Annotated in this window: 52 protein-coding genes and 8 pseudogenes (1 of these 60 running past the window's edge); 43 read left to right on the top strand and 17 right to left on the bottom strand. The window is 60.0% G+C overall.

What is annotated here, in order from left to right; all coding sequences use genetic code 11:
* From ACSSV3_RS13870 to ACSSV3_RS13850, 5 genes and pseudogenes are all read left to right on the top strand, one after another.
* Nucleotides 1–83 carry the final stretch of a peroxiredoxin gene (locus ACSSV3_RS13870; RefSeq protein WP_119083556.1) on the top strand. Its footprint begins 547 nt before the window's first position, so only the last 83 of its 630 coding nucleotides appear in the window; the start codon falls outside the window, past its left edge; the stop codon is at nucleotides 81–83.
* 77 nt (nucleotides 84–160) lie between these two features.
* Nucleotides 161–1513 carry an MBL fold metallo-hydrolase gene (locus ACSSV3_RS13865; protein WP_119083555.1) on the top strand — a complete coding sequence of 451 codons (1353 nt, stop codon included), beginning with the start codon at nucleotides 161–163 and terminating at the stop codon, nucleotides 1511–1513.
* A 338-nt stretch (nucleotides 1514–1851) separates the two neighbouring features.
* Nucleotides 1852–2631, top strand: a pseudogene (istA, locus tag ACSSV3_RS13860) (IS21 family transposase); the annotation flags it as partial.
* Between the two features lie 10 nt (nucleotides 2632–2641).
* A pseudogene (locus ACSSV3_RS13855) lies at nucleotides 2642–2767 on the top strand (ABC transporter ATP-binding protein); the annotation flags it as partial.
* Between the two features lie 108 nt (nucleotides 2768–2875).
* Nucleotides 2876–3019: a hypothetical protein gene (locus tag ACSSV3_RS13850; RefSeq protein ID WP_230281965.1), complete on the top strand. Its 144-nt coding sequence runs from the start codon at nucleotides 2876–2878 to the stop codon at nucleotides 3017–3019.
* Nucleotides 3020–3021: 2 nt separating this feature from the next.
* Here ACSSV3_RS13850 and ACSSV3_RS13845 read toward each other — a convergent pair whose 3' ends face one another.
* Together ACSSV3_RS13845 and ACSSV3_RS13840 are read right to left on the bottom strand one after the other, a co-directional pair.
* A complete protein-coding gene (locus tag ACSSV3_RS13845; protein ID WP_119083553.1) occupies nucleotides 3022–5835 on the bottom strand; it encodes a cation-translocating P-type ATPase in 2814 nt (937 codons plus the stop codon).
* 31 nt (nucleotides 5836–5866) lie between these two features.
* Nucleotides 5867–6070 (bottom strand): annotated as a pseudogene (locus tag ACSSV3_RS13840) (acetyl-CoA hydrolase/transferase C-terminal domain-containing protein); the annotation flags it as partial.
* Between the two features lie 64 nt (nucleotides 6071–6134).
* Here ACSSV3_RS13840 and ACSSV3_RS13835 point away from each other — a divergent pair.
* The 3 genes and pseudogenes from ACSSV3_RS13835 (at nucleotide 6135) to ACSSV3_RS13825 (ending at nucleotide 7145) form a co-directional block, all read left to right on the top strand.
* Nucleotides 6135–6401, top strand: coding sequence for a hypothetical protein (locus ACSSV3_RS13835; protein WP_172593098.1), 267 nt, complete (start codon nucleotides 6135–6137; stop codon nucleotides 6399–6401).
* A 35-nt stretch (nucleotides 6402–6436) separates the two neighbouring features.
* A pseudogene (locus tag ACSSV3_RS13830) lies at nucleotides 6437–6601 on the top strand (peroxidase family protein); the annotation flags it as partial.
* A gap of 142 nt (nucleotides 6602–6743) precedes the next feature.
* Nucleotides 6744–7145 carry a cytochrome c family protein gene (locus tag ACSSV3_RS13825; RefSeq protein ID WP_172593097.1) on the top strand — a complete coding sequence of 134 codons (402 nt, stop codon included), beginning with the start codon at nucleotides 6744–6746 and terminating at the stop codon, nucleotides 7143–7145.
* A gap of 135 nt (nucleotides 7146–7280) precedes the next feature.
* Here the strand turns inward: ACSSV3_RS13825 and ACSSV3_RS13820 are convergent, their stop codons facing one another.
* On the bottom strand, nucleotides 7281–7523 hold the full coding sequence (locus ACSSV3_RS13820) for a YdcH family protein (protein ID WP_088473117.1): 243 nt from the start codon (nucleotides 7521–7523) through the stop codon (nucleotides 7281–7283).
* Nucleotides 7524–7783: 260 nt separating this feature from the next.
* On the opposite strand from ACSSV3_RS13820, the gene ACSSV3_RS13815 reads away from it, so the two are divergent.
* The 7 genes from ACSSV3_RS13815 (at nucleotide 7784) to ACSSV3_RS13785 (ending at nucleotide 12107) form a co-directional block, all read left to right on the top strand.
* The gene (locus ACSSV3_RS13815; RefSeq protein WP_119083551.1) at nucleotides 7784–8110 is read left to right on the top strand and encodes a TraR/DksA family transcriptional regulator; all 327 of its coding nucleotides are present in this window, start codon (nucleotides 7784–7786) and stop codon (nucleotides 8108–8110) included.
* 20 nt (nucleotides 8111–8130) lie between these two features.
* Complete coding sequence (locus ACSSV3_RS13810; protein WP_119083550.1) at nucleotides 8131–8787, top strand: DUF924 family protein; 657 nt, start codon at nucleotides 8131–8133, stop codon at nucleotides 8785–8787.
* A gap of 124 nt (nucleotides 8788–8911) precedes the next feature.
* Complete coding sequence (locus ACSSV3_RS13805; RefSeq protein WP_119083549.1) at nucleotides 8912–9337, top strand: OsmC family protein; 426 nt, start codon at nucleotides 8912–8914, stop codon at nucleotides 9335–9337.
* A gap of 121 nt (nucleotides 9338–9458) precedes the next feature.
* Complete coding sequence (locus ACSSV3_RS13800) at nucleotides 9459–9770, top strand: DUF302 domain-containing protein (protein WP_231958709.1); 312 nt, start codon at nucleotides 9459–9461, stop codon at nucleotides 9768–9770.
* A gap of 27 nt (nucleotides 9771–9797) precedes the next feature.
* Nucleotides 9798–10037, top strand: a complete 240-nt coding sequence (locus ACSSV3_RS13795) for a hypothetical protein (RefSeq protein ID WP_230281466.1) — start codon at nucleotides 9798–9800, stop codon at nucleotides 10035–10037.
* Between the two features lie 88 nt (nucleotides 10038–10125).
* Entirely contained in the window at nucleotides 10126–11631 is a 1506-nt protein-coding gene (locus ACSSV3_RS13790) for an acetyl-CoA hydrolase/transferase family protein (protein WP_119083547.1), read from the top strand.
* The gene (locus ACSSV3_RS13785; protein ID WP_230281964.1) at nucleotides 11595–12107 is read left to right on the top strand and encodes a hypothetical protein; all 513 of its coding nucleotides are present in this window, start codon (nucleotides 11595–11597) and stop codon (nucleotides 12105–12107) included. The genes ACSSV3_RS13790 and ACSSV3_RS13785 overlap by 37 nt, the downstream gene beginning before the upstream one ends.
* Before the next feature lie 191 nt (nucleotides 12108–12298).
* Here ACSSV3_RS13785 and ACSSV3_RS13780 read toward each other — a convergent pair whose 3' ends face one another.
* From ACSSV3_RS13780 to ACSSV3_RS13770, 3 genes are all read right to left on the bottom strand, one after another.
* Entirely contained in the window at nucleotides 12299–12928 is a 630-nt protein-coding gene (locus tag ACSSV3_RS13780) for a hypothetical protein (protein ID WP_354326743.1), read from the bottom strand.
* A 44-nt stretch (nucleotides 12929–12972) separates the two neighbouring features.
* A protein-coding gene (locus tag ACSSV3_RS13775; RefSeq protein WP_354326744.1) for an IS5 family transposase occupies nucleotides 12973–13675 on the bottom strand; the annotation gives its coding sequence in 2 pieces (ribosomal slippage) (nucleotides 12973–13342 and nucleotides 13341–13675; 705 coding nt in all).
* A gap of 129 nt (nucleotides 13676–13804) precedes the next feature.
* Nucleotides 13805–14353, bottom strand: a complete 549-nt coding sequence (locus tag ACSSV3_RS13770; protein WP_046902788.1) for an HdeD family acid-resistance protein — start codon at nucleotides 14351–14353, stop codon at nucleotides 13805–13807.
* A 267-nt stretch (nucleotides 14354–14620) separates the two neighbouring features.
* Here ACSSV3_RS13770 and ACSSV3_RS13765 point away from each other — a divergent pair, with 267 nt between their 5' ends.
* Both ACSSV3_RS13765 and ACSSV3_RS13760 read left to right on the top strand, forming a co-directional pair.
* Nucleotides 14621–14776: a hypothetical protein gene (locus tag ACSSV3_RS13765; protein WP_354326748.1), complete on the top strand. Its 156-nt coding sequence runs from the start codon at nucleotides 14621–14623 to the stop codon at nucleotides 14774–14776.
* Between the two features lie 248 nt (nucleotides 14777–15024).
* Nucleotides 15025–15447, top strand: a complete 423-nt coding sequence (locus ACSSV3_RS13760) for a DUF2147 domain-containing protein (RefSeq protein ID WP_235980313.1) — start codon at nucleotides 15025–15027, stop codon at nucleotides 15445–15447.
* Nucleotides 15448–15545: 98 nt separating this feature from the next.
* Here ACSSV3_RS13760 and ACSSV3_RS13755 read toward each other — a convergent pair whose 3' ends face one another.
* From ACSSV3_RS13755 to ACSSV3_RS13730, 6 genes are read right to left on the bottom strand one after another with little or no spacing between them, the layout of a single operon-like run.
* Nucleotides 15546–16754, bottom strand: a complete 1209-nt coding sequence (locus ACSSV3_RS13755; RefSeq protein ID WP_046902785.1) for a phospholipase A — start codon at nucleotides 16752–16754, stop codon at nucleotides 15546–15548.
* Nucleotides 16751–17524, bottom strand: coding sequence for an enoyl-ACP reductase FabI (gene fabI, locus ACSSV3_RS13750; protein ID WP_046902784.1), 774 nt, complete (start codon nucleotides 17522–17524; stop codon nucleotides 16751–16753). Before fabI ends, ACSSV3_RS13755 begins: the two co-directional genes overlap by 4 nt.
* Complete coding sequence (locus tag ACSSV3_RS13745) at nucleotides 17521–18711, bottom strand: acetate/propionate family kinase (protein WP_046902783.1); 1191 nt, start codon at nucleotides 18709–18711, stop codon at nucleotides 17521–17523. Before ACSSV3_RS13745 ends, fabI begins: the two co-directional genes overlap by 4 nt.
* A complete protein-coding gene (locus tag ACSSV3_RS13740) occupies nucleotides 18708–20129 on the bottom strand; it encodes a bifunctional enoyl-CoA hydratase/phosphate acetyltransferase (RefSeq protein ID WP_046902782.1) in 1422 nt (473 codons plus the stop codon). The genes ACSSV3_RS13745 and ACSSV3_RS13740 overlap by 4 nt, the downstream gene beginning before the upstream one ends.
* A 3-nt stretch (nucleotides 20130–20132) precedes the next feature.
* Nucleotides 20133–21887 carry a PHA/PHB synthase family protein gene (locus ACSSV3_RS13735; protein ID WP_046902781.1) on the bottom strand — a complete coding sequence of 585 codons (1755 nt, stop codon included), beginning with the start codon at nucleotides 21885–21887 and terminating at the stop codon, nucleotides 20133–20135.
* 60 nt (nucleotides 21888–21947) lie between these two features.
* Nucleotides 21948–22607, bottom strand: coding sequence for a TetR/AcrR family transcriptional regulator (locus tag ACSSV3_RS13730; RefSeq protein WP_354326751.1), 660 nt, complete (start codon nucleotides 22605–22607; stop codon nucleotides 21948–21950).
* A gap of 495 nt (nucleotides 22608–23102) precedes the next feature.
* Between ACSSV3_RS13730 and ACSSV3_RS13725 the strand changes: the two genes are divergently transcribed.
* The 13 genes and pseudogenes from ACSSV3_RS13725 to ACSSV3_RS13665 all read left to right on the top strand — a co-directional run.
* Nucleotides 23103–23450 carry a hypothetical protein gene (locus tag ACSSV3_RS13725; protein ID WP_354326753.1) on the top strand — a complete coding sequence of 116 codons (348 nt, stop codon included), beginning with the start codon at nucleotides 23103–23105 and terminating at the stop codon, nucleotides 23448–23450.
* 164 nt (nucleotides 23451–23614) lie between these two features.
* Nucleotides 23615–25105, top strand: a complete 1491-nt coding sequence (locus ACSSV3_RS13720) for an efflux transporter outer membrane subunit (protein ID WP_082347800.1) — start codon at nucleotides 23615–23617, stop codon at nucleotides 25103–25105.
* A complete protein-coding gene (locus ACSSV3_RS13715) occupies nucleotides 25102–26178 on the top strand; it encodes an HlyD family secretion protein (protein WP_046902779.1) in 1077 nt (358 codons plus the stop codon). The genes ACSSV3_RS13720 and ACSSV3_RS13715 overlap by 4 nt, the downstream gene beginning before the upstream one ends.
* Nucleotides 26179–26183: 5 nt before the next feature.
* Nucleotides 26184–28934: a ribosome-associated ATPase/putative transporter RbbA gene (gene rbbA / locus ACSSV3_RS13710; RefSeq protein ID WP_354326755.1), complete on the top strand. Its 2751-nt coding sequence runs from the start codon at nucleotides 26184–26186 to the stop codon at nucleotides 28932–28934.
* Between the two features lies 1 nt (nucleotide 28935).
* On the top strand, nucleotides 28936–30063 hold the full coding sequence (locus ACSSV3_RS13705) for an ABC transporter permease (protein ID WP_354326756.1): 1128 nt from the start codon (nucleotides 28936–28938) through the stop codon (nucleotides 30061–30063).
* A 139-nt stretch (nucleotides 30064–30202) separates the two neighbouring features.
* Nucleotides 30203–30781: a hypothetical protein gene (locus ACSSV3_RS13700; protein WP_354326759.1), complete on the top strand. Its 579-nt coding sequence runs from the start codon at nucleotides 30203–30205 to the stop codon at nucleotides 30779–30781.
* Nucleotides 30778–30987, top strand: a complete 210-nt coding sequence (locus ACSSV3_RS13695) for a hypothetical protein (protein WP_354326761.1) — start codon at nucleotides 30778–30780, stop codon at nucleotides 30985–30987. The genes ACSSV3_RS13700 and ACSSV3_RS13695 overlap by 4 nt, the downstream gene beginning before the upstream one ends.
* 30 nt (nucleotides 30988–31017) lie before the next feature.
* Nucleotides 31018–31946, top strand: a pseudogene (locus ACSSV3_RS13690) (IS3 family transposase); the annotation flags it as partial.
* Nucleotides 31947–32006: 60 nt separating this feature from the next.
* Entirely contained in the window at nucleotides 32007–33206 is a 1200-nt protein-coding gene (locus ACSSV3_RS13685; protein WP_354326762.1) for an IS256 family transposase, read from the top strand.
* Between the two features lie 42 nt (nucleotides 33207–33248).
* A pseudogene (locus ACSSV3_RS13680) lies at nucleotides 33249–33497 on the top strand (integrase core domain-containing protein); the annotation flags it as partial.
* Between the two features lie 268 nt (nucleotides 33498–33765).
* Nucleotides 33766–33939, top strand: a complete 174-nt coding sequence (locus ACSSV3_RS13675) for a winged helix-turn-helix domain-containing protein (RefSeq protein WP_354326763.1) — start codon at nucleotides 33766–33768, stop codon at nucleotides 33937–33939.
* A 46-nt stretch (nucleotides 33940–33985) separates the two neighbouring features.
* Nucleotides 33986–34399: a transposase gene (locus ACSSV3_RS13670; protein ID WP_354326765.1), complete on the top strand. Its 414-nt coding sequence runs from the start codon at nucleotides 33986–33988 to the stop codon at nucleotides 34397–34399.
* Between the two features lie 69 nt (nucleotides 34400–34468).
* Nucleotides 34469–34729 (top strand): annotated as a pseudogene (locus ACSSV3_RS13665) (transposase); the annotation flags it as partial.
* 52 nt (nucleotides 34730–34781) lie between these two features.
* Here ACSSV3_RS13665 and ACSSV3_RS13660 read toward each other — a convergent pair.
* Entirely contained in the window at nucleotides 34782–35993 is a 1212-nt protein-coding gene (locus ACSSV3_RS13660; protein WP_354326767.1) for an IS256 family transposase, read from the bottom strand.
* Nucleotides 35994–36147: 154 nt separating this feature from the next.
* On the opposite strand from ACSSV3_RS13660, the pseudogene ACSSV3_RS13655 reads away from it, so the two are divergent.
* Together ACSSV3_RS13655 and ACSSV3_RS13650 are read left to right on the top strand one after the other, a co-directional pair.
* Nucleotides 36148–36680: pseudogene (locus ACSSV3_RS13655) on the top strand (IS5 family transposase); the annotation flags it as partial.
* Nucleotides 36681–36747: 67 nt separating this feature from the next.
* Entirely contained in the window at nucleotides 36748–37755 is a 1008-nt protein-coding gene (locus tag ACSSV3_RS13650) for an IS110 family RNA-guided transposase (RefSeq protein WP_354326769.1), read from the top strand.
* Nucleotides 37756–38849: 1094 nt separating this feature from the next.
* Here ACSSV3_RS13650 and ACSSV3_RS13645 read toward each other — a convergent pair.
* Nucleotides 38850–40436, bottom strand: a complete 1587-nt coding sequence (locus tag ACSSV3_RS13645) for an ABC1 kinase family protein (RefSeq protein WP_038283222.1) — start codon at nucleotides 40434–40436, stop codon at nucleotides 38850–38852.
* A gap of 4 nt (nucleotides 40437–40440) precedes the next feature.
* A complete protein-coding gene (locus ACSSV3_RS13640; protein ID WP_052242797.1) occupies nucleotides 40441–40932 on the bottom strand; it encodes a MarR family winged helix-turn-helix transcriptional regulator in 492 nt (163 codons plus the stop codon).
* Between the two features lie 125 nt (nucleotides 40933–41057).
* Here ACSSV3_RS13640 and ACSSV3_RS13635 point away from each other — a divergent pair, with 125 nt between their 5' ends.
* The 3 genes from ACSSV3_RS13635 to ACSSV3_RS13625 are packed head-to-tail and all read left to right on the top strand — an operon-like array spanning nucleotide 41058 to nucleotide 45224.
* Nucleotides 41058–42185, top strand: coding sequence for an HlyD family secretion protein (locus ACSSV3_RS13635; RefSeq protein ID WP_039338698.1), 1128 nt, complete (start codon nucleotides 41058–41060; stop codon nucleotides 42183–42185).
* Entirely contained in the window at nucleotides 42182–43753 is a 1572-nt protein-coding gene (locus ACSSV3_RS13630; RefSeq protein ID WP_051051489.1) for an MDR family MFS transporter, read from the top strand. The genes ACSSV3_RS13635 and ACSSV3_RS13630 overlap by 4 nt, the downstream gene beginning before the upstream one ends.
* A 7-nt stretch (nucleotides 43754–43760) precedes the next feature.
* Nucleotides 43761–45224, top strand: coding sequence for an efflux transporter outer membrane subunit (locus ACSSV3_RS13625; protein WP_330217068.1), 1464 nt, complete (start codon nucleotides 43761–43763; stop codon nucleotides 45222–45224).
* Here the strand turns inward: ACSSV3_RS13625 and ACSSV3_RS13620 are convergent.
* A complete protein-coding gene (locus ACSSV3_RS13620; protein WP_078056337.1) occupies nucleotides 45154–45648 on the bottom strand; it encodes a hotdog fold thioesterase in 495 nt (164 codons plus the stop codon). The two genes, ACSSV3_RS13625 and ACSSV3_RS13620, sit on opposite strands and share 71 nt — an antisense overlap.
* Entirely contained in the window at nucleotides 45645–46550 is a 906-nt protein-coding gene (locus ACSSV3_RS13615; protein ID WP_354326771.1) for an alpha/beta fold hydrolase, read from the bottom strand. The genes ACSSV3_RS13620 and ACSSV3_RS13615 overlap by 4 nt, the downstream gene beginning before the upstream one ends.
* A 581-nt stretch (nucleotides 46551–47131) precedes the next feature.
* On the opposite strand from ACSSV3_RS13615, the gene ACSSV3_RS13610 reads away from it, so the two are divergent.
* The 8 genes from ACSSV3_RS13610 (at nucleotide 47132) to ACSSV3_RS13575 (ending at nucleotide 56569) form a co-directional block, all read left to right on the top strand.
* Nucleotides 47132–48328, top strand: a complete 1197-nt coding sequence (locus tag ACSSV3_RS13610) for a tyrosine-type recombinase/integrase (RefSeq protein ID WP_354326773.1) — start codon at nucleotides 47132–47134, stop codon at nucleotides 48326–48328.
* On the top strand, nucleotides 48325–49224 hold the full coding sequence (locus ACSSV3_RS13605; RefSeq protein WP_354326774.1) for a hypothetical protein: 900 nt from the start codon (nucleotides 48325–48327) through the stop codon (nucleotides 49222–49224). The genes ACSSV3_RS13610 and ACSSV3_RS13605 overlap by 4 nt, the downstream gene beginning before the upstream one ends.
* Nucleotides 49225–49398: 174 nt before the next feature.
* On the top strand, nucleotides 49399–49572 hold the full coding sequence (locus tag ACSSV3_RS13600) for a helix-turn-helix domain-containing protein (protein ID WP_354326776.1): 174 nt from the start codon (nucleotides 49399–49401) through the stop codon (nucleotides 49570–49572).
* A 108-nt stretch (nucleotides 49573–49680) separates the two neighbouring features.
* The gene (locus ACSSV3_RS13595) at nucleotides 49681–50286 is read left to right on the top strand and encodes a hypothetical protein (protein WP_354326778.1); all 606 of its coding nucleotides are present in this window, start codon (nucleotides 49681–49683) and stop codon (nucleotides 50284–50286) included.
* A 207-nt stretch (nucleotides 50287–50493) separates the two neighbouring features.
* On the top strand, nucleotides 50494–50865 hold the full coding sequence (locus ACSSV3_RS13590; protein ID WP_354326780.1) for a hypothetical protein: 372 nt from the start codon (nucleotides 50494–50496) through the stop codon (nucleotides 50863–50865).
* Nucleotides 50862–52697 (top strand): type IV secretion system DNA-binding domain-containing protein, encoded by a 1836-nt coding sequence (locus tag ACSSV3_RS13585; RefSeq protein ID WP_354326782.1) that lies wholly within the window; start codon nucleotides 50862–50864, stop codon nucleotides 52695–52697. The genes ACSSV3_RS13590 and ACSSV3_RS13585 overlap by 4 nt, the downstream gene beginning before the upstream one ends.
* The gene (gene mobF, locus ACSSV3_RS13580; protein ID WP_354326785.1) at nucleotides 52697–55453 is read left to right on the top strand and encodes a MobF family relaxase; all 2757 of its coding nucleotides are present in this window, start codon (nucleotides 52697–52699) and stop codon (nucleotides 55451–55453) included. The genes ACSSV3_RS13585 and mobF overlap by 1 nt, the downstream gene beginning before the upstream one ends.
* Before the next feature lie 138 nt (nucleotides 55454–55591).
* Nucleotides 55592–56569: an SPFH domain-containing protein gene (locus tag ACSSV3_RS13575; RefSeq protein ID WP_354326786.1), complete on the top strand. Its 978-nt coding sequence runs from the start codon at nucleotides 55592–55594 to the stop codon at nucleotides 56567–56569.
* The last annotated feature ends 82 nt before the right edge of the window (nucleotides 56570–56651 follow it).

Here is a 56651-nt window from a genome sequence, read left to right as displayed (position 1 = left end):
TTTCCGACGAGGATGCAAAAGCCCGCTTCCCGCAGGGCTTCACCACGCTGCGCCCCTATCTGCGCACGGTAAAAATCGATTGAGCGTGACGCGCCATCGAATCTTTTGAAAGCGGGATCGGTTCGCGCCGGTCCCGCTTTTTCCTTATGAAGGAGGCACCATGCTGCTCGAGAAAATTAAGACATCCGGACTGTCCCACCTATCCTACCTGATTGGTTCGGGCGGGAAGGCGGCCATCATCGATCCGCGCCGCGACTGCGAATGCTATGTCGAAATGGCGCGCGCCGAGGGGCTGGAGATCACTCATATCTTCGAAACCCATCGCAACGAGGATCTGGTTTCGGGGGCGCCCATCCTGAGAGATTTGACCGGCGCGCGCGTCCTGCACGGTCCCAATTCTGTGGGCACGGTCGAATATGCCGAGACGGCTCACCAAGGTGATGAGTTTGAGATCGGACAGCTGAAAATTCGGGTGCTGGAGACACCGGGGCACACGGACGATCATCTTGCTTTCGTTCTTCACGACACTGCCTATCCCGATGGGCCAGTTGGAGTGTTCACGGGAGACGCGCTGTTCGTTGGCGATGTCGGACGGACGGACTTCTATCCCGAACGCAAACGCGAGGTCGCAGGTCTTCTCTACGATTCCCTCCACAAGATTCTCGATCTTGGCGACCAGGTCATTCTATATCCTGCGCATGGAGCGGGTTCCGTCTGCGGGTCGGGAATGGCGGAACGCGAGTTCTCGACACTCGGCCATGAACGCGCGAACAATCCGCGCCTTCAATTCGAAAGCCGGGATGCGTTCATCGACTTTAAGGTGGAAGAGAACCACTACCAGCCGCCGTATTTCCGGTTGATGGAGCGCCTTAATCTGGAAGGCGGCGAAGCTGCGCCTCGTGTGATGCGACCCAAGCGCCTGTCGCTGTCCGAATTGGAAAAGCTTGACGTCGACCACTTGGTCGATGTGCGCGAGCCGCTCGCGTTTGCCTCAGGCCATCTTCGCGGTTCCATGAACCTGCCAGTCGGGATGATCTCGGCATTCGCCGGATGGTTCATCCGTGAAGGCGACAATGTCGCTCTTGTCGCTTCCGATGAAGACCAGCTCGAAGCTGCTATGACGCATCTCGTGCGGATCGCACTCGACAATATCGAAGGCGGTTATGTCGGCGTCGTGCCTGCCGCTGCCCAAGGCAAGGCGATGCGGACTATCCCGATGATCGGGACCGACGAAGTTGAACGGCGACTGGAGAGCGACGAACGTGACTGGACGCTGCTTGATGTGAGGGATGCGGACGAACGCGCGCAAAACGCGATCGAGGGTTCCGAGCATATCTACGTGGGTGAACTCAACGAGCAGTATCACGATCTCGATCTGTCACAGCATTACACCCTGATGTGTGCAAGCGGGATGCGGGCCACGGTTGCTGCAGGATGGCTTGCGAGCCGCGGCTTCGAAAAGCTGGATGTCTATCTCGGCTCCATGGGTGCATGGAAAGCGGCCCATGACTGAACCGAGCTAGGCGGAGTTCTGGAACGAGCGTTACGCAGCGGACGAGTATCTGTTCGGGACCGCGCCCAACGCTTTTCTGGCGCGCGAGGCGCACCGCCTGACTCCCGGATCGAAAGTCTTGGCTGTCGCCGATGGCGAGGGGCGCAACAGCGTATTTCTGGCCCAGCATGGCCATCGCGTCGTCGCTACCGACGTTTCAGAAAGGGCGCTCGACAAAGCGAGAGCTTGTGGATCGGCGTGCAAAAGGGACCCTGTTAGCGGGGTGATCGGCGTCTAAAAGGGACCCCTCATTCTGATGGTGTAGTTGACCGCCTGGTTTTCCAGGTGGTGAGATCGGGATGTTGGTGGTGGAGACGGTCGTTCGGATTAGGCGGGAACACGCGAGCGGGAAGGCGATCAAGGCGATTGCGCGCGATCTGCGGTTATCCCGCAAGGTGGTGCGCAAGGCGATCCGGGCACCAGAAGGCGCATTCGATTATCGCCGCACGGTTCAACCGCTGCCTCGGCTTGGGCCGTTCCAGGAGCGGCTCGATACGCTGCTGACGGAGAATGAGGCCCGGCACCGGCGCGATCGGCTGCGGATGACGCGGATCCATGATCTGCTGTGCCGTGAGGGGTTCGAGGGCTCCTATGATGCGGTCCGGCGCTATGCCCAGCGCTGGAGGGAAGCGCGTCGCAAGGATGCGTGCGACGGCGCGCCAGCCTTCATCCCGCTAATGTTCAAGCCTGGCGAGGCATACCAGTTTGACTGGAGCCACGAGGATGTGGAGATCGCGGGTAAGCCGATGCGAGTGAAGGTGGCGCATATGCGGCTGTGCGCGTCACGGGCAGTCTACGTCCGGGCCTATCCGCGCGAGACGCAGGAGATGGTGTTTGATGCCCATGCTCGCGGGTTTGCGTTCTTTGGCGGCGTTCCCCTGCGCGGCATCTACGATAACATGAAGACCGCGGTCACCGCCGTGTTCGCTGGCAAGGAGCGCGTGTTCAACCGCCGGTTCCTGGTTATGGCCGATCATTATATGGTGGAGCCGACCGCCTGCTCTCCGGCGGCGGGATGGGAGAAAGGGCAGGTCGAGAACCAGGTCCAGACCATCCGGGGACGCTTCTTCCAATGTCGCGCTGCTCCCCATGCTGGCGGGCAAGCCAAATGCTCTGGCCCGCAAGGAGGCGCACGACCTGCTGGAGGCGCTCGATGTCGCGCACCGCGCAGCGGCCATGCCTTCGCAGTTGTCGGGCGGCGAGCAGCAGCGGGTTTCCATTGCACGGGCATTGGTCAACCGACCGCCGGTAATACTCGCCGACGAGCCGACTGCGCCGCTCGACAGCGTTCGCGCACTGGCTGTGGTTGATCTGCTCAACACCATGGCCAAACAGTTCGAAACCGCGATCATTGTCGTTACACATGACGAGAAGATCATCCCGACCTTCCGCCGCCTCTACAATATCCGCGATGGCGTGACGATCGAGGAGCTGCAGCTCGAGGCTTCCCCCGCGCGCCGGACCTGATATCACAGGGACATGGTCGATCGTCGGCGAAGCAGCTTGCGCCCTTCACTGAACCACAGGACCGCACTACCCATGGCCAGGCAGATCAGCCAGTCATCCAACGCCAGCGGAACCGTGCCGAAAGCCGCATTCAGTGGCGAAAGATGGATTACCGCTACCTGCAGCAAGGCTGACAGGAGAACCGCAGCCCATAGCCAGCGGTTTGCGAACCAATGGGTAAATGCGCTGATCACGTCGGATCGTGCGCAGAACGCATTGAAGAGCTGCGCAAACACCAAAGTAGTGAAGCCGGCGGTGCGGGCGTGGTCTATATCATGGCTGCCCTCAACCAGACCGCCTGGCAGATAGATGTCGATTGTCCCAAGGGCGGCTAGCGCCATCACCAGCCCGAGACTCAACACATCGCGCCACATCCGCGCATCAATGGTGGGCGAGCTGCGCCGGCGGGGCGGGCGCTCCATCACGTCGCCGATCTCCGGGTCGACCCCCATGGCAAGGGCAGGCCCGGAATCGGTAATAAGGTTTATCCACAGGATCTGCGTCGCCAGCAATGGCAAGACCAGACCAGCACCATTGCTCGCATCGTCGAGGCCGATGACCCCTGCGCCGACAACGCCCAGGAATACCGTCAGCACTTCGCCCATGTTGGAGGAAAGAAGGTAGCGCAGGAACTTGCGTATATTGTCGAAGATGGCCCGGCCTTCGCGCACGGCCGCAACGATCGTGGCGAAATTGTCGTCGGCCAGGATCATCTTCGCGGCCTCTTTCGTCACTTCGGTGCCGGTCTGGCCCATCGCGATCCCGATGTCCGCAGACTTGAGTGCCGGGGCATCGTTCACCCCATCGCCGGTCATTGCGACGATCTCGCCATCTGTCTGCAAGGCATCGACGATCCGCAGCTTGTGAACCGGCGCAACCCGCGCATAGACTTGCGTCTCGCGAACCGCGCGGGCCAACTGCATGTCATCCAGCGCATCGAGGTCGGTCCCGGTCAGTACCCTTGCATCATTCGATGTTATTCCAAGTTGCGCCGCGATCCGGGCAGCAGTGCGGGGATGATCGCCGGTGATCATGACGACACGAATGCCCGCGCGCTGCGCCTCGGCGATCGCGATGGCGGCCTCTTCGCGCGGAGGATCGATGATGCCCACCGTGCCGACGAAGATCAGGTCGCGTTCAAGCGATCCATCCAGCTTTGCCTCTTCGCCGGGAACAAGCGGACGATAGGCAACCGCGAGCGTTCGAAGCGCGTCATTCGAAAGCCGCTCGACATCGGCGCGAGCTTTTGCCCGGACAATGTCGTCGAAGGGCCGGATGTCCATGCCGACGCGGATGCCCGTGCATCGATCCATCAGCACATCGGGGGCACCCTTTGCGATCAGCACGAGTTCGCCGCCGTGCTCCCGGTCGCGCTCGATCGTCGACATCATCTTGCGTTCAGACGTGAAGGGCAATTCGGCAGTGCGTTCGAACCGTGCCTGTCGTCGGGTGTCGGCGCCCAACTTCTTTTCGGCAACCAGGAAGGCCGCCTCGGTCGGATCGCCATCGATGGCCCAGGTCCCGTCGGCTAGCATGCGAAGACCGGCGTTGCCGGCAAGGCTGCCGCCGCTCAGCACGACGATATGCTCCGCCCTCAGCGCGTCATCGAGCGATGCACTGCCTTGCGCCTCGAAAGTGCCGTGCGGCGAGTAGCCCGTGCCCGTCACCCGGCTTTCGCCCGAAGCCGTGATGACGCGCTGGATGGTCATCTGCGAGCGGGTAAGCGTACCTGTCTTGTCGGAACAGATGACCGTCGCCGAACCCAGGGTTTCGACCGAGGAAAGCTTCTTCACCACGGCGTTGTGCGCCGCCATTCGCTGAACCCCGAGAGCTAGGACGAGCGACAAGATCGCCGGCAGTCCCTCCGGCACGGCGGCGACCGCAAGCGAGACGCCCAGGAGCAGGACAGTTGCGATGTCGTTCGGCGTCTCGACCGGTTGGACGATAATCAGCGTCGCCATGACAACTGCCGCGATGATCACCACGCTTGTGCCGAGGATCCGCCCCAGCCGAGCCACTTCGCGCTGTAGCGGCGTAGCCTCTTCGCGTGTCTCGTCGAGCATGGTGGCGATGCGGCCCATCTCGGTTCGCATACCGATGGCGGTGACGATTGCGCGGCCGGTGCCCTGTGCGACCGCGGTGCCTTTGAAGACCATCGAAGTCCGGTCGGCGAGGGCCGCCGGAGCGGGCAGGGTGGCCGCATCCTTTGCGACCGCTTCGCTTTCGCCGGTGAGCGATGCCTCCTGAACGCGCAGCGAGGCCGCCAGGATCAACCTCGCATCCGCACCGACTGCGTCGCCCTCCTCGAGCAGCAGCACGTCGCCAGGCACCAGTTCTCTAGCGGGTATCCGCTGCCTGCGACCGTCACGCATTACCGACGAGGTCACCGCTGTCATCTTCGCAAGTGCCGCTACCGCGCTTGCTGCCTTGCTCTCTTCGACGAAGCCCAAAACCGCGTTAAGCAGGATGACAATCGCGATGACCAAGGCGTCGACAGGCCACTCCCGCTCCCCCTCGATGAGCCAGATCGCAAGCGTCACCGCAATCGCTGCGAGGAGGAGGTAGACCAGCGGATCCCGGAACTGCGCAAGAATACGGCGCCACAGCGGCGGCCCCTTTACCGTCCGTAGTTCGTTGGAGCCAAAGCGGGCCAGTCGCTCGCTCGCATCATGCGCGGACAATCCCTTTGCAGGATCGACGCCCAGCGCGGAAGCGGCTTCCTCCGGCGATCCGGTGGATGGATCGTCGAGGTCGATCAACTCGGTCGGATCGGCCATGCGCTCTCTCGTCTCTGGTTACGCAAGCGCGCTAAGCCAGAATCGTGCTCGTCGCGATGAAGCGCTGGTGCCAAGACAGTGCCTCCTTGAGCAGCCTGGGCGATTGCTGGCCATAGGAATCCTTGCGTGCTCGCGCGAGATAGTCGGCCAACGCCGGCCGGTAGTCCGGATGGGCGCAGTTCGCGATGATGACCGGTGCGCGCTGCCTGGGACTCAAGCCGCGAAGGTCGGCAAGGTTTAGTCGGTTGTAGCAGGGAAGGTTGGTTGACCGAGACCACATTGGCAGCATTCAAGAATGCTTGCCACCGCCGCTGCCTCTCATCCATGCCTTCGGCATCCTCCGAGCATATGTGCGTGATTTCCAGCCCCTCCGCGCGCGCCAGTTCAAGGTAGCATTCGCAGTCGCGACGTGGATCGATCACCGCGGCCTTGCCGCCAGAGCCGATGAGGTAGGACAAGTGGGACAGACCGGGCGTCTTGATTTTTTCGAGCAGCATATTGTCTCCCTACATAGCAAAAAGCGGGACCGGCGCGAACCGATCCCGCTGTTAAAAAAATTCAAATGAGGTTCGCGCTCAATCGATTTTGACCGTGCGCAGGTACGGGCGCTGCCAAGTGGACAGCAACGCCGGTTGATCTCGTTTTCGGTTCCAATTCAGAGTTGCGGGCTGTCGCCGAGGTCTATGCTTCGGATGACGCAAAGCAGATGTTCGCGGATCATTTCGTGAGGGTCTGGACGAAAGTGATGGAGAGCGATCGCCGCTAAGCGATCGCTACCCGAGTCATCGGGCGACCGCTCGAGCCTGATCCCCGACTGCTCGCTTGCGGAATATCCGCGGGCGAGTGGTCGGGGGACTTTCACGCATTCGAAGTTGGACCCCGCATGGTGATCGGGGTAGGTCGCGACCATGTGTAAATTTCCAGGTCTCACCATTCTTTTGCTGTTCACAACGGCGTGCACGCCCGAGATGATACCCAAGGCAGGGGCACCAAACCCCGCCACGACTGCGGAAGGTGCCGGCTCAATCCGAGAATCTGCTGAGGCCAGGGGGCTGGCATTTGCGCAACAGCATTGTTCCGGTTGCCATGCTGTGAGCGCCGGACGACGATACTCCCCGAACGTTGATGCCCCGACCTTTGAATCTGTCGTCAACACGCCAGGCCTGACCGGCGCGACGATCAAGCCCTGGCTGCAGAAATCACACAATTTTCCCGATGTGATGAACTTTGCCATCGATCCCGACCAGATCGATAACCTTGCTGCCTACATGATATCATTGCAGCGAAGCGATTACGTACCACCGATCTGACATGGGATAGACCGCAGTGGTTACGGGCAGGAACCATGTCCAATTGGTTGCCGGCACGGTACTGCTATGCTCTGATCGGTATTGCCTCCCACAACGCTGAATTAGAGGGAGCAGGAGGCAAACACGCGATCCCGGTCAGGCGTTTTCGGTAAGAGCCTGGGCAATCTGGTCCTTGAGCGCGAGGCGCTGTTTGCGCAGTTCGGTTTCGCGATCCTGCGACACCGGCGCGATGTTGGTTTCCGCGCGATGGATCTCGTCGTTAACTGCGTCATAGTCCACCAGGAGCTTGGCGAACCGGGTGTTCGACACCTTCAGAGCGTGGATCTGGTCCATCTGGTCAGGAAATTCATCGCCCAGAGTGTGGGGGGTATTCGACATTCACATTCTCCAATCGCAATCACGGCCCAGTCTCAAATGCGGCTGGAAGATTCCCTCGCGCCGCGCCGGAACTGGCCGTTCTTTAACCCTAGGGATGGCGAGCACAACTGTCGACGTCGCTTGAAGGCCGGAAGAAATCCTGCAGGCCGGCATAAAACAACCAATCTTTGCCTGCCGGCTTTGCGCCGAAGGACTTCTCGTTGTCAGGCAGCGGCGGCACTTGCTACCAAAGGGCTGGAGACTTGAAAGGATTATTGTCCATGCCGAATGCCGACGCCGCCCGAGCACGCCTTTCGCAACAACTCACCGAACTCGCAGGCCGGCAGCAGCGCCTCGCTCAGGATCTGGCGGAACCCTTGAACCCCGACTCGTCCGAACAGGCGGTCGAGATGGAGGATGACGCCTCTCTCGAAGCGCAGGCCGCGCTGGTCGCGCGCGAAATCGCGTCGGTCAACCGCGCCTTGTTACGCATCGAAAATGGCACCTACGGCGAATGTGTTCGCTGCGGCGATGCCATCGCTCCCAAGCGTCTTGAGGCGCGCCCGGAAGCCGCACTCTGCATTTCCTGCGCAAGCAGCGAGCAATGATATCGTCCGATTGAAAGCGCATGATCGAAACCCCTGCTCAGCCGTGGCACGACGTTCTGGACTTCTGGTTTCCGGAAGGGCGCAGCAAGGATGTGGACGCAGAGACTCATCGCAAGCATTGGTTCTGGCGCATGCAGGGAGGCGCCGACGAGTCGATCGTCGCCCGGTTTCCAGAACTGACGACCCGTGGGGCGAAAGGCGGGCTCGATCACTGGGCAGGCGATCCGGAGGGACGACTTTCGCTCATTATCCTGCTGGATCAGTTTTCACGGTCACTCTGGCGGGGCACGACGCGGGCATTCGCGCAGGATGCCGCCGCCCTGAAACTGGCGCTGACGGGGTTGGCAACTGACCACTATGAAGCTCTCGATACGCCGTGGTTCAAGATCGCCTTCACCCAGCCACTCGGTCACTGCGAAGGCCACGACCACCTCGAGCGGATCGACCTTCTGATCCGCCTGCGGGTAGAAATTGCGTCAAGCGCCCCGGATCATTTGCAGCCGATTTATCGTTCCCTGGTGAAACAGGCAGAAGACGTGCGCCAGGTGATTGCTGCGTTTGGCCGCCACCCGCACCGCAATCAAATCCTCGATAGGCAATCGACGCCTGCGGAAAAGGCATACCTGCAAAAGGGGGATTTTCCGCACCTGCGCGCATTTCAACCAGAACGCCTGTGACGGCAGGCCCGCACTGTTCTCGACCCCGGCAACCCTCACGCCAAGCAAGTGGCATTTTGTCAGACAGGTCGAGAAATGACCTGTTATGGTCCCAGCATGGCCACGGCATGAGGGGAGACGTTCTTTGAGTACAGGCACGACAACAGCGCACATCGTCGAGACCGGTGAAAGTGCTTTTGCCGTCAGCATCGACGTGTCCGGCCATCACCTCATCGGCGATGAGCCCGTCGAACAGGGTGGCGGGGACCTGGGACCGGCGCCCTACGACCTGTTGCTGGCAGCACTGGGCGAATGCACGGCCATGACGGTGCGTTGGTATGCCCGTCAGCAGAACTGGCCGCTCGAACGCGTGGAAGTCACCCTTACGCATGCCAAGGGCACGGTCGAGGGGAAGTCGGCGAAGACGGACCATTTCGCCAAGACGATCCGTGTCATTGGCGAGGACCTGTCCGATGAGCAGCGGGAAAAGTTGATCTCGGTGGCGTCCCGCTGCCCGGTGCAGCGCACGCTGGAGGGCACGCCGGTGATCACTACGGTTGCGGCAAGCTGACGAAACCCGCACCCCGACAGGAGAAGGCAGGCGATGAGCTACTATATTTCCGCCAGGTTGAAGGTCCCCTTCGATGACGCCAGCGCGCGCAGAGGCTGCGCTGAAGACGGAGGGGTTCGGCGTGATCAGCTGGATCGATATCCAGCAGACCCTCAAATCCAAGATCGACGTCGACTTCCGCCCCTATACGATCCTTGGCGCCTGCAATCCGACATTGGCACACGAGGCGCTGCAGCTGGAAGACAAGGTCGGCCTGATGCTGCCCTGCAATGTCATCGTGCAGCAGTCAGGTTCGGACGAAGTTGAAGTCGCGGCAATTGACCCGGTGGCGTCGATGCAGGCGATCAGCAATCCTGAACTGGTCAAAGCCGCCAGCACGGTTCGGGAAAAGCTCGCGCGCGCGATCGACCGGCTGCGGCAATCTGAAATTTAGACCAGCGAAAATCAGCACAGGAGGAAGATGATGAGCGCATTGGAAAATCTGAAGCCGGAACTCGCCACGTTGCGCGATGAGGCCAAGGTGCAGGCCCATCTGGGCAGCATGGAAGCCCAGCAGGAATGGCAGGAAGCCGAAACCAAATGGAACCATTTCGTGGCCGAAGCGCGCCTTCATGACAGCGGGCAGAACATCAAGTCGGCGATCGAGGTGCTGGCCGAGGAACTGCGCGCCTCCTATGAGCGATTGAAGAGCGCGCTCTGAGCTCCAATTCAAGGTCTACACAGATCCATGCCAAGTTGGCCCTATTGGCACCCTTAAATCCGACAGGCCCGATGGAGACCCAAGATTGATGACCTCACGAATTGCCCATCCATTGCTCCAGTCCCGGGTGATGGACGCCGAGGCGGCCGCGGCGCTGATCGCGCCGGGCACGACCGTGGGAATGAGCGGTTTTACCGGCGCGGGCTATCCCAAGGCGGTGCCGCAGGCGCTGGCGCGGCGGATCGAGGCGGCACACGCGGCCGGCGATCCGTTCGCGATCAGCGTGTGGACCGGCGCCTCGACCGGGCCTGAACTGGACGGCGCACTCGCCAAGGCCAAGGGCATCGATTTTCGTTTGCCCTACAATTCCGATCCGATTGCTCGCGAGCAGATCAATCGCGGCGAGATGAACTATTTCGACATGCATCTGAGCCAGGTGGCGCCAATGGCCTGGCAGGGATTCTTCGGTCCGCTGGACACGGCGCTTGTCGAAGTGACGGCGATCCTGCCTGATGGCTCGCTGGTCCCCGCCTCGTCGGTAGGGAACAACAAGACCTGGCTGGACCGGGCGGGGCAGGTCATCCTCGAGGTCAATCGCTGGCAGAACCCGGCGCTGGAGGGGATGCACGACATCTATTACGGTACGGCCCTGCCGCCGCACCGCATGCCGATCCCTCTGGTTCGCGCCGATGACCGGATCGGCCAGCCCACCTTCCGCTGCGATCCGGCCAGGGTTGTCGCTATTGTCGAAACCGACACGCCCGATCGCAACCTGCCGTTCAAGCCAGCCGACGATTGCGCCCAGCGGATCGCTGGCCACCTGATGGAATTCTTCGCGCATGAAGTCGCGCAGGGGCGGCTGCCGGAAAATCTGCTACCGCTACAATCGGGCGTCGGCAATATCGCCAACGCCGTGCTGACCGGCCTGATCGACAGTCCGTTCGAGAACATGACCGCCTATACAGAGGTCTTACAGGACGGAATGCTGGACCTGCTCACCTCGGGTAAGCTGCGCATGGCATCCTCGACGGCATTCTCGCTGAGCCCCGAGGCGGCGCATGCGCTGAATGCCGACATGGACCGCTACCGCGAGCGGATTATCCTGCGCCCCCAGGAAATCAGCAATCACCCCGAACTGATCCGCCGTCTGGGCTGCATCGCGATGAACGGGATGATCGAGGCGGACATCTACGGCAACGTCAATTCCACCCACGTCATGGGCTCGGCGATCCAGAACGGCATCGGCGGTTCGGGCGACTTTGCCCGCAATGCCTATATCTCGATCTTCATGGCTCCTTCGACGGCCAAGGGAGGGGCGATATCGACGATCGTGCCGCAGGTCAGCCACGTCGATCACATCAACCAGGACGTGCAGGTGATCGTGACCGAACAGGGGCTTGCCGATCTGCGCGGACTGGCGCCCAGGCAGCGCGCCTGCCTGATCATCGAGACCTGTGTCCACCCGCGCTATCGCGACAGGCTGGCCGACTATTACGAGCGCGCACTGCGCGATTCCTTCGGCAAGCATTCCCCTTCGTTGCTAAGCGAGGCGCTGGCTTGGCATCAGAACTTTATCGCCACCGGCCACATGTGATTGCAGGGCATCAGTCTGTGACCGCAAGCCGAAATGCGCTACCGGCGGGGTTTCGAACGCCTGAAACCAGGCTCGTGCGGGCTATCATCCTGACCAGTGGGCGTCTCATTCAGGATGACAATGCAACCGTTGATCCATGGCAGGATCAGGTTTGGGTCCTCAAGGACATCGACGTGCGGTTCCACACGGTCGGTGCTGTGCTGCTCGGCGTGCCGATTTATGTGCGCGCGCTGATGGAACACGTCGAACGCTACGGTGCGCATCTGAACTTTCGATCCAAACTGGTCGCGATCGACGGTGAGGCAAGGCTCGCGACGTTCGAACAGAAACGCGGCGACGAGTTCTCGCACGACGAAGAGCGATCCGACATAATCCATGACGTGCCGCCCCAAACCGCGCCAGGTTTCGTGCGATCCAGTCCTTTGGCGGCTCTATCCATTCAGGTGCTCCGCGAATTGTCCGATGAGAGACTGTAGGCTTTTCGCCGATTCGTCGTGCAATCGTAACGGTTCATCGCATCGCTTCTGCGGGGGTATCGGTGGGGGTATTTTTCTCGAAAAGTAAAAAATGATATATCTATATCAACATTATAAGAGAAATTTATGCGTCCCTCCTCCGCTACCAAGTTTTTCTTTTAAAATCAACGGCTTAGATCAAAACGCGGTGATTATTTGTCTCGTGTGTTACGCATTTTTTCTATGATATCGAAATCATATGGCTGAAAATAATTGCATCCAGGATTATAAAAATTCTTGAATGCGCTTTTTTGTTTTCCATTTTCCCACCCGTCCAGCGGTTTATACTGTTTTGATACAAGTACAACATATCGATTTTGTTCATTGTACAAATCTGCACAGCGGGTGTCATATTGAAAGCTTACGTTCAAATGATCTGTTGATTCTCCTTCAAGCGAGCCTGAGACAAGAGAAACATCTTTAAAGACAATTGCTGTATTTTTCCTATCCTCAGGTTTAATGATCTTGTCAACAGTGCCTACAAAGACTGTATATTTTTTCGTGTCACTCCATCCTTCCCAACGCCCCTTGGCATCTTGGATGTGTTTGACAAAATATTGGGGTGGATATTGTGTACGCGATCTCTCCGAAGCACGTATGACTTTGTTCTTTTCATCATATCCGGCAAAAATAATGAGCACTTCATCTTTATGTGCACCAAGGTAGTATTCCCCCGTCGACATCACGTGCTCAATCAGAACATGTTTCTTGCCTTCTAGCCTGTTCTTTGGATCTTTGAATATTTCAAGAACTTCAACGTCGTATGGATGCTTCTCGCTCATAATTCGCCCTAAAAAGATTAAGCTTGAATGTTCATAGGCCCATTCTAGGCCGTAGACTCATTAGTTGCGATCCATAACCGTGCTGAGAAGAGCTTAATGGCAGCGAGGAAGTTATCGGCGCGTTTGTCGTAGCGTGTCGCCAAGCCTCTGGTGTGTTTGAGTTTTCCGAAGAAGCGCTCGATCAGGTTGCGATAGCGGTAGAGGAAGGCGCTGAAGGCGAAGCCCTTTCGTCGATTACGCTTTGCCGGGATGTTGGCGAAGCCGCCGTTGCTTTCGATCCGTGCGCGGATAGCCTTGCGGCAATCGCTGGCTTGTCCTTCCGACAGATGCAGGCCGACCGGTAAACCCCGGCCATCAACCAGCGCATGGATCTTGGTAGTCAGGCCGCCCCGGGAACGTCCCATGCAGCGATTGGGGCCCCCTTTTTAGGGTCGCACCATGCTGGTGGACCCGGATCGAGGAACTGTCGATCATGACCAGTTCGCCATCGAAAGCGGCGCTGACGGAGGACAGAAGCCGGTCCCATACGCCAGCTTTGCGCCAACGCACGAAACGGTTGTAGCACGTCGTGTATGGCCCATAGCGCTCCGGGATATCCGCCCAGGGGCTGCCTGTGCGAAACCGCCACAATATCCCATTGATCACCCGACGATCATCAACACGCGGAACACCGCGCACCTTGTTCGGCAACAACGGCTCGATCACCGACCACTCGAAATCCGTAAGCTCAAATCTGCGACGGCTCATCCAAGGCTCCTTCAAATGCCTTGAATCAATCCAATCTACATCTCGCAAGCCAGTTTATGAGTTTACCACCTAGCCCGCAAAGCCCTTGGAAGACCAGCAGCATATATTTGTGGAGACGGGGTATCGAGCTCAAATGCGCGCAAGTCGCCGCAATCCCAAAGCCAGGATAAAGAGAAAGACGCCCCGGATCAGAAAGCTGATTCCGACGCAAAAGGCGAGGAAGATCAGGCCAGTCGCAGGGCCGCTGAACAGAATCAGTCCGCCCAGCACAAGATCCAAAATGCCGAGCAGCAGCCGCCAGCCCCAGTCATGCTCGCTCCGGAATGCACTGATGGCCTCAAGGATTCCGCTGATGAGCAGCCAGGCGCCTATCAGCATCACCAGTGAGAGAGCGCCGGCAAACGGGTTGAAGATTGTGACTGCCCCGGCCAGAAGGCCCATAATGCCCAAAATGAGTTCGATCCAGCGCGCGCGGCCGGACAAATACGATAGGCTGGCAAATGTTGCGAAAGCGCCGTAAACAATCAGCAGTGTGCCGATCAGAAAACCGGTCGCCACGCCAGTGGCGAGCGGATTGGAAAGGGCCAGAAGCCCGACCAGAATGACAACTATGCCATAAGCTAGAACCCAGCCCCAGCCTGTCGTGGGACGAACGGCGCCGTTGTCATTCTCGGTCATGCAATCGGTCCTATCTGTCTGCCTATCCAACGCATGTATCTATCGCTTTGGGCAAGCAGGTGCAATGAGGTGGATTGGTCCTTATTAGTCTGCCGATGCGAGATTGTCTTGCCGTGCTTGTCAATGAGGCTTGCCTATTCTAGCCTGCAATGGAACGGGAAACAGACGAAATTGCATGGGGACTTGGCTGAGCGTTCGGTTGATGGCGGGCATTCAGGAAGCGAATGTAACCTTCCAACCCCCGAGGCGTTGTTCGCGTCATTTGTCGTGGACGCCGACGCTGCGACTTTCGCGGTGATCCGGTTCGCACTACAAAACACGCAGATCGCGGCGATTGACTGCCGAAACTCCGGGGGCTTTGCTGCGGTGATGCAGTTTGCGATGGTGGATGGGGTTCTGGTGGCGGATACGGTGCGACGATGACCGCAGGCCCACGACCAAGTACATGCGGTAGAGACGCGGGTACCGGATCAGGTCAGTACCCGGTAGTCTCAGCGCGAATTATACCGACAATCCCGATCGCCATTTCGAAGCAGTCGATCGGGCGCAGGTAAAACTCGAGGGAAGCCATGTTCAGCGTATTACGCCTTATCTGTGGACTAGCATCTTGCGCTATTAAGTCCCCCGGGCCGCCAACTGAACACGCTATAGTCGGTCTGCGGATGAACCGTATGTGGCTCAAGGTTTTCGCTATCGCGGTCGTGATGGCGGGGTCCGGGCATGTGGCAGCCACGGCCCAGGAATCGTCATTCGATGTGTGGAGAAATCCAAAGAACAGCGTACATATCCGTGCAGAACGTTGTGGGGACCGAATGTGCGGCGTTGTTGTCTGGGCCAGTGAGAAGGCGAAAGCAGATGCACGCAAAGGCAGTCAGAATCCGCTGGTGGGATCGCAGTTGTTTCGTGATTTTGTAGAGGAGCGGCCAGGTGTCTGGCGCGGCCAAGTCTTTGTACCGGACATTGGCCGGACTTTTACCGGTACTATTCGTGTCGTCGATGCCAACCGGTTGGAAGCCAAGGGATGCCTGCTCGGCAAGTTGGGCTGTCGGTCCCAGCAGTGGTACCGGGTTGCCGAATCTCACTCTTCGCGCTGACGTGCCCTGGCCACCCGTCTCACCTGCAGGTCGCTTCCGAGATAATGGGATTTTAATTCGAGGACGACTTCGGCATCCAGAGGGCTAAATCACGTTTTTTATCGAACAAGGGCCACACCGATGCGTAGGCGCGTGGCGCGTTTGTTATAATCGAGAAGATTTTCGCCATAGCCGTGGAAGCTTTGGCCAAAGAGATAAAAGTCGGGGCCGTCGCCCAGAATGCGGCGCAATGGATAGGAAATATCGGCTGACACTGCTCCCTTGCCACTCCCGAAGTTGAACCGGGTGGAGGTGGAGAGGCGCAGTCCATTAACTTCCGCAACTTCCATAAAGAAGCCGCTATTGCCCCGATATCGGCGGATATCGCGATTATCGGAGCGGTCGCCGACATAGAGCCAGAAACGTGGTGCGGCAGTCAGCCGCCAATCACCGCCTAGCGAAAATGCCGCCATGGGCGTCACATAGACCATGTTGATGCTGCGCGATGCATCGCCATCTCGGCCATTGGATTCATGACGCAGGCCCACCTGCCCACTGAGAGTCGCTGTATCGGATAGGGCCTTGGGCTGTGCAAGGTAGAAGATTTCGGGCTGGAAATCGATATTGCGAAAGGGTGAGGAGTCCGCGCCCAGATCCCAGAACATACGCTGGGTATAAGCGAAATAGAGGCCATCCTTGAGGGAGGCAGGCTGGTCTTCCCGCAGCCGGCTGCCGAAAAGCTGATACTTGAAACTCAGCTGGATACGGGCCTCGCTGTTGGTTCCAGGGCCATAGACGGCATAGATCGGCTCATAAGGCGAGAGATTGTCTATAAAGGCATTGCCGACTGAACGATCGGCGGCGGATGGCGTAGGGGGCGGCACCGGCACGGTTGCTTGCGCCTGTTCGCCGGGCTGGTCTGGCATAAGCCCATGACGTGCGGAAAGAGCGATCTGCTGGCGACCCCATGCCGGAACAGAGAGCAACGCGCCCTGGTTTACCGATGCATCGGAAACTCGGTACTGCGCGCAGGCAAAGCCATGGGCGGCCACGATCACTTGTGCGGGAACGGTCGGCCCACGGTCGAGCCAGACGCTGTGTGTGCCGCCAGGCAGCGTCACTCGCGCCTCGATCCGGTCGGGCAGGGGGACCGTTTGCGCTGCATCATCGGAATTCAGAAGGCGGATATCAACAAGGGCAAAGCCATTGGCATCACGCTCATCAACATTCCTGATCAATATTTCGACATCTTCCCTGGCCTGCGCCTGAAAGGGCAGGAGGACGGATGCAGCCAGCAGGGCGGCGGGAAAGTTGGGCAGGTGTTTCATGCGTGGAGATGCAGTCCATTGTCGACGGGAATGACGGTGCCGGTTATGCGTCTGGCCGCATCGCTGACAAGGAAGGCGGCAAGGGAACCCACGTCGCCAATATCCACCAGTTGCCCTTGCGAAGCCTGCGCGGCTGCCCGATCGAGCAGTTCGTCGAACCGATCGATCCCGCTGGCCGCGCGTGTGGCGATCGGGCCGGGCGAGATCGCATGGGCGCGGATGCCCTTGGGACCGAGTTCAGCCGCCACATAGCGGGTCGCACTTTCCAACGCTGCCTTGACCGGCCCCATCAGGTTGTAATGTTCGATTACCCGCTCCGAGCCATAGAAGGTGACGCACAGCAGGCAGCCGCCCTCATTCATCAACGGCTCGGCCAGTTTTGCCATGCGCAGGAAGCTGTGGCAGGACACGTCCATCGCCATGGCAAAACCTTCTGCCGAGCTGTCGACTACGCGGCCGTGCAGGTCTTCCTTTGGCGCGAAGGCGATGGAGTGAAGCAGAAAGTCGAGCCCGCCCCAGCGCTCCCGCACCTCTTCGAACAGGGCTTCCAGTTGCCCCGGTTCACGCACGTCGCAAGGCGCGCTCCACTCGGCGCCAAGCTTTTCGGCAACAGGCGCGACCCAGCTCCTAGCCTTCTCGTTCACATAGGTCACGGCCAGGCGCGCGCCGCATTGGGCGAAGGCGTCGGCGCAGCCAGTAGCGATGCTATGTTCGTTTGCGACGCCGATGACGAGGCCGCGCTTGCCGCGCAGGTCTACCAGAGGGTTCATTGCGCTACTCCAAATAGAACCGAGAGGGTGTGAAGGGCAATCATGCGCTCTTCATCGGTCGGAATGACCAATGCCTTTACCTTGCTGTCGGGATGGCTAATGATGGTGTCATTGGACATATTGCCATGCGCCTGCAGCCTGATGCCCAGCCATTCGAGTCTGCGGCAGATGCGCGATCGCACATCGGCATGGTTTTCGCCAATCCCGGCCGTGAAGACGATTCCATCCACCCCGCCGAGGATGCTGACGAGAGCGCCTGCCTCCCGCGCTACCCGCCAGGTAAACAGGTCGATCGCATCCTGCGCTTCGGGTGCGCCACTCTCGGACAGGGCGCGCATATCGCTCGAAATGCCCGATACGCCCAGCAGGCCCGACTTGTTGTACAGAAGAGTTTCAACTTCCTGCGGGCTCATTCGCATCTGTGTTTGAAGGTGCAGTACCACGCCTGGATCGATCGTGCCGCAGCGTGTGCCCATCATCAGGCCGTCCAGCGCGGTAAAGCCCATGCTGGTGTCCACGCTCCTGCCATCGGCCATGGCGCACAGCGATGCGCCGTTGCCCAGATGCGCGACGATCACGCGACCGGCCGCAAGCGCCGGATCGATCGTTGCGAGGCGACGGGAAATATATTCATAGGACAGGCCATGGAAGCCATAGCGTCTGATCCCCTGATCGTGGAATGCGCGCGGGATGGCGAAGCGCGTGGCGAGTTCTGGCCGGTCATGGTGAAAGGCCGTGTCGAAGCAGGCGACCTGCGGCAGGTCTGGTGCGAGCGCGGTAATCGCCCGGACTGCGGCCAGATTGTGGGGCTGGTGCAGCGGCGCCAGCGGACAGAGCCTTTCAAGTTCGTCCAGCACAAGATCGTCGATCAGGCAGGGGACGGCGAAATCGACACCGCCATGAACGATGCGATGGCCTATGGCGATCACCTCGCGCCCGTCCAGATGGGAGATTGCCCAGTCGAACAGCCAGGCGAGCAGGTCGGCATGCGTAAGGCCATGTTGGTCCCGCCAGTCCTGTACGACCAGCGTCTCGCCCGACGTATCCCGGATCGTGAGGTGCGGGGAAATGCCAATGCGCTCGATTTTACCGGCAGCCGAGAGGGAGGGGGCACGATCCGCGTCGAGGACGTAGAGGGCGAACTTGATGCTGGACGAGCCGGAATTGAGGCTGACAATCGCCTTCATGCGGCGGAGCCTTGTGGAAGGCCCGGGGCTGCGTTGGTCGCTGCGCGCGCAAGCAGGGTCGCGACCGCGCAGGAGGCGAGCCGCGTCCGCAGACTGTCAGCCCGGCTGGTGAGGATGATGGGAACGCGCGCACCCAGAACCACGCCTGCCGCATCCGCTCCGCCAAGGAAGGTGAGCTGCTTGGCCAGCATGTTGCCAGCTTCCAGATCGGGCACGACGAGAATCTGCGCCTTTCCGGCGACGGAGGATACGATGCCCTTTTCCCGCGCCGCCGCTTCGCTGATCGCATTGTCGAAGGCCAGCGGGCCGTCGAGCAGGGCGCCCGTAATCTGTCCCCGGTCGGCCATCTTGCACAATGCGGCTGCGTCAAGCGTGGTCGGCATGGCGGGGTTGACCGTTTCCACCGCGGAAAGAATTGCGACGCGCGGTTCTGCCAGCCCGATGACATGGGCAAGGTCGATCGCGTTGCGGATGATGTCGGCTTTCTCGATCAGTGTGGGCGCGATGTTGATCGCCGCATCCGTGATGATGAGCGGTTCGGGATGGCCAGAGACATCCATGATATAGGCGTGGCTGATGCGCCGCTCGGTCCTCAACCCCGAACTGCGACTGACCACGGCAGCCATCAGTTCGTCTGTGTGAAGTGATCCCTTCATCAGCAGTGCCGCTTCGCCCGACCGCACAAGTTCGACCGCTTTGGCGGCGGAATCGTGGCTATGAGCAGTCGGAACGATGCGGAATGCGGAGATGTCCTTGCCGGCTTCTTCTGCCGCGTTGCGAATGCGGGTTTCCGGGCCGACCAGTATTGGCTCGATCAGTCCGGCCTCAGCCGCTTCCACTGCCGCAAGAAGTGCAGCCGCAGTGCAGGGATGGGCGATGGCAGTGGGAACGAAAGCATTCGAAGCCGTTTCAATCAGCCGGTGATAGGCGCCATGATCCGACAGCCGGATTTCCGGCAAAGCCACGCGCTGCCGGCTGATCTTCGTCGTCGGCGCCATAACTTCGGCCTGGCCCGTGATAACGGTCTCGCCGGCCTGGTTCTCGCAGCGGCAGTCGAGCAGGAGGATATGTTTGTCGGGCCGCTTTTCCGTGACTGTCACGGATGCCGTGATGATATCACCAATGCCGACCGGACGTTTGAAGCGCAGCGACTGACCCAGGTAGATGGTTCCAGGCCCCGGCAGTTCGGTTCCCAATACTGCTGAAATCAGACCGCCACCCCACATGCCATGAGCTATGATCCGGCGAAAAAAGTCGCCCTCGGCAAAGTCTGCATCCAGATGGGCCGGATTCACATCACCGGAAACCAATGCGAATAGCTGAATATCCTTTTGCGAGAGAGTGCGGGTCATACTGGCGGTTTCGCCGACAGTAATCTCGTCGAAGGTACGATTTTCGATCATGTCAGTGCCGGACACGTCTTATTTCTCCAGCACATAATGACCGGGAGCGTCGGCAATGGGGGCATACCCCTTATCTGCGGCACCCATGGCGGGGGGCGTGATCGGCTCTCCGGAACGCGCATCCAGCCATGCGTCCCATTCGGTCCACCAACTACCCTGCTTCTTCTGGGCGCCATCGCGCCATTCGTCCGCGTCATAGGCGGGGCCATCAGCCGGGCGGGTCAGTACTTCATAGCGCCGGTTCTTGTGGCCGGGTTCAGAAACTATGCCCGCATTGTGGCCACCACTCGTCAAAACAAACGTCACTTCCGCGCCTGTCAGCATATGAATCTTGTGTACCGATTTCCATGGCGCGACATGGTCGCGTTCGGTACCGACTACAAAGAACGGCGCGCGGATAGCGGACAAGGTGATATTGCGCCCTTCGACCGTATATTTCCCCTCGGCAAGCTCGTCGTTGAGGAAAAGCCGTGTCAGATATTCACTATGCATCGCATAGGGCATGCGGGTCCCGTCGGCATTCCACGCCATCAGGTCGATCATCTCGTCGCGCTCGCCCATCAGATAGGTTCCAAGTACATGCGACCAGACCAGATCGTTCGACCGTAATATCTGGAAGGCGCCGCCCATTTGGCTGCTGTCGAGAAAGCCCTTGCTCCACATCATGTTCTTGAGGATGTGCAACTGCGCTTCATCGATAAAGAGACCAAGCTCGCCCGGTTCACTGAACTCCGTCTGTGCCGCCAAAAGGGTGACGCTGGCCAGGCGTTCGTCATGATCGCGCGCCATTGCGGCTGCAGTGATTGAGAGCAACGTACCGCCCAGGCAGTAGCCAGCCGCGTGAATCTTGCTCGCACCGGTAATGGTAGTGATGGCGTCGAGCGCCGCCATTGGACCAAGGCGGCGATAGGCATCGAGATCAAGGTCGCGATCTTGCGTTCCGGGATTGTGCCAGGACAGGATGAAGACGGTATAACCCTGCGCAGTCAGCCATTTGACCATCGAATTTCCCGGCGACAGATCCAGAATATAATATTTCATGATCCATGCAGGTACGATCAGCACGGGCTCCGGTCGCACCTTGTCTGTTGTCGGTTCATACTGGATAAGTTCGACCAGCTGGTTGCGGAAGACGACTTTGCCCTTGGCGGTCGCCACGGTTTCACCGGGTTTGAAAGCCTCGGTGCCGACTGGCGGTTCGCCGCGGAACTGGCGCTGCATATCTTCGAGCCAATGGGCGGCGCCGTCCGCCAGGCATTGCCCTCCGGTATCGGCGATGCGCTTGAGAAGAACGGGATTGGTAGCGATAAAATTGCTGGGCGAAAAATAGTCGAGAAACTGGCGCGCCACAAAATTCACAATATCCTCATGATGGCGTGAGACGCCATCGATACCGCTCGTCGCCGCATGCCACCACTGCTGATTAAGCAGGAAAGACTGGGCGATAAGGTTGAAGGGGGGCTTCTGCCAGGCTTGATCGACGAAGCGATGATCCTGCGGCAAAGGCTCGATTGCGGGCGCGGCGTCAGGATCACGGGCTTTTCGTACCGCGTAGTCGAGCAGCCGGGCAGATTTGCGCGCTGCTTTTGCAGAAAGCTGAAGCTGTTTGCCCGGAGAACTCGCCATGTGAATGGCCCAATCGGATATTGCCATGAAGAGGGTAGCAGGTGACAATCCGCTGGTTGCTTGAGCGATTGAAGAAGCGGCCATACGGTCCAAAGTCTGGGCGAAACCGTCCAGGGGATCGCTATGCTGCGGGTCTCTATCTACCATGAGATTCTTGCATCCTGATCGTGTATCTTAAATCGAGAGGGGCGGGCGCGCAGGTCCCGACTACCGGCGCAGGGAGGGTATCCCTGCCGCAAGCAAGTCCAGTGCTTGGTCAATATGGGCTGACTTGGCTGCAGGCGTGTTATCGAGAACTTTAAGCATACGAATACGCATACGTGGCGCGAGCACGAGCGTGTCCAGCAGTAACGAAGCAATGTCTTCGATCTCATCGTTATCGTATTTTGCAGTTTCCGGATCGGCCAAGAGCGTCTCGCGTATGATATCGACCCAATGGCTTGTTACAATCTGCAGTGCATTGTCCGAATAATCGGGGACAAGTCTTTCAATTTCCGCCTTAAGCCTGTCAAAGCCGATCACTTTCGGCGTTAAAAATCCATCTAGGATGTTTTGGGCAGCAACCGAAATGCGCTCACGAACGCTGGTTCCTTCCGTCTGGACAACCAGCGCTTCGATAAAGCAGGTCCGTTCATGGTCAATGACAGCCCCGAATAGGCCGATCTTCGATCCGTATCGCCGATATAGTGTCCGCTTCGTAACTTGAGCGTCTGTTGCGATTTCATCCATGTTCGCGCCTTCGTACCCATGCTGAAGGAAATTCTTGCTGGCGACCTCCAGAATATGAGCGCCAAGCCGCTTGCCGGCCGTCACTGTTGGTCGACCGGTACGGGCATGGGGCGCAGCATTGGGAGTGCGGTCAGGCATGATCGCAAAATCTCCTTTTTTAGGAATGCGATTCGCATCCGCTGGACCTCAATCATAAGCGAAGGTATACTCGTGCGTATACATATGATTCTTCGCGAACAGAAAAATCTGTTCCGGAGTTAAAGTCGAGCTGAGAATATGGATTTTTATGTCTAGTTTGGCACTCGTCACTGGCGCTACGCGCGGCATTGGCACCGCAATTGCAAAAGCTTTGAAGGCAGTCGGCTGCGATGTGGTCTCGGTTTGCCATGGTGGCTACTGTGCCTGACGCTGTGCGCGCGAAGATAATATCTTCCATTCCGGTTGGCCGGCGAGGAGGGCCCGAAGAAATTGCTCAGGCCGTGGTCTGCCTTACTTCGGCGCTAGCTGCTTTTTTTGCAGGATCCGTTCCTACCATGAATAGCGGGTAGTATATGGTTAACGGGTGACTTTGATTTCTTCCTTGGGCGATCATTCTCCAGATATGCCTATCGTTTCAGTCAGGAAAGTTTTCGGATGAGCTATCCATTTGATCAAATGACTTCGCTTGTAAGTGCCAATCAAAAACTGGGGCAGGCCTTGTTCGAGGTCGCCCGCGTAGCCGCGCAGCGACAGGCGAAAATTGCGTCCCAAGGTCTTGCGGTATTTACGCAGGCAGGTGCCGCACCGCAGGTGTCCCCGTTTCAATTCCCATTGCTGTCGCAATGGCCGGAAATTGTTATGGAGGTAGAGCAAAACCGACAGGCGTCGCTGGCGGATGTAAGCGCTGCGGTTGCGGAATGGCGAGATGCCGTCGGGGCCGCATTCTCGATAGAGGAAGCGCAGCAGCGGGCTCGTAGAGTTTTCGATGTCTGGACGCGGTGACTTCCAGGGGGGCGATGCCGTTGCCGCTCCTGCGGATGCCGTCCGGGCTCCAAAGCCAAGGCTCCGGCGGCAAACTAAAATTTGACGACCAGTCGTCGCAAGTGGCCAGCGTTGTGGTAACGCGGACTGCTTGCCTGGTTGGGTTGACGAGGGACGGTGTACCAATGTTGCAATCTCGGGAATGGCCCTATGGGAAAGGGCCGGGCATCGCCGTGAAAAGGCGGCGGCTTTTGCTCGCCGCGTTTTTGCTCCTCGGTACGTCGGCCTGCTCGTTCACGCCCGATTATGTCGCGCCGGCCATGCCGGTACCTACTGCATATGATGCGCCTGATGCGTCGGGCGGATCGATCGCCAGAACGAGCTGGCGCGAATTTTTTCGCGAGCCTGAACTTCAGCGGCTGATTGGCGAAGCGCTCGAAAATAATCGGGATATTCGTATTGCGGCAAGCCGTGTGTCCGAAGCGCGGGCCGCCTGGCGGATCGAAGGGGCTGCGCTCTATCCGCAGCTTGACGCCGTGAGTGGCTATAGCCGTGGGCGCACTTTAGCCAATATTCCCGGAGCTGGGGCGACAATGGTCAGTTCCGAGCAGATCAGCGCGCAGTTGAGCGCAAGCTGGGAAATCGATTTTTGGGGCCGTTTGCGCAATTTGCGCGATGCCGCGCGCTGGCAGTATCTGGCAACAGAGGAGGCGCGCAGGTCGGTTGCCTCCGGACTGGTGGCACAGGTGGCGAACGGTTACCTCCTGGAGCGCGAATATGAAGAACGCATAGCCCTTGCCCGCAACTCGATCTCCACGCGTGAGGAATCGCTGCGGATCATGCGGCGACGTTATGAAGTGGGCTCCGGCTCGAAACTTGACATGATGCAGGCGCAGACCCTGCTCGCCCAGGCCCGCACGACCCTCTATGGACTGGAGCAGGATCGCGCGGTCAACCGTAACGCCTTGGCGCTTCTTGTCGGTCATTCGATTGGCATCGCGCCCGGACACCTATCTCTCGCCGAGGCGCCTGAAGGCCTGGTCCTTCCGCCTGGGCTACCATCGGAATTGCTGCTCTATCGCCCTGATATCCTGGCCGCGGAATATGGGCTTCGTGCCGCCAACGCCAATATCGGTGCCGCACGCGCAGCGTTTCTGCCAAATATCTCATTGACTGGCGCCTATGGCACCATGAGCGATCAACTGGATGGTCTGTTCTCAAGCGGCAGTGAAGCATGGAGCTTTACGCCCAGCTTGAGGCTACCACTATTCAATGCCGGGCGCTTGAAGGGCAACCTTGACGTCGCAAAAGCGCGCGAGGTGCGCGCCGTTGCCGAATATGAGCAGGCGATCCAGACCGGTTTTCGGGATGTGTCCGATGCGCTGGTTCAGCGGCGCCAGCTGCAAAAGCAGATCGAAACTACCCGTGACATGCTGGGCGCGCAGCGCGAGCGCGCGCGCCTTGCTCAGCTACGTTTTGACAACGGTCGCTCCGCCTATCTCGAAGTGCTCGATGCCCAGCGCGATCTGTTCGATGCCGAACAGGCGCTGGTCCAGCTGCGGCGCGCTGAAATTTCCAGCATCGTCGCGCTCTATTCGGCGCTTGGCGGCGGCTTCGTAGCCGATCAGACCTTCCAGACGAACTCGACAGAAAGCGATAGGGGACAGACGCAATGACGCAGGCCAAGAGCAAAAGCAGGCTTGTCCTGGGCGGGATCGCCGTGGCCATTATCGCGGCAGGCATAGCACTCTATCTGCTGCTCAAGCCGGCGGAACTTCCGGAAGGTATCGCCAGCGGCAACGGGCGCATCGAGGCGGTCGAGATCGACATTGCCGCCAAGACCGCTGGGCGTATCCGCGACATCGTCGCCGAAGAGGGACAACTGGTCAAAGCGGGTGATGTTGTCGCCCATATGGATACCGAGACCATGCGCGCCCAGTTGGCCGAAGCCGAAGCCCAGCTCGCCCAGGCTATCAACAATGTCCAGATAGCCGAAACCCAGGTCAGCCAGCGTCAAAGCGAGCGCGCCTCCGCCATGGCGACAGTCCGCCAGCGAGAGGCTGAACTCAATGCCGCGCGCAAGCGTTATGGACGGTCTGAAACTCTGGCGCGCGAAGGCGCTACGGCGGTTCAGGAGCGGGATGACAATCTGGCTTCGGTTGAGGGCGCAGCGGCCACCGTCGAAGCGGCTCGAGCTCAGCTGGCGGCGGTCGACGCCAGCATCGCCGCATCACGCAGCCAGGTCATCGGCGCACGCTCAAATGTCGATGCCGTCAGGGCTACGATCGTGCGTATCAAGGCGGATATCGCGGACAGTGATCTTCGCGCGCCCCGTTCTGGTCGCATCCAGTACCGTGTTGCACAACCGGGCGAGGTGGTGGCAAGCGGTGGACGCGTCATGAACCTTGTCGACCTGACGGACGTTTACATGACTTTTTTCCTGCCTGAGACGGCGGCGGGCAAGGTGCGTATCGGCAGCGAGGTGCGCCTCGTTCTCGATGCAGCGTCCAATATCGTGATCCCTGCGAAGATCAGCTTCGTTGCCGATGTCGCCCAGTTCACGCCCAAGACGGTGGAGACGGAAAGTGAGCGTCAGAAGCTGATGTTCCGCGTGCGCGCGCGGATCGATCCGGCCCTGTTGCAGCGCCATCTCGATATCGTAAAGACTGGCCTTCCGGGCATGGCCTATGTCAGAATTGATCCGAAAGCCGACTGGCCCGCAAATCTCAGCAACCTCGTTAAGGAATAAGACCGGTGGCGACAGCCCAGCCCCCGAGCGGACCGCCGGTCGTCCGCCTTGCCGGAGTGCATCTGCACTACGGCAAGGCGGAAGCCCTGCGCGGCATCGATTTCGAGATCGCTTCAGGACGGATGATCGGCCTGATCGGCCCTGACGGGGTCGGCAAGTCGAGTCTTCTCTCTCTCGTCGCCGGCGCGCGGGCCGTGCAGGGCGGGGCGGTGGAAGTGCTGGGCGGCGATATGGCCGACAGACGCCATCGTGAGAATGTCTGTCCGCGCATCGCCTATATGCCGCAGGGCTTGGGCAAGAACCTGTATCCAACGCTTTCGGTCGAAGAGAACCTCCAGTTCTTCGCTCGCCTGTTCGGTCACGACGCGGGCGAGCGACGCCGGCGCATCGATGACCTGACGCGCAGTACCGGCCTTAAAACCTTCCTGTCGCGTCCGGCGGGTAAGCTTTCGGGCGGAATGAAGCAGAAGCTGGGTCTATGCTGTGCGCTGATCCACGATCCGGACCTGCTCATCCTCGACGAACCCACGACCGGCGTCGATCCGTTGGCGCGCGCGCAATTCTGGGATCTCATCGCGCGCATCCGCAAACAGCGCCCCGGCATGAGCGTAATCGTCGCCACCGCCTATATGGACGAGGCGCAACGCTTCGATTGGCTGGTAGCGATGGACGATGGCGCGATCCTAGCCACCGGCACACCTGCCCAGCTGCTCGAGCGCACGGGCTGCAACGATCTTGACGCCGCTTTCGCCGAACTTCTGCCCGAAGAGCGCAAAGATGGCCACGCACCGGTGGTCATTCCGCCGCTCGATGTCGAGGAGAATGACATTGCCATCGAGGCGCAAGGGCTGACCATGCGTTTCGGGGACTTCGTTGCGGTCGACCATGTTTCGTTCCGCATCCGCCGCGGCGAGATTTTCGGTTTTCTCGGATCCAATGGCTGCGGCAAGTCGACGACGATGAAGATGCTGACAGGCCTGCTCCCCGCAACGGAAGGGCAGGCCTGGCTGTTTGGCCACGAGGTGGACCCGCGCGACATCGCTACACGCCGCCGGGTGGGCTATATGAGCCAGTCCTTCTCGCTTTATGGCGAGTTGACGGTGCGGCAGAATCTGGAACTCCATGCGCGCTTGTTCCACGTTCCGGCTGAAGAGATCGCCAGACGTGTTGTCGAGATCGCCGGCCGCTTTGGCCTTGAGTCAGAGATGGAGGAATTGCCCGAGCGTCTGCCGCTGGGCATTCGCCAACGACTTAGTCTTGCCGTGGCTATGGTTCACAACCCGGAGCTACTGATCCTCGATGAGCCAACGTCGGGCGTGGATCCGGTCGCGCGCGATTCATTCTGGCGCCTGCTTGTCGAACTGTCGCGGCGCGACCGGGTGACAATATTCATCTCCACCCACTTCATGAACGAGGCCGAACGCTGCGATCGCATGTCGATGATGCACGCAGGCAAGGTACTCGACAGCGACGCGCCCGCAAAGCTTGTCGAAAAGCGGGGCGCGAAGTCGCTCGAGGATGCCTTCATCGGTTATCTGCTCGAGGCTGCCGGAGAAGGCGGGGCGCCAGCGGAGGACATCCCTGAACTCCAGGCACAGGCCGAGCCAGTTCACGATCAACCTCCTGCGAGACGCCGGTTCAGCCTTCAAAGGCTGTTCAGTTACGTCTGGCGTGAAACGCTTGAACTGCGACGCGACCCCGTCCGTGGTACACTGGCGATTGCAGGTTCTGTCATCCTGCTGCTCGTGATGGGATACGGCATCAGCATGGACGTAAACGATTTACGGTACGCCGTGCTCGACCGCGACCAGAGTGCGATGAGTCAAAGCTATCAGCTTGACATTTCCGGGTCTCCGTATTTCATCGAACGACGCCCGATCACCGATTATGACGACCTCGACAAGCGGATGCGCAGCGGCGAACTAGCGCTTGCAATCGAGATTCCACCCGGCTTCGGGCGGGATGTAATGCGTGGCGCGCCGGTAGCCATTGGCGCCTGGTTCGATGGCGCGATGCCGTCTCGTGCGGAAACCGTGCAGGGTTATATCCAGGGCATGCATCAGCTCTGGCTCTCCGAGCAAATGCGCATGGCCGGCATGACGACCGCTTCGTCGGTATCGGTCGAGAACCGCTTCCGTTACAATCCCGACGTCAAGAGCCTGCCAGCGATGGTGCCGGTCGTCATTCCAATGCTGCTTCTGATGTTGCCCGCGATGCTCGCAGCGCTTGCCGTGGTGCGCGAAAAGGAAACGGGCTCGATCATCAATCTTTATGTTACGCCGGTCACGCGAACGGAATTCCTGCTGGGCAAGCAATTGCCTTATGTCGGACTTGCGATGCTGAATTTCACGGTCATGGTGCTGTTGGGTGTGTTTCTGTTCGACGTGCCCATCACAGGTAGCGTGTTGACTCTGGTGGTGGCCGCATTGCTTTTCTGCGTTATCGCCACGGGTATGGGGCTGTTGGCTTCGGCCGTCACGAAAAGCCAGATCGCCGCGATGTTCCTGGCGATGATCGGCACGCTGATTCCCACGGTTACCTACGGGGGCATGCTCGATCCAGTCTCCTCATTGGAGGGTACGGGCCGTATCATCGGTGAATTCTATCCGGCCAGCCATATGTTCACGATCAGCCGAGGGGTATTCAACAAGGCACTGGGTTTCGGCGATCTGGCGGGATCATTCTGGCCGCTGATGCTGGCAATCCCGGTCATCATCGGTGTCGCGATTGCGCTGTTGCGCAAGCAGGAGCAGTAGCATGCGCCAGAAGCTCTCCAACATCTACCGGCTTGGCGTCAAGGAGCTGTGGAGTCTTTGGCGTGACCCGACAATGCTGGTGCTGATCCTGTTCCTGTTCACGGCGTCGGTCTACACGTCCGCCTCTTCAATGCCGGAAACCCTCAACAAGGCGGCAATCGCCGTCGTCGACGAGGACAATTCGCCGCTGTCGCAGCGGATCGTTTCGGCATTCTATCCGCCCCAATTCAAGACACCCGATCGCATCGCTCCGTCGCAGATCGACCCCGGCCTGGATGCAGGAATCTATACGTTCGTGCTGCACATCCCTTCGGGTTTCCAGCAGGATATTCTCGCAGGGCGTAAGGCGGAAATCCAGCTTAACACTGACGCGACGCGCATGACTCAGGCGTTTAGCGGGAGCGGCTACATCCAGCAAATTGCGCTGGGTGAAGTGACTGCTTTCATGCAGCGATACCGCAGCAAGACAAGCCTCCCGGTAGACCTTGAAGTGCGCGCACGGTTCAATCCGACGCTGAACAAAAAATGGTTCGGTGGCCTGTCTCAGATCATCAACTACATCGCGTTGCTCTCGATTATTCTGACCGGGGCCGCGTTGATCCGAGAGCGCGAACACGGCACTATCGAGCATTTGCTGGTCATGCCAGTGACGCCTTTCGAGATCATGGCGAGCAAGATCTGGTCGATGGGCCTTGTCGTGCTGGTGGCGTCGTTTGCCTCACTCAACCTGGTGGTACGCGGAGCGCTCGACATCCCGGTCGCAGGATCGTTAACACTGTTTTTTTCTGGCGCGGCGCTGGTGCTGTTCGCGACGACATCAATGGGCATATTCATGGCAACCATTGCGCGCAATATGCCGCAGTTTGGGATGTTGGCGGTGCTTGTGCTTCTGCCGCTGCAGATGCTTTCAGGGGGTACGACACCTCGCGAAAGCATGCCTGAGGTGGTGCGCACCGTCATGCTCGCTGCGCCAACCACTCATTTCGTTGAACTGGGGCAGGCGATTCTGTTTCGCGGAGCCGGAATCGATGTGGTCTGGCCGCAGTTTGCTGCGGCGGCAGCGATCGGTGTGGTGTTCTTTGCAATTGCGCTCTCGCGCTTCCGTAAGACGATCGCATCGATGGCGTGATTCGCGTGCAGGTAGGCAAGATTTGCTTCAGGAGAACTGGGTGTTTTGGTGCCATCGCCGTCAACGTGTGCATGAATTTTTAATGAGAAAATTGCATTTTTGTCTGAATGATCCTATCTGGAAACCAAAGGAGCATTCAGTGTCGGCAGTGACGGAACTCGCGCGAAAATTGCGACCAGGGCAAGTTTACCGGCGTAAAGATCTTGCACGCTGGTCAACTGCCGTTGACCGGCATCTGCGTCAGCTTGTCGCGAAAGGACGCCTTGAGAAGGTGGCGAACGGTCTGTACATGGCGCCGCGCCGGACCCGCTTTGGTAATGCTCCGGCAAAGCCGGAGAAACTGGTGGGGAGGTTCCTTGGGGATGAACGTTTTCTCATGTTGTCGCCCAATGCCTACAATGGCCTAGGTGTGGGCACCACGCAGCTTCACAACGTGCCGGTCGTCTACAACCACAAGCGGCATGGGCGCTTCAAGCTCGATGGTCGCGAGTATGATTTTCGTATGCGCGCCACCTTACCGGCTCATCTGACCGAGGAGGTCTTGCTCGTAGACCTGCTTCATAACCTCGAGCGGCTGCCTGAAGATGCATCCAGCATCTTGCCTAAAGCCTTAGCGCGCGCGCGAGGAATGGATCGCAAACGCCTGGCACGGGCCGTCCGCGACTTTGGCTCGGCTCGAGCGGAGCGGTTATTGTCGCCTGTGCTGCACAGCACATGACGCTGCTGCACAACTTGCCTGATTTCGGCGATCTGATTGCCGTGACTGCCCGAAACCACGCAATCGACCCAAGCCTAGTCGAAAAAGACTATTGGATCATGCATGGTATCTGGGGTTTGCAGCAGTTGGGTTTTGGCTTCGAGCTCAAGGGCGGCACCTCGCTGTCAAAGGGTGAGGTGGTCCCGGAAATTTGGACAGGGTGCTAAGCTAATCCCGACCTGAGGAATGGACGGGAAATGAGGAAGACGAGGAAGCGCTACAGCGCGGAGTTCAAGGCGAAGGTGGCGCTGGAAGCGATCCGGGGTGACCTGACGCTGGCGGAGCTGGCCGCGAAGCACGGCATTCACCATACGATGATCGCGGCGTGGAAGCGGCAGGCGGTCGAAGGGATGGCAGGCACGTTCTCGGGGGCAAGTGATGCGGCCCGGGCGGCCAGCGAGGCCGAAGTCGAGAAGCTTCACGCGAAGATCGGTCAGTTGGTCGTGGAGCGCGATTTTTTAGCCAGAGCCTCCGGTCGATGAGCGTGGCACGGAGGCGGGCGATGATCGAACCAGCTCACCAACGCCTGTCTATCGCGGCGCAATGCCGGCTGCTCTCGATCAGCCGGTCGTCCTACTACTATGCACCGGTGCCGGAGAGTGAGGAGACGCTGGCGCTGATGCGGGTGATCGACGCGGCGTTCCTCGACATGCCGTGGTATGGCAGTCGACAGATGGTCCGGCACCTGCGCCGAGGCGGCTATGATGTTGGCCGACGACGTGTGCGGCGGCTGATGGGCAAGATGGGCCTGTCGCCGATCTACCAGCGACCGCGCACGAGTGATCCGCATCCGCAGCATCGGATTTATCCGTATCTGCTGCGCAAGCTGGAGATAGTGCGACCGAACCATGTGTGGTGTGCGGATGTGACCTACATCCCGATGCGCCGAGGGTTCCTGTACCTGGTCGCGGTGATGGACTGGGCGACCCGCAAGGTCTTGGCCTGGCGCCTGTCGAACACGATGGATGCGGGCTTCTGCGTGGCGGCTTTGGAGGAAGCGCTGGCGCGCTTCGGTCGTCCCGAGATCTTCAATACGGATCAGGGTAGTCAGTTCACTTCGCTAGCCTTCACCAGCGTGCTGCGGGATGCCGAGGTGCGGATCAGCATGGACGGCCGAGGCCGCTGGAGGGCCTGTCAGTAATTTTGTGCGCGAGGTCATATAGATGGAATGGAAAGGACCATCGATATGGCGATCGACAAGGAGTTACTGGATCAGTTGCTGTCAGGGCGTGATCCGCAGGATTTGTTTGCCAAGGACGGCTTGATTGCTGAACTGAAGAAGGCGCTTTCGGAGCGGATGCTTGCCGCCGAACTGGATGATCATCTCGAATCGGAAGCCGAGGTTGGGATCGGCAATCGCCGCAACGGCACCTCGAAGAAGACGATGCTGACCGGTTCTTCGAAGCTGACGCTGGACATTCCGCGTGACCGGCAGGGCACATTCGATCCCAAGTTGATCGCCAAATACCAGCGCCGCTTCCCGGACTTCGACGACAAAATCATCTCGATGTATGCGCGCGGCATGACGGTGCGTGAGATCCGGGGACATCTGGAGGAGCTTTACGGCATCGATGTGTCGCCGGACCTGATCTCGACGGTGACCGACGCCGTGCTGGAAACCGTCGCTGAATGGCAAGGACGGCCGCTTGATGCCTGCTACCCGCTGGTCTTCTTCGACGCGATCCGGGTCAAAATCCGGGATGAGGGCTTTGTCCGTAACAAGGCGGTGTACATCGCGCTCGGTATCCTGCCCGACGGGACCAAGGAAATCCTCGGGATGTGGATCGAGCAGACCGAGGGGGCCAAGTTCTGGATGCGCGTCATGAACGAGCTCAAGAACCGGGGGGTGGCCGACATCCTCATTGCCGTCGTCGACGGATTGAAGGGCTTCCCCGATGCCATCAACGCCGTGTTCCCGCAAACGGTGGTCCAGACCTGCATTGTGCATCTGATCCGTAACTCGATGGGCTTTGCGTCGTGGAAGGACCGGAAGGCCATCGCAGCTTCCCTGCGCAGCATCTATCGCGCCGAGAATGCCGAGACCGGCCTGGCCGCGCTGGAAGCCTTCGAGGCAGGGCCCTGGGGCCAGAAATATCCAGCCATCCCCCAGAGCTGGCGTCGGCACTGGGAGCAAGTGATCCCATTCTTTGCCTTCAGTGCGCCGATCCGGCGGATGATCTATACCACCAACGCCATCGAGGCCCTGAACTCGAAGCTCAGGCGGGCAGTGCGCACGCGCGGCCACTTCCCCGGTGACGAGGCGGCGATGAAACTGCTATACCTCGTTCTCAATCACGCGGCCGAAGAATGGAAACGGCCCCCGCGCGAGTGGTTCGAGGCCAAAACCCAGTTCGCTATCATCTTCGGCGACAGGTTCACGGTCTGATGAACAAAAACGACCTCGCGCACAAAATTACTGACAGGCCCCCGCTGGATGGACAACGTGTTCATCGAGCGGCTGTGGCGATCTCTCAAATATGAATGCGTTTATCTCCACGCCTTCGAGACCGGTTCGGAGCTGCGCACTGGCCTTGCTCGTTGGATCACCTACTACAACACGCAGCGACCGCACTCGGGTCTAGCGGGGCAGACCCCGGCAGAGGCCTATGGACGGATCGACGCTTCAGATCATGGGGGGCATGCCCCCCATGATCTGATGACCAGACTGGCGGCATAATCACATCCGGGATTAGCTTAACTTCGCCGCCAACCTGTCCAAGAAGACGGGACCACCTCACATGGGCAGAGCGCATTCTTCTGATCTTCGTGTCCGTATTTATGCGGCGATTGCTGAGGGTGGTTCGCGACGGGCAGCGGCGCGGCGTTTTGGGGCGAGCGCGGCGACGGCGGTCAGGCTGGCGCAGCGCCAGGCGCAGACCGGGTCGGTGGCGCCTGCCAAACAGGGTTGACCTGCGGGCAGCGGCAAGCTGGGCGCCTACCGCGAGATGGTGATCGGCTGGGTCGAGGCGGATGGTGAGCTGACCCTGTGCGAACTGACCGAGCGGCTGGCGAGCGAACATGGGGTGAGCGTGCATCACACCTCGGTGCTGCGCCTGCTCAAGGCGGCAGGTTTTACTGTCAAAAAAAACTCTGCTGGCCTGCGAGACCGATCGCGCTGACATCGTGCGTGCGCGGCGGGTCTGGCGTGACCATCGCCAGCCGTGGATGCGCCGCCGCCCGGAACGGCTGGTGTTCGTCGACGAGACCGGCACCACCACCAAGATGACCCGCCTGCGGGGTCGCGCGCGCCGAGGCCAGCGGCTGAGGATGAAGGCTCCGTTCGGTCACTGGGGCACCCAGACCTTCATCGCCGCGCTGCGCCACGATGGCCTGACCGCGCCCTGGGTGATCGACCGTCCGATGAACCGTCAAATCTTCGAGGCCTGGGTCGAGACCCAACTCGCTCCCACGCTCAAGCCGGGCGACATGGTGATCCTCGACAACCTCTCCAGCCACAAGAGCGAGAAGGCCAACGCGATCCTCAAGCAACGCGGCGCGTGGTTCCTCTATTCCACCGCCGTAGGATCAAAAAACGCTCTACTCCAATGGTCTACGTCCACCCGCGCACAGGTCTCCTAGGTGGTAAACTCATAAACTGGCTTGCGAGATGTAGATTGGATTGATTCAAGGCATTTGAAGGAGCCTTGGATGAGCCGTCGCAGATTTGAGCTTACGGATTTCGAGTGGTCGGTGATCGAGCCGTTGTTGCCGAACAAGGTGCGCGGTGTTCCGCGTGTTGATGATCGTCGGGTGATCAATGGGATATTGTGGCGGTTTCGCACAGGCAGCCCCTGGGCGGATATCCCGGAGCGCTATGGGCCATACACGACGTGCTACAACCGTTTCGTGCGTTGGCGCAAAGCTGGCGTATGGGACCGGCTTCTGTCCTCCGTCAGCGCCGCTTTCGAGGTCACGTCCGTCAATGTGGTGTAATTTCGGTGCTGGCCATCGGGCTGCATTTTCAGGCGGCCTTGGGTGTAATCTGTAGCGGCTGAACCTCCTCGTTTATGGGTGTGGCCAGGGCGGCCATGCCCTCGATCTGCATGTAGCGGTGCTGGAGCTGGTATTCGTCGTTCTGCTCGAGCAGGACGGCGCCGACGAGGCGTATGATGCTGTCCTCGTTCGGGAAGATGCCGACGACATCGGCGCGGCGTTTCACTTCCTTGTTCAGGCGTTCCAGTGGGTTGGTAGAGTGCAGCTTGACCCGATGCTGCTCGGGGAAGGTCATGTAGGCGAGCACGTCGTGCTCGGCATCGTCCATGCAGGCGCCGAGCTTGGGCCAGCGGGCCCGCAATTGATCGGCGACCTGACGCCAGATCTGTGTCGCGGCCGCATGATCGGGCTGGAGGAAGACCTGACGGATGGCGGCAGCGACGACCGTGTTCTGGCCCTTGGGCACGTAGGCCAGGGCATTACGCATGAAGTGGACGCGGCAGCGCTGCCAGGTGGCGCTGAGGACGCGGGTGATCGCCGCCTTGAGGCCCTCGTGGGCATCGGAGATGACCAGCTTCACGCCGGTCAGACCGCGGCGGGTCAGGTCCTTGAGGAAGGTCGACCAGAACGGCTCGGCTTCGGAAGGGCCGATGTGCAGGCCGACGATCTCGCGCTTGCCCTCGGTGTTGACCGCGACGGCGATTATCGCGGCGACACTGACGATCCGTCCGCCCTCGCGCACCTTCAGATAGGTGGCATCGAGCCAGAGGTAGGGCCAGTCGCCGGCAAGCGGTCGCTTGAGGAAGGCATGAACGCGTTCGTCGATGTCCTTGCACAGCTTTGACACCGAGGACTTGGAGATGCCGGTCATGCCCATCGCCTGCACCAGCTCGTCGACGCGACGGGTGCTGACCCCGGCGATCCACGCCTCCTGGATCACTGCGACCAGCGCCTTCTCGACAGTTTTGCGCGGCTCCAGGAAGCCGGGAAAATAGGCGCCGGTCCGCAGCTTGGGGATCTTCAGATTGAGCGTGCCAAGCCGGGTATCGAGACTGCGGTCGCGGTAGCCATTGCGCCAGGTCGTGCGTTCGCCCGATCGTTCATGGCGGCCTGCGCCGACCAGGCCATCGACATCGGCCTCCATGATGATTTGCAGCACGCTCTCGGCGATTGTGCGCAGGAAATCTGTGTCTCCGGTCTTCGTCATCAGTTCGGCAAGCGGTAGTCTGTCGTCGGTCATCGGGATCAACTCCTCGGTGGGCGTGTGAAGTGTGGTAACTCCACCTTACCGATGAGCCCGGTGGCCACCGAGATCGAAATCGCATGGGGTGGGGCATGCCCCACCCCATGCGACAACCTCAATCTACACCGGAAATTACACCACGAGCGCGGACACTAACGCTTTCGATGGCGAACTGGTCATGATCGACAGTTCCTCGATCCGGGTCCACCAGCATGGTGCGACCCTAAAAAGGGGGCCCCCAATCGCTGCATGGGACGTTCCCGGGGCGGCCTGACTACCAAGATCCATGCGCTGGTTGATGGCCGGGGTTTACCGGTCGGCCTGCATCTGTCGGAAGGACAAGCCAGCGATTGCCGCGAGGCTGTAGCGCTGCTTGATGTCGTACCACCCGGCAGCACTTTCCTGGCTGACAAGGCCTATGACAGCGATGCTATCCGCGCACGGATCGAAAGCAACGGCGGCTTCGCCAACATCCCGGCAAAGCGTAATCGACGAAAGGGCTTCGCCTTCAGCGCCTTCCTCTACCGCTATCGCAACCTGATCGAGCGCTTCTTCGGAAAACTCAAACACGCCAGAGGCTTGGCGACACGCTACGACAAACGCGCCGATAACTTCCTCGCTGCCATTAAGCTCTTCTCAGCACGGTTATGGATCGCAACTAATGAGTCATCGTGTAATTTGTAGCTGCTTCCCTGGGCCGGCTGTACGGCGCACACTTCTGGTTGTCGAAAGCTGAAGGAAGGAAGCAGCCATGAACCATTATGCCGGAATCGATCTGTCGATGGAAACGTCGCAGGTATGTGTTGTTGACGCGGAGGGGCGCAAGCTCGGCGCGCTGTCCGTCGACAGCACGCCCGCGGCGATCGCCGCTGCGCTGGCGCGCTACGGACCGATCGAGCGAGCGGTAATCGAGACGGGCCGGATGAGCCCGGCGATCTGCCTGGGCTTACGCGAACTGGACATCCCCATCGTGTGCATCGACGCACGCCAGGCGCATCAGAGCTTGAAGGCGATGAAGGCCAACAAGACCGATCCACATGATGCTGCCGGGCTCGCGCAGCTGGCGCGCACCGGCTTCTACAAGGAGGTGCATGTCAAGTCGCCCGCAGCGCATGGCGTGCGCTCGGTTATCACCGCCCGGGGGCATCTGGTAGAAGCGCGCGTCCGCCTCGACAACACTCTCCGCGGGCTCTGCGCCACCTTCGGAATCAGGCTGGGCATTGGACAGGGTAAGCGGTTCCTCGCGCGGATGCGGGAGGCCGCTGCGATCCCCGGCCTCGGCGAAGCGGTGGCATCGCTGCTCGACGTGCGCGAGCGCCTTGTCGACGAGATCAAGCGACTCGATCGTCAGCTCAAGGCGATCAGTGTAGCGTCACCGGCCTGCCAGGCTCTGATGAGCATCCCGGGCGTGGGCGTGCAGACCTCCGCCGCGTTCGCCGCAGCGGTCGATGACGCAAGCCGGTTTAAGCGATCACGAACTGCGGCCGCCTACTTCGGCCTGGTCCCGCGCCGGCACCAGTCGGGCGAACTCGACTGGACGGGCAGGATCACCAAACAGGGCGACAGCACCGTCCGCAAGCTGCTTTACGAGGCGGCGAACTCGATCCTGACGCGCACCAAGCAGAGCTTTGCACTGAAAACCTGGGCGCTCAAGATCGCCAAGCGACGCGGCCTGCGAAAGGCGCGTGTCGCGCTCGCCCGCCGTCTCGCGGTCATCATGCACGCCATGCTGCGAGACGGCACTTTGTTCGAGGCTTAAGATGAGATAGACCCATTAAGCCAGCGGTGACGCTCTCGAGCTGACCCGGTGGCGGCGTACCCGCGAGGGAACGCAGGGCCGGACGATCTGCGAAGGTAAACGGATGGGCCGCAAAAGCCCGCTTCGAGTCAAGGCAACGCCCGACCTTGTGAGACCCGATACAGCACCGCCGGTCCCATGATCGACGAGTGCGGACAGATCCTTGAAACCCTCAAGGGCCACGCCGCCGAGCTACTGCAAATTACAGATCTACGGCCTAATGATCCGACGCTGTGCGAAGAGCAGCGACTCTGACTCGTTTCTGACCTTTGAAGAGACAAAAATCACTTGGTCAAATGGTGTCTGAACTCAGCTCGTCCGATCCCTGAATTGTCTTATCGTAAAACCCCATATTGGGGGTAGTGAAGGGGGTATTTCTGGGGTCTCCTCTAAATGTATCCTAAATTATCAATTGGATAACTGGCATCCATGGATCCCTCCTCCGCTACCGGGAAATAGCGTCCGTATAGGTTCGCTTGTGTCCGTATGCGTCCGGATTTTCGACCCAAATCCCTGATTTCGATAGCTGATGTGCTACCACGCCAGTCCGCTTGTGTCCGTATGCGTCCGCATGTGTTCGCTTGAAGCCGGAGGCTTTGTGGGGGTATTTTGGGGGTATTTCCCGCTGTGGGTGAGTTAGGTGATACCCCCACCCGCGAATGCGAGCCGAAGGATAGATTTTGACGCTAGGACAACGGCTTGTTCAAGACATTTCATGGCGAAATACATCGCAGAGGTCCCGGTCAAACGGTGGAGTTCGAGTCCCGCGTGAGGATTCGAACGGAAATGACCGACGTGGGGCAGGGGAGGCACTACCTTTTCACTCCTGAGATGACCGCTTTGCGCCCTCATAGCGGCCATAAAGTCAGGCGAGGACACGCCTGAAAGCTGCCGTTCCAAAGTTTCGTCTGATTGAGGAAAATAAGCCTTCAATCGCAATAGGTCGAAAAATTTTCTTCGCGATGCGTCTTGGTCGCTGAAGTGAGGCGCATGAAATCCTCGTTAAGTTCGGCTTTGCCGTATCGTGACCGTGCACGAATTAAGTTGCTCCTTCATTATGACTTTCGGATGAGCACCACCCCAGCAATCACAAGCGCGCCGCCAGCCAGAAGCCAGGATTGATCGACAAGCAACGCGCTAGCTATGATCAATGCGGCAGCTAGAGGGCCTTTCAAGGACTGACGCTCATTGCGAAGTCCAGCGAGCTGCTCGATACTGAGCGGATCGAGCTGAACCGGCACATATCCTGACTTTGCGATCGAGTTCGCAGTGGCAAGTATGTCGGGCAAGGACGCCGACAACCCCAGCAGCTGACCGCGAAGTCTCTTCAAACCCGACCGAGCGCTGCCGAGCGAGAACCGCTCGGCGAGAAGCTCCGTCATGATCGGCCGGGTCTCTTCGGCGATGTTGTAGTCCGGTGCCAGCGATCGGACGAAGCCCTCTGCAGTCAACAAGGTACGCAGAAGAATGGCCAGATCAGGTGGCAGAACCAGTCGATAATCCCGCAACAGATCGAAAACGCGGGAAAAAATCTGCGAGAACTCGATGCCAGATAGCACGGTCCCCCTGAACTCTCCAATCAACTGATCCAGATCCACCGCGAGCGCATCGCGATCCACCTTCGGCTCCCCCGCCCATGCGAGCAGGACATCCGCGACATCGCTGGTTTCCTCACCAGCAATCGCAAGCACGAGGCGGACGATCTCGTCGCGCCTGGCCTTGGTGAGCGTCCCGACCGATCCGAAGTCGATGAAGCCGACATCCTGCTCGCCGATCAGGAAAACATTGCCGGGATGAGGGTCGCCGTGGAATTCGCCGTTCAGAATGATCATGCGCAGGACTGCGTTGGCATAGCACTTGGCGAACGCCGCCACCTCCGGATCGCCCGATGAGGCGCCCAGCGAAGACGCGGGCCTGCCGTACAGGCGTTCCTGAACGTTCACCCGCAGCCCGGTCAGTTCCCAATGGATGGCCGGGGTCCTGACGCCGATGGTTTCGAGATATGCGCCGATCCGCTCGCAGGCTCGGGATTCCGCAGCGAGGTCCATCTCCCAGGCAAGATTGCGGCCGAAGGTCCGCAGAAACTCGACTGGCCGGTAACGCGCGATGTCAGGCGAGCGTGCTTCCGCGATCTCGGCAAGACGCACAAGCAGGCGCACATCGGCTTCCATGCGCGCGGCGGTGCCCGGGCGGCGAACTTTCACGATGACCTCGCTACCGTCCCGTAGCTTGGCGGAATAGGTCTGTGCAATCGAGGCGGACGCCAGAGGCTGTTCGTCGAACTGCGCAAAGTCGTTCCGCCAGTCCTCACCCCAGCTTGAAGCAAGTACGGGCTCGATATCTGCGAAGCGCACCGGCGACACCTGATCGTGCAGGGTTGAGAATGCAGTGATCCAGTGTTCGGTAAACAGATCGCTTCGGGTGGCGAGGAGCTGCCCCAGCTTTATGCCGACTGGCCCGATGTCACGGAGGAACGCGACAACTGCGGCCGGACGAAATTCGCGAGGATCGATGACATTGCTCGAAGAGGGAATAAATCCGAGGGCTCCGGCGAGAGTCTTCGCACCGTGCCTCATTAAGATTCGGCCAATCTCCGCGGCGCGAGCGATGCTGCTGATAGGCTTTTCCGGGGGCGATGCCATGATATTACTCAGCCTCGGCCCGGAGTTGGTCCAGATTTTCCGATACCCTTGCAAGAATCTGCTGCAACGTTTGCTTCTCGTCGGCGGCAATGTCGCGCCAAAGCAGATCATGAAGCCTATCCGCGGAGCCTCTCAGTTCGGGCAGCAGATCGTCAAGCTGCTCCGTGAGGATGAGCTGCCACGCTCGCCGATCCGTCTCAGCTCGAAGCCTTTTCATCAGCCCGCGTGCGCAAAGACCTGCAACCGCCTGGCCGATGGTCGCCGATTCCAGTTCCAGTTTCTTGGCGATTTCAGCCTGCGTAAGGGCAGGATCGCGAAGAAGTTGTCCGATGATCCTCCACTGTGTCTGATTGAGACCGATCCTGGCGACCCTCGCATCGTACACTCTGCGCGCGCCGCGACTGATCTCGTCCATAAGATAGAGAATGCGGTCATCATCGGTGATGACCTTCTGCCGACGCTGAGACCGTGACATGGTATCTGGTTTTTCATCCATAGCGCTGTGTAGTCGGATAGCCTCGGATGCCCAAATGCAAACTGCTAAATGCCTTTACTATCTGTCTCACGGCTCATAGGGCGCGAGACGCGTTCACCTTTTACTGAGGCTGCCGAAAGAGTCAGATGACCGATAACTCCAACCAACCGGAGCAGGAGGGCACAACCCCAACGAAACCGCAATCGCGGCGTAGCTTGCGCATCGTGCTAATCATCGTTGGTCTTGCCGTGCTGCTTGGCGGGATCTGGTGGTACTACCGGCACGTAACCTACGGACAGTACATGCAGTCGACCGATAACGCCTATGTCGCTGCCGACAGCGTCGTTATCTCTTCCAAGGTAGCGGGATACGTCGAAGAGGTCTTCGTAGGGGAGAACGAGCAAGTAGCTCGCGGCGGAGCCCTCGTACAACTGGATCTGCGGGATTATCAGGCGCAAGCGCAGCAGGCGCGCGCACAGATCGCTGCGACCCTGGCCGGTGCCGACACAATCCGTTCTCAGGTATCCGAACAGGATGCAGCCATTCGCCAGGCGCGGGCCCAACTCGCCGCCGCGAGCGCGGCACTGGACCTCGCGAACGACCAGGTGGCGCGATATCGGCCCCTTGCAGCGACAGGAGCCGAACCGCGGGAAAAGCTAGACCAGTATGAGGCGCAGGCGCGGCAGGCGCGGGCCGAATTCGCCGCTGCGCAGGCGGCGGTGGCTGCCGCGACCGCTCGCCGGGGGACCCTGTTCGAGCAGATCAGCCAGACCCAGGCGCAGGCGGACGCTGCTCGCGCTCAGCTGGAAACAGCCGACCTTACGGTTGAATCGACCTTGCTGCGCGCCAGCAAGGCCGGCCGCGTCGGCGATCTCTCGGTCAGGGTGGGCCAGTTCGTGCAACCGGGTCAACGTTTGATGACGGTGGTTCCGGTGAGCGCGATCTACGTGACCGCGAACTTCAAAGAAACGCAGGTCGGCCTCATCCGGGCCGGCCAGAGCGTCAGGCTCGAAGTTGACGCCCTGCCAGACCTTGAGATCGCGGGACGAGTGGACAGCATATCGCCGGGAACGGGCGCGGAATTTTCCATCCTCCCCCCCGAAAATGCCACCGGCAACTTTACCAAGATCGTTCAACGGATACCCGTCCGCATCGCTATCGATGCTCCCCCTGAAGTGCGGCGTCTGCTCGTTCCCGGCATGTCGGTAGTGGCTACGGTCGACACTCGGAATGCTGCCGGCGAATTGGAAGAGATCTCGAGTCGGACTCAATGACCGAGATACTGGCAGCGCAGGACACTTCGATCGGGCCGGCCGGGAGCCGAAAGAACGCAGACGTTACTGCCTGGGTCGCTGTGGCCGCGGGCGCGCTTGGCGCCATGCTCGCGACGCTGGACATATCAATCGTCAATTCCGCACTCCCCGTCATTCAGGGCGAGATCGGTGCCACAGGCGCCGAAGGCACCTGGATTGCTACGTCATTTCTCGTTGCTGAGATTGTCGTCATTCCGCTGAGCGCTTGGCTGGAACGGCTGTTCGGTCTGCGAACCCTCCTCATCATCGCGGTCAGCGCGTTCACCGCCTTTTCGGTGCTGTGCGGGATTGCAACCGACCTTACGACAATGATCATCGGCCGCACGGGTCAGGGCTTCACGGGCGGCGTGCTCATTCCGACGGCAATGACCATCGTGGCCAAAAGGCTGCCGCCACATCAGCAGCCCATCGGAATGGCCCTGTTCGGCATGACAGTGATCCTCGGCCCCGTGATGGGGCCTTTGATCGGGGGTTGGCTGACCGAGAATCTGAGCTGGCACTATGCCTTCTTTGTCAATGTGCCGGTCTGCGGCCTGCTGCTGCTCCTGCTGTTCGTTGGCTTGCCCCACGAAAAGCCAAAGTGGGATTATCTCACTGACGCGGATTGGGCGGGCATTGTCGGGCTCATCTTGGGGCTGGGCGGACTTACGGTCGTCCTTGAGGAGGGCCACCGCGAGGAATGGTTTGAATCCTCTCTCATTCGCTGGCTCACAATCATCACAGTCGTCGGATTTGCCTCGCTGATCTACGGACAGGTGAAGGCACGCAAGCCAGTCTTGAAGTTGCAGCTCTTGTTCAATCGACAGTTCGCCAGCGTCGCGATCATGGCGCTCGCCCTGGGTATGGTGATGTATGGTTCGACCTACGTCATCCCGCAGTTCCTCGCGATCATTTCTGATTATAACGCGCTTCAGACCGGGCTGGTGATCTTCTGGATGGGCGTCCCGGCCTTCCTGTTGATGCCTGTGCTTCCCTTGATGATCCGGAAGATCGACATTCGCATCGCCGTCGGCGCCGGCATGTTGCTGATGGCGGTCAGCTGCTTTGTCAGCACCAGCCTTACAGCAGAATCCGGTGGTGCCGTTTTTACCGAGAGCCAGCTCTTGCGCGGTGTCGGCATGATCTTGTCGATGATGTTCCTGAATCAGGCGACGGTGGCTTCGGTCGCCAAGGAGGATGCCGGCGACGCCTCGGGAATTTTCAACGCGGCGCGCAATCTCGGTGGCTCTTTCGCTCTTTCGGCTCTGGCATCGTTCCAAGACCAGCGGATCTGGCATCATAGCCGGCGGATGGAAGAGACCCTGAATGCGAACAGCGTTTCGCTACAGGACTATCTCGACGGGCTGGCGCGAAACTTCGGCGGCATGGAGGGGGCGATGGCCGTCTTGAGCCGCACCCTGCAACGCGAGGCGTTCATAATGACCTACAATGACGTGTTCCTGGTTATGGGGATTCTGACCCTCGCGACGGTTCCGCTGGTCCTCTTCCTGAGGCCGCTTCCAAAAAATGTCTCCCTTTCGATGCACTGAGCCCTATATGATGCGCCGTTCGATACCATCGCTTCTCCTCATCGCCTTGCTGGCTGGCTGTACGGCTGGGCCGGACTACGCAGGCCCTCCGGAAATATTGTCGGCGGATACCGGCCATCGGTTTGTCCGCGCTGGCGAGGATGTGGGCGTCATGGACCCGGCCCTTGCCGAATGGTGGGTGCTGCTCGACGATCCTGAACTGACCCGGCTGGTCGAAACTGCGTTGTCCGAAAATCCGTCGCTCCAGGCAGCGCAGGCGCGCATCGCGCAGGCCCGGGCATCGGTCAGGCAGGATCGGGCCGGCAGAATGCCGACACTCGGAACCCAGGCCACCACTATTCAGGGTCAGCTTCCCGGCCTTGAAATTCAGGAGGGGGCACCCCCGTCCTCACAGCAACCCGATCCGGAGGCGGGAAGCGACGATGCCCTCAGCTTTTACAATGTTGGTCTCAATGCCAACTGGGAGCTGGAGTTCGCGGGCGGCTCCCGGAGGCGTATCGAGGCCGGCAACGCGCAGGCTGCGGCAACGGTCGCCAATGCGGAGGACGCAAAGGTTCAGCTGACCGCCGAAGTTGCCAATAACTACGTCAACTTGCGGGAGGCCCAGTTCCGCGCCGACCAATACCGGACGCAGATCAAGCTGCAGGAAGAAGTCCTGGCCCTAACTTATCAGCGGTATCAGCAAGGCGCGCTGCCGCTGTTCCCGGTGGGCAATGCGAACGCGGAGCTGGAGGTGCTCAAATCCCAATTCGCCGAGGCGGAGGCCGATAAAGCCGTCCTGCTAGACGCGCTTGCGATCCTGTCGGGACGGATTCCTGGATCGACGGCCGAAGACCTTTCGACGCCGCGAGATATCCCTTTGCCCCCGGATGAGGTTACTGTCGGCGATCCGGCGAGTCTGATCGCGCGTCGGCCCGACATCAGGGCGGCTGAGCGCACTCTCGCCGCTGCAACGGCCAGGATCGGGGTGGCCGAAGCGGCAAGGTTCCCGAAGCTGTCCTTTATGGGGATTCTGGGCCTTGGCGGATCTTCCCCCGACGATATCTTCGATGTAGGCGAATTTTCGGCATTGGCGATACCCCGCCTGGAATGGAACTTCCTCGATTTTGGAAGGGTCGACGCGTCGGTCGATCGCGCCGGGGCGGTCCGCGACGAAGCTGTCGCCAACTATCGTCAAACCGTCCTCGCGGCGCTACGGGATGCCGAGCGCGCTCTGGCACGATTTGGCCAACAACGCGTCGCGCTGGCAGCCAGCGCGCAGATCAAGAGCCAGGCGGATAGCGCCGCCGATCTGAACCGCCAACGTTTTGCCGCAGGAGCGATCTCGAAGGCTGACCTCAACCGGGCCCTGCGAGAACAGCAGCAGGCCTCAGCAGACCTCGTCCGGGCAAAAGGCGCCCTTACGCTGGCGTGGATCGCGCTGCAGAAGTCGCTGGGCCTTGGGTGGCAAGAGCCTGTTCGAGATCAATAGTCCCGCCGCGATGATCAAGTGATCCGGTTGACGAGAAGTAGGCGCCCCTGCCGCTGGCGACCAACTTGCCGTCGGGCTCGAGAACCCGGGTTTCCGCCACCGAAATCTGTCGCCCGATCTTCACGATCTGTCCGTGAGCAGTGAGAGGTCCTGAGGTTGCAGGACGGTGGTAATCGACATGCAGATCGGCCGTCGCTCTCGCCGCGACGCCCCCGGCAAGCAGAGTATAAAGCCCGGTGAGGTCGACCAGTGAAGCCAGGACCCCTCCATGCGCCGACCCAATCATCGGGTTCGACACGATCTCTTCGCGCCATGGCATGGTGATCGCGATTCCCTGGTCGGAGCATGTTGCAATCTCCAGCCCAAGCCATCGATGAAACGGCGCGATATTCAGCATTTCCTGCAAGCGCTCTCGATCGATCATAGCTCCCTCGTCCCCTGTGGCTGAGCCGTATCGGATGAGTGATGGCGCCGTAGGAAATCGACGATAGCGGCGGAAAAGGCATCGTTCGCATCGCCCACGACCATGTGCGTGGCATCGGCAATATCGGTGTATTCTGCATGGGGGGCGAGTTGTCGCAGATGCAATACGGCCTCTTCGGAAACAAGATCGCTAGAGGCGCCTCGGATGAGGTGAAGCGGAAGCGTGAGATTCGCCGCAGCTTGGCTGAGCATTGCCGATTGACGTTCTTGGCTGTCTGGGTCGCCTTGTCTGGCTGACATTATATTACGGATAAGCACAGGGTCCCAGTGCCAATAGAAGCGCCCATCCGGCTTCTGCCGCAGATAGCTTTTCAGACCATCGCTCGCGCCCCGCCTGGGACGATGCGGCATGTAGCGAGCGATCACGTCGGCCGCCTCCTCTGGTGAGGCGAAGCCGCTATCGACATGCTCTTCCATAAAACCAACCACGCGCATTACACCGCTGGGCGCCATGCGCGGGGCAATGTCGACCAATGTGAGTGAAGCAAAGCTACCTGGAGCAAGCTCCCCTGCGGCAATCAGTCCAGCGAGCCCGCCCAGTGAAGCGCCGACCAGCGCTGGCTTCTGGTTCAGGCGCGACGCTGCAGCGACCAGATCCGCCGCGAAGTCGCGCATTTCATAAGCTCCGCATGGCGACCAATCGCTGTCTCCGTGACCGCGCATGTCGAAGGCGATTGCGCGAAAGCCGGCTTGAGCCAGCTCGCTGACCACCCTTCTCCACGCGCGCCGTGTCTGCCCGCCGCCGTGCGCAAGAAGGACGGGTATGGCGTAGGCATCCCCCTCAGCCTCGGCTGTAAGAGAAATCGCGCCTGCGCCCTCAATCGTAAAGGTTTCTCTCGCCATCTCTGGATGGTAGGAAAGGCGCGCTAAATAGTAAACCGATTTAGTTTGTGGCTCTCGGCTCCGTGTTGGCTGTCCTGCAGGGGCGTTTCAACGACGGCAAAAGTCTATGCCAAGAGGGGTTTCTCCAGACCATTCTCTAATGCACCGGCTTGCGATTCGGTCAGCAGTCGCTGTCCGCATAATCCGCTCAAAGATATAAAAGCTGCCTTTCCGCTTCCGGCCCAACTTCCGCCGTTCAATGAGGCGGTTGAGCTGCCAATTTTCGAAAATTAGTCGGCCGATCGCACCCTTGTAACGGTTTGGCGCAAATTCGGGATTCTGGGGGTATCGGTGGGGGTACTTTCCAAGAGTTGGGCGGAAAAAACGAGCAATGTCAGAACGTTATATGTTCGCTATATGTTCCTCCTCCGCTACCAATTTCCTGTTTGCCGAAGCGTGCGAACAGTTGAAAAAACCCCTGATTTCCGCTAGTTTAAGTGCAGTCGCTGGCTGTCAGTGATTGCTCTTGTCCGCCTGCAATCGCGGAAGATGGGGGCCTAATTTGGGGGCCTTGCGAGGCCCCCGCAGAATCGAGGCCCCCAATGGCGCTGACTGATACGGCCATCCGAAACGCCAAACCCAAGGAAAAGCCCTACAAAGTCGCAGACTCGCAGGGCCTGTATCTGTTGGTCAATCCAAGGGGCAGCAAGCTGTGGCGGGTTAAATACCGCATAAACGGCGCGGAACGGAAACTGGCGCTTGGGGCCTACCCGGAGATCACGCTTGCCGAAGCCCGCGCCGCGCGAGACGTTGCCCGCAGGCAACTTGCCCATGCGGTTGATCCAAATGTTGCCAAGCGACAGGCCCGGATTGAAGCGACCTTGCGGGCGGGCAACAGCTTCGCCAGCGTTGCCGAGGAATTGATTGCGAAGCGGGAGCAGGAAGGCGTGTCCCCGCGAACGCTCGAAAAATATACTTGGCTGCTTAAATTGCTTGGCCCGGAATTTGGCCGCAGGCCGGTCGCAGAGATCACCCCGGCAGAGTTGTTGCATGAGTTGAAGTATCAAGAGCGCAGGGGGCGGCTTGAAACGGCCAAGCGGATGCGTTCGTTTGCCAGTCGCGTATTCAGATATGCCGCCGCAACGACAAGAGCCGAACGTGACCCGGCGCAGTTGCTTTTGGGCGCGCTCATCCAGCCGAGGGTCAAGCACTTCGCTGCCATCACAGAGCCAGCGCAATTTGGGGGACTGCTTCGCGCTATTGTGGACTATTCCGGCGACCCGGCGGTGATGCATGCGCTCAAACTGACGCCTCATGTGTTCCAGCGTCCGGGCGAGCTGCGCCAAACGGAGTGGGCCGAGGTCAACTTCGAAAAAGCCGTCTGGACGCTTCCGGCTGATAAAATGAAAATGCGGCAACCCCATGCCGTGCCGCTGTCCACTCAGGCAGTCGCGATTTTGAAAAGCATGCAGGGCCTGACCGGCAAGGGGAAATATGTTTTCCCATCGGTCCGAACGCGCTCACGGCCAATCTCTGAAAATACGGTCACCGCCGCATTGCGTCGCATGGGCTTCACCAAGGAGCAGATGACTGCTCACGGCTTCCGCACGTCCGCATCATCGCTGTTGAACGAATCTGGCAAGTGGAATCCCGATGCCATTGAGCGGGCATTGGCACACATGGTGTCCGGTGAGATAAGGCGCATTTATAATCAGTCCGCCTATTGGTCCGAGCGTGTTGCAATGGCGCAATGGTGGAGCGATTATCTCGACGAGTTGCGGGAGGGCGGAAACAGATGACAAGCATCCCCGGTGAAGGATGGAAAGTCTTCGCAGACGGGGATGATTCCGAAAACGTGCCGCTTTGGCGGGCATTGGCGCAATTCACTTCGGATGATCTTGACGACGGCTTGAAGGCCAATGCCGCGACTATCAGTCAGGCAAAACCGCCATTCGCGCGATACTACAATGCAGCGTTCATTGTGAGCATGGCCTTCGGCTTCCTTTTTGTCATATTCCTGTTTGCCCTGCTGATTTCAGCCCCGTCCAAATCGGCAAACCTCTTTTCCTTTCTTACGCTAGCCACCCTTGCCGCATCGGCAGCTCCCCACGTCTGGCGGCAGATTTATCAGTACGGCGTGAAGTCCCCGGACGCCCCACTTGGTTTGCCACACTCGCCGGACCGGCATTTTGACGAGTTTCTGGGCTATCTTCAAAAGGCCTCCGGCCCACGCGCTTACTACATATCCCGCTTTGGCAAACGGCGGGTGTTCCTCAATCGTAGGCAGTTTTTCGGCAGGCTACGCTATTTCCTGTTCTCCGAACACAGCGCCGACCGGGCCTTGGTCATGCGCTTTCGCACCGGCCATTCGCTTCCCGGCGACATTTTCCTGCACCGCGATGACGTGGACAGAATTCTCGCTATGGCCAAGCCTAAGCGTAAAGGCGGGCCGTGCCGAAACAGCAAATACCGCTATGCCGAGGCAATCATCGCCCTGATCGGCGATCCACGGTTAGGCACTCTGGACCTGAATGACCGGACCGCCTCAATGCGTATGATCAAAGAGGGGCTAGCTGATTGGTTCGCCGACAACGCCGATGCATCTGGCGACGTGCCGCGAGGGGACCAATTGGCACCCTACGCGGAGAAAATTTTCGACCACCTGAAAAATTTGCCCGCCGCAAGGCAAGGCTGAACGGCCAATTTGTTTTTCGAGAGCAGCATCAGCATTCCGGACCAATGCCGCGCATTTCTGTTTCCAGCAACCAACGGCAGATTTCTGCGGCCTTACCATTGCTGGACGACCCGCTGGCAACCCTGTGCAACCTGACATGTCTCTCGTCGCGAGTCGGCATCCAAGGAGACGCACATGGAACTACTGGCAATCTCAATCAATGACACAGCCAAGGCGCTCGGCGTCGGGCGTTCGTCGGTTTACAGCTTGCTCAAATCCGGCAGGCTTGATGCGATCAAGATCGGCAGGCGAACCTTGCTGACCACTGAATCCATCAAACGGCTGGCGCAATCGCGAACTGACATCTGACCCGCAGGCGCTGCACGGCCCCAGCCTGATGGATGGGCGGGCCGTTCTGCACCTGTTCCCCCAATAAAAATGAACTGCCGCAATCGTGGTTTCACGAAAGGATGACCTATGCCTGTTTTACGCAAGGCCGTTGACCGGCTTGCCGACTTGCTGCGCCGTGATCGCAGGATCACTTACCGCGCGTGTATCGACGCCCGCACCGCGGCCTATGTCGTTCCGTTGCTCGACAAGATCGTTGCCGATGACGAGGACGGCGACACGTTCCGCAATTCCCTGATCCCGTGGCGGCGGGCGCAACGCCCGCCCATCGCTATCTATCGCGGCGATATTTCCACATGCCGGATTGACGGCCCGTGGCAGGTGGCTGACGATCATTGGTTTCCGCTGGGCGGCTTGATCCTCACCAGCGGCGTGACGGCGCATCTCAGCCCGTTCGACGCCGAGGCGCTGCACAAGCGGATGCAGAAGGCTATCGAGGATACGGTTTTCGCGTGGGCTTGCGAGCATGACCTCTATGCCCTTCGCCATGTCCCGGACCAGATCGACCGGGCAGTTGCCGACCCCGCCGCCAAGGCACTGATCGCGACTTGGGCATTGGGCGACAGGCGGGCGGAGGTGCCAGCGATGCAGCCCGCCGTTCCCGTCATGCCCGAATCTGGCGAACCCGTTCCTGCGCTTTGCGCCGTATGCAGGAAGGGGCTGGGTCATGCTTGAACCGAACCACCAAAAGGCAAAGTTGTGGGGCTGCGATGCTACGCATCGAGCCAACAATTCAGATACACACCTCACGCACGGGTGCATGGCGCATTTCCGCCAGTTTTCGAGAGTGCATCGAGAGTGCGCGGGCATCACCGCAATCATAGACCGCCCAATTGCGCCGTTTTTCGAGAGTGCGCCGCGCACTCTCAAGGAGGCAGTGGCATGAAACCCGTTCAGCACACCGTCCGCCTGCCCGTATCGCTCGACAAGGCGCTGAACGCGCTGGCCCAACGACAGGGCGTAAGCGTCTATGCGATGCTCCAACGCAGCGTCAAAGCCGGGATCGCGGCGCAGGCAAACCCGCCCGTGCGCGACACCGGCAATCGCGAAATCGTCACTGAGCTGGCATCGGTTAGCACGCGCATGGTGGATGTTGAGCGGATTCTGGACCGTGCATTGTTCACCGCTTGCGCCGCCTATTGCTATGCCCGCCATGCGGCGCTGGGCGCGCGCACGACCGATGAGGCGGTCACCGCCGAGATCAACGCGGCCTATGATCGCCAGAGGCGGCGTGCGCAAGAGGGGCGGGAATGAACCAGTCCCACGACCGGCGCGCTCATGCCGATGCCTTGCGCCGCCACAACCGCAACAATCAGGCCGCGCGCTTTCGGCGGCAGGCCGGTATCATGCTGGCATCCATCGCCATGGGCGCGGTCGCAGCGCCCTATGTGACGTTGGACCAGAAGGCGATGCAGGCAGCGGGCACATACGCCGTCGCCGAGGCAAAACTGTGGTTTGCCGCTGGCACGGCGGTCGATCCGGCAATCACGATCAGCCAGGATGGCCAAGCCTATGCCGTTCCGGCCCGCGCAGTTGCTGCGCATCCCTATTACGGCAACGCGGCGCGCGCCGTCTTTGCTTATGGGGTATGGGGCAGTTCGCTGGGTTTTGGCGGATGGCTGGCGAGCTTGTTCCTGTTGCGCGGAGCCATCGCCCAGCGGCGCGAGCGCGCGTTGCGTGACCGCGTTATCGCCGGAACGCTGGTGACGAGCGAGGCGGCGCTGGCGAAGCTGACCAGCACCGAGGCCGATGCCCGCGCGCTCACCATTGGCACCGTGCCCATACCGGGAAGGCTGGAAACCCGGCACATGGCGATGATCGGCACGACCGGCAGCGGCAAGACCACGGCGCTGCGCCAGTTGCTCGACGGGATCGCGTCGCGCGGCGAAGCCGCCTTGGTCTATGACACCAGCGGCGAGTTCGTCGCGCATTACTACCGGCCCGAACGCGGCGACGTGATCCTGAACCCGTTTGATGCCCGGTGCGCCTATTGGTCGCCCTTCGCCGAGATCGCGCACCCCGCCGACGCCGACCGGATCGCCCGTCAGCTCATCACCGAGACGGGGCAACATGACAGCGACGTGTGGCTCGACACCAGCCGCATCCTTGTCGCCAACATGATCCGGGCGCTCTGGCGCGAAGGCAACGCCACCTTGCCCGCTTTGCTCCACGCCTTGCAGGACCGGACCAAGGACGATCTGAAAACGTGGCTGGCAGGCAGTTCTTCGGCGCGCACCTTTGCCGACGACGCCGACCGGGCCACTGCCAGCGTGCTGTTCATGCTCGCCAAGGCCGCTGACCTTGTCCAGTTTCTGCGGGTTGATGGCAGCGGCGGCACGCCCTTTGCTTTCCGAGATTTCATCCACGAGCTGGACAAGCGGAACGGCGCAAAGCCTTGGATATTCGTCCCGCGCAAAGAGGATTATTTCGAGGCATCAAAGCCCTTGCTCGCCTGTTGGCTGGAATGCGCGGCCAGCGCAGTGATGGGCCTTCCCCCATCGCCCGACCGGCGCATCTGGTTTGTGCTCGACGAGCTGGCCGACTTGCCGCGCGTCGATAATCTGGCGCGGTTGCTCCCTGAAGGCCGCAAGTTTGGCGCGGCGGTTATTCTGACGTTTCAGGCGCTGGGCCAGATGCAGCACCGCTATGGCCCGAAGATCGCCGAAGCCATGCTGGGCTGCTGCAACACCAAGCTGTTCCTGCAAACCATCGACAGCGAAACCCGTGTCTGGACCAGTCAGACCATTGGCGAATGCGAGGTCGAAATCCAGACCATGACCGACGCGCTGCCAGATGGAGACGACAAGCCCAGAACCACACTTGGCAAAATTCGCAAAATGCGGCCTGCCATATTGGAGAGCGAATTGCGGCTGCCCAAGTTCGAGGGCTATCTGCTGTTCCCGGACGGCTTGCCGGTGGCGCGGATCAGGTTGACCGCCGATCATATCGCGCGGCGCGGGACCGCCCGTCAGCCGGGATTTGTGCCGGGCGATGTCAGGGCCACCCATTGGAAGCAGCCATCGGCCACCGAGCCAAAGGCTGTGCCGCCGCCGAAGCCATCGCCCACCAGCGAGGGGCCGGTCTGATGGTCGCATCCGTTTCCGCGCTGACAAGTTCAGGTCAGGCTGCGAGCTATTACGAATCCGCTGGCGAATATTATGCAGACGGTGGCGAGTCCCCATCGGAATGGCAGGGCAAAGGCGCGCAGGAGCTTGGCCTGTCCGGCGATGTTGACCGCGACCAGTTTCGCGAATTGCTGGACGGCAAGGTTGCCGACCAGCAGCTTGGCACCACGCGCGACGGCAAGCTGGAACATCGCCCCGGATGGGACGTGACCTTGAGCGCGCCCAAGTCCGTATCGATCATGGCCGAAGTTGCGGGCGACCGGCGATTGGTTGCAGCACATGGCGCAGCGGTGAAGACCGCGCTTGCCCATGTCGAGCAGCACATGGCCGCAACCCGCATCCGCGACGGTGGCGCAGTGAACCGTGAGGCCACCGGCAATCTTGTAGTCGCCAGCTTTCAGCACGGCACGAGCCGCGCCCAAGACCCGCAGCTTCACACCCACAATGTCATTCTCAATGCCACTAGGCACGAGGACGGCACATGGCGCAGCCTTGAACCGCGCGCGATCTACCAACTGCAAAAGCAAATTGGTGCGATCTACCGGCAGGAGCTGGCCTTGAAGGTGCGCGAGCTGGGCTATGAGATCGAAGTGGGCAAAGGCTCTATGTTCGAGATCAAGGGCGTTTCCCCTGAGGTCATGGCCGCGTTCAGCACCCGCAGCGCCGAGATCGAAGCCGCACTTACCGAACGCGGCACCTCCCGCGACGATGCCACCGCCGCCGAAAAGCAAGTTGCCGCTCTCGATACCCGGCAAGCCAAGGTTGCCGCCGATCCTGCGGCTCTTGTAGCGGAATGGCGTGATACCGCGAGCAAAGCTGGATTCGCCTCGGAGGCGAGGCTGGCAATGGTCAACGAGGCCGAGGCTATGGCCGAGAGCAGAGACCATCGCGCAACCATGGAATTGCAGGGAGACAGCGCCGCAAGCCGCGCCGTTGCACATGCCGCCGACAAGTTGGGCGAACGGCAATCGGTGTTTTCTGTTGCCGCCTTGCACGAGGAGGCTGGGCGCGTAGGGCTTGGCAAAGTCAGCTATGCTCAGATCGGGGAGGCCATTGCGGCGGCGACAAAGCAGGGCGAACTGATCGACCGCACCCACATCGACCGGCGAGGCGCGGAATTTGCCGGATTCGCCACTCGCGCCAATGTCGAGACCGAGGCCAAGTTATTGCGGATCGAGGCGGAAGGGCGCGGCGCGCTATCGGCCATCGCATCGCCATTGGCCGCTGCCAAGGCTGTCGCCAGTGCATCGGCGAAGGCCGAGCGGAGCGGCTTTGGCTGGAATACCGACCAGCGCACCGCCACCGAGCAGCTTTTGACCAGCCGCAACCGCATCACCGCGTTGCAAGGCTACGCTGGCACAGCCAAGACCACCACCGTTCTGGCGACCTTTGCCCGAGAAGCAGAGGCGCGGGGCGTCCCTGTCGTGGCACTCGCACCGACCGCATCAGCGGCGATGGTGCTGGGCGAGGCGCTGGGCGCGCGCAGCGATACCGTCGCACGGTATCTGCTATCACCCGAGCGTCCAAGTCAGGGCCAACCCGCTGCATGGATTGTAGACGAGGCGTCACTGTTGTCGGCGCGCGATACGGCCAGACTGTTCGACCTGGCGGAGAAGCATAACGCCCGCGTCATTCTTGTGGGCGACGTGAAGCAGCTTGGATCGGTCGAGGCAGGCGCGGCCTTTGCGCAATTGCAGGGCGCGGGAATGGAAACCGCGAAGCTGGGTGAGATCGTGCGGCAGACCAATACGGCAACCAAGGACGCCGTGCTGGCATCTATCGAAGGGGACGCTCGAAAGGCCCTTGCCGCGCTGGACCGGGGCGGAGGCCAGATCATCGAGAATGCCGACCGCTCGACACGCTTTGCAGCTATCGCCGAACAATATGCCAAGCTGGACAAGGCCAGCCGCGCCAGAACCCTTGTCATTGAGCCATCGCGCGAAGGGCGTGACACGCTGACCGCCGACATTCGGGCCGCGCTTACCAAATCCGGCGCGCTGACAGGACCCAGCGTGGCCATGCAAAGCCTTGCCAACAAGGGGTTGACCCGAGCCGAGGCCAGAGACCCATTGAGTTACGACAAGGGAGATGTTGTGCGGTTCACCCGCGACTATGCCGACAAGGGCGTTGCGCGCGGGGAGGCCTACCGCGTCGAGAGCATTGACCCGGCAAAAGCCGCCATCACCCTCAAATCAGAACAGGGCCGCGAGGTGGATTGGCGCTTGCGGCAATGGGGGGCGGGCAACAGCAAGACATTCTCGCCGCAATCGCTCGAACTCAGAACCGGCGACAGCATCCGGTTCACCCGCAATGACCGCGAGGCGGGGCGCATCAATGGCGCGCGCGGCGAAGTGACCGCGATTGACCAGCAGACCCGCACGGCGGAGGTTCGAAACCCGCGCGGCCAGACCCAGACGCTCAGCCTTGATGCTGCCCGCGACCAGCACATTGCCCATGCGTATGTCGAAACCGCCTTTGCCGCCCAAGGCCGCACAGCCGATCACGTCATGATCCATGCCGACAGCAAGGCCACCAACCTGATCGACCAAAAGTCGTTCTATGTTGGCATATCCCGCGCGAAGGATTCGGTCGCAGTTTACACCAATGACCGTGCCAAGCTGGTATCCGCCATCAGCGAACGGGCCGGTCAGGTGCAAACTGCCATGGCGTTGCCGGTGCCATCAGCAGTCAAGGCTCTGGGAGCGGGGTTGAGGTAGCCATACGACCAGAAGTGTGTTCCGTGAAAGCAAGCGGAAAAGGGCATTGATTCTCCAAAAAGACGTGACCCTCCCCTTGCTCTCCACTACTGGCATACCTCAATACATTCGCCGATTCAGTTCAAGTGGAGATGGAGCGTGGGACTTATAAAGGCTGCAATCGGAGCGCTTGGAGGCTCTCTGGCGGATCAGTGGAAAGATTTTCTGACCGTTCCGGCAAACATTGAACCAACGGCTGCGCTCTTCCCGGCAGTCAAAAATGGCACAAATGCTGGACGAGGTTCCAATATCAGCGCCTCTCAGTCGATAGTTACGAATGGTTCAAAGATCGTAGTGCCAGAGGGCTACGGACTTCTTCTATTTCAAGACGGAGAGCTCACAGGTTTTGCCGCCGAACCCGGTGGTTACATTTGGAATTCCGACGATCTGGACTCGAAGTCGATATTCGCCGGTGACAAAGTCATTACATCACTCGTGAATCAGTCGTGGGAGCGGTTTAAATTGGGCGGACGTCCAAATGCTCAACAGTTAGCCCTGTTTGTTAGCTTGAAAGAACTATCTAATAATAAATTCGGAACTCAGTCCGAAATATACTGGGATGATTCGTATCTCAATGCTCAAGTCGGCGCTACTACGCGAGGATCATACAGTTTAGTTATCGTTGATCCTATTGTTTTCGCAAAGAATTTTGTTCCGGCAACATATTTGCAAGGTCAAGATTATTTTGACTTCACCGATCGGGGGAACGCAGCCGCAAACCAGTTATTCTCAGAGGTCGTGGGCTCACTTGCTGCTGCTTTCAGCTTGTACACAAATGACGCGGCCAAAGGGAACCGGATCACCAAGATCCAACAAGACTCAGTGGGCTTTGCCTCGTCTCTGTCGGATGCAGTTGAGGCCGCTTACCAGTGGAAGAGCTCTCGCGGGCTGGCAATCTCGAAAGTAGCCATTCTTGGCATCGAATACGACGAGAGCACCAGAGAGTTGCTCAAGATTGTGCAGCGCGCAGATGCTCTAACTGGCGTGCGTGGGAATGCCAATCTCCAAGCGTCAGTTGCTGCGGGCATTGCTGCCGCTGGAGAGAATGACGGTGCTGGGGGTATTCTAGTGGATTGACCGGAACGAAAGAGTCCATTTAGGGATTCCCAGAGGCTTGCCGACGTGCGATTCAGGGAGGATGCGCGATGGTATCACTTTC

It is taken from the genome of Porphyrobacter sp. MBR-49, from assembly GCF_053628655.1.
This window is presented reverse-complemented; position numbering and strand designations above follow the sequence as displayed.

Bases quoted from the DNA above. Each gene is read 5' to 3' on its own strand.
- ACSSV3_RS13865 (WP_119083555.1), top strand. From the start codon at position 161: ATGCTGCTCGAGAAAATTAAGACATCCGGACTGTCCCACCTATCCTAC.
- ACSSV3_RS13850 (WP_230281965.1), top strand. From the start codon at position 2,876: ATGGCCAAACAGTTCGAAACCGCGATCATTGTCGTTACACATGACGAG.
- ACSSV3_RS13845 (WP_119083553.1), bottom strand. From the start codon at position 5,835: ATGGCCGATCCGACCGAGTTGATCGACCTCGACGATCCATCCACCGGA.
- ACSSV3_RS13825 (WP_172593097.1), top strand. From the start codon at position 6,744: ATGTGTAAATTTCCAGGTCTCACCATTCTTTTGCTGTTCACAACGGCG.
- ACSSV3_RS13820 (WP_088473117.1), bottom strand. From the start codon at position 7,523: ATGTCGAATACCCCCCACACTCTGGGCGATGAATTTCCTGACCAGATG.
- ACSSV3_RS13815 (WP_119083551.1), top strand. From the start codon at position 7,784: ATGCCGAATGCCGACGCCGCCCGAGCACGCCTTTCGCAACAACTCACC.
- ACSSV3_RS13810 (WP_119083550.1), top strand. From the start codon at position 8,131: ATGATCGAAACCCCTGCTCAGCCGTGGCACGACGTTCTGGACTTCTGG.
- ACSSV3_RS13795 (WP_230281466.1), top strand. From the start codon at position 9,798: ATGATGAGCGCATTGGAAAATCTGAAGCCGGAACTCGCCACGTTGCGC.
- ACSSV3_RS13790 (WP_119083547.1), top strand. From the start codon at position 10,126: ATGACCTCACGAATTGCCCATCCATTGCTCCAGTCCCGGGTGATGGAC.
- ACSSV3_RS13780 (WP_354326743.1), bottom strand. From the start codon at position 12,928: ATGAGCGAGAAGCATCCATACGACGTTGAAGTTCTTGAAATATTCAAA.
- ACSSV3_RS13770 (WP_046902788.1), bottom strand. From the start codon at position 14,353: ATGACCGAGAATGACAACGGCGCCGTTCGTCCCACGACAGGCTGGGGC.
- ACSSV3_RS13760 (WP_235980313.1), top strand. From the start codon at position 15,025: ATGTGGCTCAAGGTTTTCGCTATCGCGGTCGTGATGGCGGGGTCCGGG.
- ACSSV3_RS13755 (WP_046902785.1), bottom strand. From the start codon at position 16,754: ATGAAACACCTGCCCAACTTTCCCGCCGCCCTGCTGGCTGCATCCGTC.
- fabI (WP_046902784.1), bottom strand. From the start codon at position 17,524: ATGAACCCTCTGGTAGACCTGCGCGGCAAGCGCGGCCTCGTCATCGGC.
- ACSSV3_RS13745 (WP_046902783.1), bottom strand. From the start codon at position 18,711: ATGAAGGCGATTGTCAGCCTCAATTCCGGCTCGTCCAGCATCAAGTTC.
- ACSSV3_RS13735 (WP_046902781.1), bottom strand. From the start codon at position 21,887: ATGGTAGATAGAGACCCGCAGCATAGCGATCCCCTGGACGGTTTCGCC.
- ACSSV3_RS13730 (WP_354326751.1), bottom strand. From the start codon at position 22,607: ATGCCTGACCGCACTCCCAATGCTGCGCCCCATGCCCGTACCGGTCGA.
- ACSSV3_RS13725 (WP_354326753.1), top strand. From the start codon at position 23,103: ATGAGCTATCCATTTGATCAAATGACTTCGCTTGTAAGTGCCAATCAA.
- ACSSV3_RS13720 (WP_082347800.1), top strand. From the start codon at position 23,615: ATGTTGCAATCTCGGGAATGGCCCTATGGGAAAGGGCCGGGCATCGCC.
- ACSSV3_RS13715 (WP_046902779.1), top strand. From the start codon at position 25,102: ATGACGCAGGCCAAGAGCAAAAGCAGGCTTGTCCTGGGCGGGATCGCC.
- ACSSV3_RS13705 (WP_354326756.1), top strand. From the start codon at position 28,936: ATGCGCCAGAAGCTCTCCAACATCTACCGGCTTGGCGTCAAGGAGCTG.
- ACSSV3_RS13695 (WP_354326761.1), top strand. From the start codon at position 30,778: ATGACGCTGCTGCACAACTTGCCTGATTTCGGCGATCTGATTGCCGTG.
- ACSSV3_RS13685 (WP_354326762.1), top strand. From the start codon at position 32,007: ATGGCGATCGACAAGGAGTTACTGGATCAGTTGCTGTCAGGGCGTGAT.
- ACSSV3_RS13675 (WP_354326763.1), top strand. From the start codon at position 33,766: ATGGTGATCGGCTGGGTCGAGGCGGATGGTGAGCTGACCCTGTGCGAA.
- ACSSV3_RS13670 (WP_354326765.1), top strand. From the start codon at position 33,986: ATGCGCCGCCGCCCGGAACGGCTGGTGTTCGTCGACGAGACCGGCACC.
- ACSSV3_RS13660 (WP_354326767.1), bottom strand. From the start codon at position 35,993: ATGACCGACGACAGACTACCGCTTGCCGAACTGATGACGAAGACCGGA.
- ACSSV3_RS13650 (WP_354326769.1), top strand. From the start codon at position 36,748: ATGAACCATTATGCCGGAATCGATCTGTCGATGGAAACGTCGCAGGTA.
- ACSSV3_RS13645 (WP_038283222.1), bottom strand. From the start codon at position 40,436: ATGGCATCGCCCCCGGAAAAGCCTATCAGCAGCATCGCTCGCGCCGCG.
- ACSSV3_RS13640 (WP_052242797.1), bottom strand. From the start codon at position 40,932: ATGGATGAAAAACCAGATACCATGTCACGGTCTCAGCGTCGGCAGAAG.
- ACSSV3_RS13635 (WP_039338698.1), top strand. From the start codon at position 41,058: ATGACCGATAACTCCAACCAACCGGAGCAGGAGGGCACAACCCCAACG.
- ACSSV3_RS13630 (WP_051051489.1), top strand. From the start codon at position 42,182: ATGACCGAGATACTGGCAGCGCAGGACACTTCGATCGGGCCGGCCGGG.
- ACSSV3_RS13625 (WP_330217068.1), top strand. From the start codon at position 43,761: ATGATGCGCCGTTCGATACCATCGCTTCTCCTCATCGCCTTGCTGGCT.
- ACSSV3_RS13620 (WP_078056337.1), bottom strand. From the start codon at position 45,648: ATGATCGATCGAGAGCGCTTGCAGGAAATGCTGAATATCGCGCCGTTT.
- ACSSV3_RS13615 (WP_354326771.1), bottom strand. From the start codon at position 46,550: ATGGCGAGAGAAACCTTTACGATTGAGGGCGCAGGCGCGATTTCTCTT.
- ACSSV3_RS13610 (WP_354326773.1), top strand. From the start codon at position 47,132: ATGGCGCTGACTGATACGGCCATCCGAAACGCCAAACCCAAGGAAAAG.
- ACSSV3_RS13605 (WP_354326774.1), top strand. From the start codon at position 48,325: ATGACAAGCATCCCCGGTGAAGGATGGAAAGTCTTCGCAGACGGGGAT.
- ACSSV3_RS13600 (WP_354326776.1), top strand. From the start codon at position 49,399: ATGGAACTACTGGCAATCTCAATCAATGACACAGCCAAGGCGCTCGGC.
- ACSSV3_RS13595 (WP_354326778.1), top strand. From the start codon at position 49,681: ATGCCTGTTTTACGCAAGGCCGTTGACCGGCTTGCCGACTTGCTGCGC.
- ACSSV3_RS13590 (WP_354326780.1), top strand. From the start codon at position 50,494: ATGAAACCCGTTCAGCACACCGTCCGCCTGCCCGTATCGCTCGACAAG.
- ACSSV3_RS13585 (WP_354326782.1), top strand. From the start codon at position 50,862: ATGAACCAGTCCCACGACCGGCGCGCTCATGCCGATGCCTTGCGCCGC.
- mobF (WP_354326785.1), top strand. From the start codon at position 52,697: ATGGTCGCATCCGTTTCCGCGCTGACAAGTTCAGGTCAGGCTGCGAGC.